Annotated in this window: 50 protein-coding genes and 1 tRNA gene; 21 read left to right on the top strand and 30 right to left on the bottom strand. The window is 38.1% G+C overall.

The features are described from left to right. Positions 1-13 precede the first annotated feature (13 nt). Complete coding sequence (locus tag FJR08_RS05215; protein ID WP_148764074.1) at positions 14-1114, bottom strand: glutamate--cysteine ligase; 1101 nt, start codon at positions 1112-1114, stop codon at positions 14-16. A gap of 248 nt (positions 1115-1362) precedes the next feature. On the opposite strand from FJR08_RS05215, the gene FJR08_RS05210 reads away from it, so the two are divergent. Continuing rightward, positions 1363-2037 carry a Mo-dependent nitrogenase C-terminal domain-containing protein gene (locus FJR08_RS05210; protein WP_168632415.1) on the top strand — a complete coding sequence of 225 codons (675 nt, stop codon included), beginning with the start codon at positions 1363-1365 and terminating at the stop codon, positions 2035-2037. Between the two features lie 77 nt (positions 2038-2114). After that, positions 2115-3143: a GTPase ObgE gene (gene obgE / locus FJR08_RS05205; protein WP_015080537.1), complete on the top strand. Its 1029-nt coding sequence runs from the start codon at positions 2115-2117 to the stop codon at positions 3141-3143. A 229-nt stretch (positions 3144-3372) separates the two neighbouring features. On the opposite strand, the gene FJR08_RS05200 is transcribed toward obgE, so the two are convergent. Continuing rightward, complete coding sequence (locus FJR08_RS05200; protein ID WP_323294588.1) at positions 3373-4422, bottom strand: GUN4 domain-containing protein; 1050 nt, start codon at positions 4420-4422, stop codon at positions 3373-3375. Between the two features lie 165 nt (positions 4423-4587). Here FJR08_RS05200 and FJR08_RS23105 point away from each other — a divergent pair, with 165 nt between their 5' ends. Next, on the top strand, positions 4588-4743 hold the full coding sequence (locus tag FJR08_RS23105) for a hypothetical protein (protein ID WP_217357478.1): 156 nt from the start codon (positions 4588-4590) through the stop codon (positions 4741-4743). A 61-nt stretch (positions 4744-4804) separates the two neighbouring features. On the opposite strand, the gene FJR08_RS05185 is transcribed toward FJR08_RS23105, so the two are convergent. After that, entirely contained in the window at positions 4805-5935 is a 1131-nt protein-coding gene (locus FJR08_RS05185) for an acyltransferase family protein (RefSeq protein ID WP_168632413.1), read from the bottom strand. 126 nt (positions 5936-6061) lie between these two features. On the opposite strand from FJR08_RS05185, the gene FJR08_RS05180 reads away from it, so the two are divergent. Then, positions 6062-6520 carry a peroxiredoxin gene (locus FJR08_RS05180; protein ID WP_168632412.1) on the top strand — a complete coding sequence of 153 codons (459 nt, stop codon included), beginning with the start codon at positions 6062-6064 and terminating at the stop codon, positions 6518-6520. 49 nt (positions 6521-6569) lie between these two features. Here the strand turns inward: FJR08_RS05180 and hpf are convergent, their stop codons facing one another. Then, positions 6570-7205, bottom strand: a complete 636-nt coding sequence (hpf, locus tag FJR08_RS05175) for a ribosome hibernation-promoting factor, HPF/YfiA family (RefSeq protein WP_015080529.1) — start codon at positions 7203-7205, stop codon at positions 6570-6572. Between the two features lie 933 nt (positions 7206-8138). Here hpf and lipB point away from each other — a divergent pair. The 5 genes from lipB (at position 8139) to FJR08_RS05150 (ending at position 11920) form a co-directional block, all read left to right on the top strand. After that, positions 8139-8834: a lipoyl(octanoyl) transferase LipB gene (gene lipB, locus FJR08_RS05170; RefSeq protein WP_168632411.1), complete on the top strand. Its 696-nt coding sequence runs from the start codon at positions 8139-8141 to the stop codon at positions 8832-8834. A 147-nt stretch (positions 8835-8981) separates the two neighbouring features. Next, positions 8982-9647, top strand: coding sequence for a peptide-methionine (S)-S-oxide reductase MsrA (msrA, locus tag FJR08_RS05165; RefSeq protein ID WP_168632410.1), 666 nt, complete (start codon positions 8982-8984; stop codon positions 9645-9647). A 127-nt stretch (positions 9648-9774) separates the two neighbouring features. Further along, positions 9775-10650 carry a M48 family metallopeptidase gene (locus FJR08_RS05160; protein WP_168632454.1) on the top strand — a complete coding sequence of 292 codons (876 nt, stop codon included), beginning with the start codon at positions 9775-9777 and terminating at the stop codon, positions 10648-10650. A 23-nt stretch (positions 10651-10673) separates the two neighbouring features. Then, the gene (locus tag FJR08_RS05155) at positions 10674-11771 is read left to right on the top strand and encodes an alpha-hydroxy acid oxidase (protein ID WP_168632409.1); all 1098 of its coding nucleotides are present in this window, start codon (positions 10674-10676) and stop codon (positions 11769-11771) included. A gap of 65 nt (positions 11772-11836) precedes the next feature. Further along, a tRNA-Leu gene (locus FJR08_RS05150) sits at positions 11837-11920 on the top strand. Positions 11921-12520: 600 nt separating this feature from the next. Here FJR08_RS05150 and FJR08_RS05145 read toward each other — a convergent pair. The 22 genes from FJR08_RS05145 to FJR08_RS05035 all read right to left on the bottom strand — a co-directional run bounded on the left by FJR08_RS05145 (position 12521) and on the right by FJR08_RS05035 (position 38561). Continuing rightward, positions 12521-14764 (bottom strand): polysaccharide biosynthesis tyrosine autokinase, encoded by a 2244-nt coding sequence (locus tag FJR08_RS05145; RefSeq protein ID WP_168632408.1) that lies wholly within the window; start codon positions 14762-14764, stop codon positions 12521-12523. A gap of 477 nt (positions 14765-15241) precedes the next feature. Further along, positions 15242-15817 carry a WcaF family extracellular polysaccharide biosynthesis acetyltransferase gene (locus FJR08_RS05140; RefSeq protein WP_168632407.1) on the bottom strand — a complete coding sequence of 192 codons (576 nt, stop codon included), beginning with the start codon at positions 15815-15817 and terminating at the stop codon, positions 15242-15244. Next, positions 15765-16400: a YdcF family protein gene (locus tag FJR08_RS05135; protein WP_168632406.1), complete on the bottom strand. Its 636-nt coding sequence runs from the start codon at positions 16398-16400 to the stop codon at positions 15765-15767. Before FJR08_RS05135 ends, FJR08_RS05140 begins: the two co-directional genes overlap by 53 nt. A 2-nt stretch (positions 16401-16402) precedes the next feature. Further along, positions 16403-17401, bottom strand: coding sequence for an NAD-dependent epimerase (locus tag FJR08_RS05130; protein ID WP_168632405.1), 999 nt, complete (start codon positions 17399-17401; stop codon positions 16403-16405). Positions 17402-17635: 234 nt separating this feature from the next. After that, positions 17636-18448 carry a Uma2 family endonuclease gene (locus FJR08_RS05125; protein ID WP_168632404.1) on the bottom strand — a complete coding sequence of 271 codons (813 nt, stop codon included), beginning with the start codon at positions 18446-18448 and terminating at the stop codon, positions 17636-17638. Between the two features lie 56 nt (positions 18449-18504). Next, positions 18505-19683, bottom strand: coding sequence for a glycosyltransferase (locus tag FJR08_RS05120; protein WP_168632403.1), 1179 nt, complete (start codon positions 19681-19683; stop codon positions 18505-18507). 295 nt (positions 19684-19978) lie between these two features. Continuing rightward, on the bottom strand, positions 19979-21106 hold the full coding sequence (locus FJR08_RS05115; protein ID WP_168632402.1) for a glycosyltransferase family 4 protein: 1128 nt from the start codon (positions 21104-21106) through the stop codon (positions 19979-19981). Between the two features lie 96 nt (positions 21107-21202). After that, a complete protein-coding gene (locus FJR08_RS05110) occupies positions 21203-22486 on the bottom strand; it encodes a hypothetical protein (protein WP_168632401.1) in 1284 nt (427 codons plus the stop codon). A gap of 293 nt (positions 22487-22779) precedes the next feature. Beyond that, positions 22780-23985: a glycosyltransferase family 4 protein gene (locus FJR08_RS05105; RefSeq protein WP_168632400.1), complete on the bottom strand. Its 1206-nt coding sequence runs from the start codon at positions 23983-23985 to the stop codon at positions 22780-22782. A gap of 66 nt (positions 23986-24051) precedes the next feature. After that, positions 24052-25149, bottom strand: coding sequence for a glycosyltransferase (locus FJR08_RS05100; protein WP_168632399.1), 1098 nt, complete (start codon positions 25147-25149; stop codon positions 24052-24054). A gap of 327 nt (positions 25150-25476) precedes the next feature. Further along, the gene (locus FJR08_RS05095) at positions 25477-26670 is read right to left on the bottom strand and encodes a polysaccharide pyruvyl transferase family protein (protein WP_168632398.1); all 1194 of its coding nucleotides are present in this window, start codon (positions 26668-26670) and stop codon (positions 25477-25479) included. Positions 26671-27022: 352 nt separating this feature from the next. After that, positions 27023-28033 (bottom strand): nitroreductase family protein, encoded by a 1011-nt coding sequence (locus tag FJR08_RS05090; RefSeq protein ID WP_168632397.1) that lies wholly within the window; start codon positions 28031-28033, stop codon positions 27023-27025. Between the two features lie 45 nt (positions 28034-28078). Further along, on the bottom strand, positions 28079-28924 hold the full coding sequence (locus tag FJR08_RS05085) for a class I SAM-dependent methyltransferase (RefSeq protein ID WP_217357477.1): 846 nt from the start codon (positions 28922-28924) through the stop codon (positions 28079-28081). A 72-nt stretch (positions 28925-28996) separates the two neighbouring features. Beyond that, positions 28997-30466 carry a lipopolysaccharide biosynthesis protein gene (locus FJR08_RS05080; RefSeq protein ID WP_168632395.1) on the bottom strand — a complete coding sequence of 490 codons (1470 nt, stop codon included), beginning with the start codon at positions 30464-30466 and terminating at the stop codon, positions 28997-28999. 363 nt (positions 30467-30829) lie between these two features. Then, complete coding sequence (locus FJR08_RS05075; protein ID WP_168632394.1) at positions 30830-31297, bottom strand: DUF29 domain-containing protein; 468 nt, start codon at positions 31295-31297, stop codon at positions 30830-30832. 136 nt (positions 31298-31433) lie between these two features. Beyond that, a complete protein-coding gene (locus tag FJR08_RS05070; protein WP_168632393.1) occupies positions 31434-32288 on the bottom strand; it encodes a Uma2 family endonuclease in 855 nt (284 codons plus the stop codon). Positions 32289-32526: 238 nt separating this feature from the next. Further along, a complete protein-coding gene (locus FJR08_RS05060; RefSeq protein WP_168632392.1) occupies positions 32527-33147 on the bottom strand; it encodes a hypothetical protein in 621 nt (206 codons plus the stop codon). 57 nt (positions 33148-33204) lie between these two features. Continuing rightward, positions 33205-33660 carry a DUF29 domain-containing protein gene (locus FJR08_RS05055; RefSeq protein ID WP_015080488.1) on the bottom strand — a complete coding sequence of 152 codons (456 nt, stop codon included), beginning with the start codon at positions 33658-33660 and terminating at the stop codon, positions 33205-33207. Between the two features lie 95 nt (positions 33661-33755). Next, complete coding sequence (locus FJR08_RS05050) at positions 33756-34712, bottom strand: GDP-mannose 4,6-dehydratase (RefSeq protein WP_168632391.1); 957 nt, start codon at positions 34710-34712, stop codon at positions 33756-33758. 7 nt (positions 34713-34719) lie between these two features. After that, positions 34720-35145 (bottom strand): hypothetical protein, encoded by a 426-nt coding sequence (locus FJR08_RS05045; RefSeq protein WP_015080486.1) that lies wholly within the window; start codon positions 35143-35145, stop codon positions 34720-34722. A gap of 190 nt (positions 35146-35335) precedes the next feature. Further along, on the bottom strand, positions 35336-36601 hold the full coding sequence (locus FJR08_RS05040; protein ID WP_371415541.1) for a glycosyltransferase family 4 protein: 1266 nt from the start codon (positions 36599-36601) through the stop codon (positions 35336-35338). 661 nt (positions 36602-37262) lie between these two features. Continuing rightward, a complete protein-coding gene (locus FJR08_RS05035; RefSeq protein ID WP_168632453.1) occupies positions 37263-38561 on the bottom strand; it encodes a competence/damage-inducible protein A in 1299 nt (432 codons plus the stop codon). A 203-nt stretch (positions 38562-38764) separates the two neighbouring features. Between FJR08_RS05035 and FJR08_RS05030 the strand changes: the two genes are divergently transcribed. From FJR08_RS05030 to FJR08_RS04995, 9 genes are all read left to right on the top strand, one after another. Beyond that, positions 38765-38971 (top strand): glycogen debranching protein, encoded by a 207-nt coding sequence (locus FJR08_RS05030; RefSeq protein ID WP_168632389.1) that lies wholly within the window; start codon positions 38765-38767, stop codon positions 38969-38971. Between the two features lie 123 nt (positions 38972-39094). Continuing rightward, positions 39095-39781, top strand: a complete 687-nt coding sequence (locus tag FJR08_RS05025) for a uracil-DNA glycosylase family protein (RefSeq protein ID WP_148764160.1) — start codon at positions 39095-39097, stop codon at positions 39779-39781. 192 nt (positions 39782-39973) lie between these two features. After that, the gene (locus FJR08_RS05020; RefSeq protein WP_371415540.1) at positions 39974-40831 is read left to right on the top strand and encodes a Tab2/Atab2 family RNA-binding protein; all 858 of its coding nucleotides are present in this window, start codon (positions 39974-39976) and stop codon (positions 40829-40831) included. A gap of 132 nt (positions 40832-40963) precedes the next feature. After that, the gene (locus FJR08_RS05015; RefSeq protein ID WP_168632387.1) at positions 40964-42277 is read left to right on the top strand and encodes a TldD/PmbA family protein; all 1314 of its coding nucleotides are present in this window, start codon (positions 40964-40966) and stop codon (positions 42275-42277) included. A 97-nt stretch (positions 42278-42374) separates the two neighbouring features. After that, entirely contained in the window at positions 42375-43742 is a 1368-nt protein-coding gene (locus FJR08_RS05010) for a serine/threonine-protein kinase (protein WP_168632386.1), read from the top strand. 541 nt (positions 43743-44283) lie between these two features. Further along, positions 44284-44580, top strand: a complete 297-nt coding sequence (locus FJR08_RS05005) for a hypothetical protein (RefSeq protein ID WP_168632385.1) — start codon at positions 44284-44286, stop codon at positions 44578-44580. Continuing rightward, positions 44571-44753, top strand: a complete 183-nt coding sequence (locus tag FJR08_RS23495) for a hypothetical protein (protein ID WP_254435693.1) — start codon at positions 44571-44573, stop codon at positions 44751-44753. The genes FJR08_RS05005 and FJR08_RS23495 overlap by 10 nt, the downstream gene beginning before the upstream one ends. 69 nt (positions 44754-44822) lie before the next feature. After that, on the top strand, positions 44823-44993 hold the full coding sequence (locus tag FJR08_RS23490) for a PIN domain-containing protein (protein WP_323294581.1): 171 nt from the start codon (positions 44823-44825) through the stop codon (positions 44991-44993). A gap of 305 nt (positions 44994-45298) precedes the next feature. Next, entirely contained in the window at positions 45299-47908 is a 2610-nt protein-coding gene (locus FJR08_RS04995; RefSeq protein WP_168632452.1) for a chloride channel protein, read from the top strand. Between the two features lie 77 nt (positions 47909-47985). On the opposite strand, the gene typA is transcribed toward FJR08_RS04995, so the two are convergent. The 3 genes from typA to FJR08_RS04980 all read right to left on the bottom strand — a co-directional run bounded on the left by typA (position 47986) and on the right by FJR08_RS04980 (position 50673). Further along, complete coding sequence (gene typA / locus FJR08_RS04990; protein WP_168632384.1) at positions 47986-49776, bottom strand: translational GTPase TypA; 1791 nt, start codon at positions 49774-49776, stop codon at positions 47986-47988. 162 nt (positions 49777-49938) lie between these two features. Beyond that, on the bottom strand, positions 49939-50409 hold the full coding sequence (locus FJR08_RS04985) for a type II toxin-antitoxin system VapC family toxin (RefSeq protein ID WP_168632383.1): 471 nt from the start codon (positions 50407-50409) through the stop codon (positions 49939-49941). Beyond that, positions 50410-50673: a hypothetical protein gene (locus tag FJR08_RS04980; RefSeq protein WP_168632382.1), complete on the bottom strand. Its 264-nt coding sequence runs from the start codon at positions 50671-50673 to the stop codon at positions 50410-50412. A gap of 118 nt (positions 50674-50791) precedes the next feature. Here FJR08_RS04980 and FJR08_RS04975 point away from each other — a divergent pair, with 118 nt between their 5' ends. Next, positions 50792-52186: a serine/threonine-protein kinase gene (locus FJR08_RS04975; RefSeq protein ID WP_168632381.1), complete on the top strand. Its 1395-nt coding sequence runs from the start codon at positions 50792-50794 to the stop codon at positions 52184-52186. A 35-nt stretch (positions 52187-52221) separates the two neighbouring features. Further along, the gene (locus tag FJR08_RS04970) at positions 52222-52794 is read left to right on the top strand and encodes an HD domain-containing protein (RefSeq protein ID WP_168632380.1); all 573 of its coding nucleotides are present in this window, start codon (positions 52222-52224) and stop codon (positions 52792-52794) included. Between the two features lie 149 nt (positions 52795-52943). Here the strand turns inward: FJR08_RS04970 and FJR08_RS04965 are convergent, their stop codons facing one another. Further along, a complete protein-coding gene (locus FJR08_RS04965; RefSeq protein WP_168632379.1) occupies positions 52944-53960 on the bottom strand; it encodes a ribose-phosphate pyrophosphokinase in 1017 nt (338 codons plus the stop codon). A 545-nt stretch (positions 53961-54505) separates the two neighbouring features. On the opposite strand from FJR08_RS04965, the gene FJR08_RS04960 reads away from it, so the two are divergent. Continuing rightward, positions 54506-56188 carry a serine/threonine-protein kinase gene (locus FJR08_RS04960; protein WP_168632378.1) on the top strand — a complete coding sequence of 561 codons (1683 nt, stop codon included), beginning with the start codon at positions 54506-54508 and terminating at the stop codon, positions 56186-56188. Positions 56189-56200: the final 12 nt, after the last annotated feature.

Here is a 56200-nt window from a genome sequence, read left to right as displayed (position 1 = left end):
TAAATATTACCTATTACCTGTTATAACTTTTCTTGAGAGTGGCTTCAATTGAACCTAAATTTTGGAACAACTGAATTAATTCATGAGATTTTGTTTTTTTCTCGGATAAAATGACTTTTAATGGAGTTAAAAATTCAAGATCGGGATCATCTTTAAGGGCAATTTCAGCAACTTGTAAAAGTTTGTAAGAGTTAAGGAAAATGTCTTCATTTTCAAAGCCTGATTTTGCCGAAATTTGGTGTAAATTAGCATCAGGTATCATAGCTCTACCTGGTAAAGTTTCATCTAATACTAAACCTTTTAATAAAGCTAATAAACCTGCATAAATAGCGAAATTATCACAACTATCACAAGCTTTAAATTCTATCCGTCCTACTTCTGAGGGAATGCGGGCAATTTTTGTTAATGAAGGCACACTTTTAATCAGTTCTTCTGCTGTTTCTAAAAAAACTAATGTTGCGGATCTTTTTCCTGTTCTAATAAATGTCCTCACTGATAAACCTTCCCATAAACCACCATTATAAAAAGGAGAACTATAACTAAAAGGAATGATGTAAGGGCTGTAATAAGTTAACTTTTTACCAATGTCAATTAACCTTTCAGTAGATAAATTTGCCATAGAAATATTTAAATCTGGTCCATAGGAAACCATATAAATATGAGCAGTTTGTTCATCTGGATAAGCTTGTAATTGCCTAATTTCAAAATCATTTAATGGGGGTTGTGGTTTAAATACGCAAGTATAGGGATTAAAACTGGCTAAAACAGGTGAAAACCCAAAGTTAGCAGCAACATCACGTAATAAAATAAAACTTGCGGTTAATTCATCAATTGCTCCTTGAATAGTAGAGTGGATAGTTGTTCTAATTTCAATACCTTTAGCTACACAGTCAATTACTTCTTCAGAGTCGCTAAATCTTTCAAATCCTTCAATATACCACCGCTTTTTCTTAATCCCAGCATCACCAACTCTTAATTGTGGGTAGTCAGTGGGATAGATAGGTAATTTGTCAACAATTTGCTGAAAATCTGCAAATTTTGTATTCTGGAAATCTGCGAATTTTCCTTGATGATTGAGAAAAGCAACTTCATGTTCAATACCAAAGGAGAACATACTTTATACCTAATTAATGATAAATATAATTAATTATATCCATATTTTATGCCGTTGTGAATCAATACTGCTTAGTTCGGGCTAAAAAGTCCTGATCTCGGAGGTTGAGTTGAAGCAAGGAAACCCAACAAAATTCCTGATCATGTTGGACTACATTTACTTTATTTTTACCAATTAAATGTACAGAAATTTAGTTATCTTCAAGGTAACTTAATATTGACTAATAAAAATTACAGGACTGAGTTTTTATGACAACTACTGCTCAAACTCCTTACAGTAGCGAACAAATTATTGCTTGGTTACGTGGATTACTGACTATTGCTTGGGCTGATGGTAACTTTGATACTCAAGAACAGGAATTAATTACTAATCTGACCAAAGATGAATTAGCCCCTGCTGTTGATTGGAATACTCTAGAGATAATTGAACCAGATGAATTAGCGGCTATATTGGGTAAAGGTACGCCTGTAGCGGAAAATTTCTTGCGGACAGCGGTAATGGTAGCGATCGCTGATGGTATATACTCACCTAGTGAAGATGACCTACTTCAGCAATTGTGTCAAAAATTAGAACTGCAAGAAAGTTTACTCACGGCTTTACGTCAGACCCTAGAAGATACCTCACAAACAAACAATTTCCCCTCTACTGGACTTCAAGCCCCACACCCAGACGCTTTACGTCCCTTGCGTCAGTGGTTAGACGGTTTAGATATTCAAGACCCCAGAGTGGCGAAATTTTTGTGTAAGATGATTCCTTCCCAGTGTCCCTTTGAAAGAGATGTAACTCTATTCGGGCGGAAAATAGTTCATATTCCGCCATTGTGTAAAATTAACCCCCTTTATGAACAAATGGTAGGTTTACGCTTTCGCGCCCTTTCCTACCTAGCAGACGACTGTGGCGAGGATGTTACACCTTATATTTAAATTAGTTGTTAGTAGTCAGTTGTTAGCGTAATTGACAACTGACAACTAACAACTAACAACTGACAACTGACTAAATTATGCAATTTATAGACCAATCAGTAATTGAAGTAGAAGCAGGTGACGGAGGCGATGGTATTGTTGCTTTCCGCAGAGAGAAATATGTACCAGCAGGTGGTCCTTCCGGTGGTAATGGCGGAAGAGGCGGTTCAATCATTTTTGTGGGTGATAGCAACCTCCAAACCTTGTTAGATTTTCGATATAAGCATTTGTTTAAGGCGCAAAATGGAGAACGTGGTGGACCGAATAATTGTACCGGTGCAGGTGGAAAAGATTTAATTGTTGAAGTTCCCTGTGGTACTTCTGTTTATGATGCGGCAACGAGTGCTTTACTATGCGATATAGTTGAACCTGGTCAAAGTTTTCAGGTTGCTAAAGGTGGTAAAGGTGGGCTAGGAAACCAACATTTTTTGAGTAATAGTAACCGCGTCCCCGAATATGCACTTCCCGGATTGGAAGGGGAAAAAAAGGTATTACGTTTAGAGTTGAAATTGCTAGCAGAAGTAGGAATTATTGGTTTACCAAATGCGGGTAAATCTACTTTAATTTCTTCTTTATCAGCCGCACGTCCGAAAATCGCTGATTATCCTTTTACTACCTTAATTCCTAATTTGGGTGTGGTAAAAAAACCCACGGGTGATGGTACTGTTTTTGCTGATATTCCCGGTTTAATTGCAGGTGCTTCTCATGGTGCGGGTTTAGGTCATGATTTCTTGCGTCACATTGAACGGACAAGGGTTTTATTACACTTAATTGATGCGACAAGTGAAGATGTCATTGCTGATTTCCATACTATTCAGGAAGAACTGAAAGCTTATGGACGAGGTTTAGCTAAACGTCCGCAGATTTTAGCTTTGAATAAAATAGATGCTGTTGATAGAGAAACTGTTGATTTGGAAGCTTTAGCTATGCAATTAAATCATCTGGCTTTAGCGCCAGTTTTTATAATTTCTGCGGTAACTCGCACTGGTTTAGATGCAATGATGCAGGAAATTTGGCGGATTTTAGATGAGATTAATGTGTTGGAAGCGGAAGAGGTTGTGGTTTAATTGATGGGTTGATTTGGTTGAGTAAAAGTCCGCGTTTGCGGACTCATTTTTAGCATTTCTATATTTTTTTCAAACCAATTATTAAGGAGTAATTTTGTCAGAAGATTCTTTTCCACAAGCAGCAGGAAGGCATTTACATGATGCACAAATATTGTTGAATGAGGAACGATGCATTGGTGATAAGTTAAGGAAAAGAGGAAATTGTCAAGCGTGGTATTTGCTTTTATCCTCATAGAAAATCAGACCAACTAGACTGATGACAACGGAACTGAAGTGCGTTTCTGTTGGGGAAATTTGATTGATTTATAGGAAGCCGCAGAGACTTATTGTAAAGTTCTTGCTCATAACAAGTTCCTCGTAAATTGGGAGCAATATATATTTTCAGCGTTTTTGGATGTATAACAATTAAGTTAAGGTCAAAAAGAGTATGCAAATCAGCACGTAGTAATAAACCATTTGAAATATCATTATCCTCAGTTTCACAGTAAGGTCTTATATGAGCAGCTTCCAATGCTTCCTGTGCATCAAACCCTGTTATAGCACAACGATAATCATAGGCTGCAAGCAAAGCCTTACGAAACAAAGGTTGTCCTTGTCGTTGGGCAATTGATGTAATTATTCGCTTTTTAAATGTTGTCTTTGTTTTAGGAGTATAGTGATTTTTTTGCTGAAGATTATTAATCTCAATATCAAGTTGATTAAGTTCTGAAGTGACAAATATTTTCTTGATTGCAGCTTGTAATTCTGGGCTTTCATGCAATTTGTGTTTGAAAATAGGAAGCTCGTAAGCAGTTGTATTTACTAAATCACAAGTTTTTATACGAAAAAATAAATTTTCAAGGGGGAGAATAGTGTTTCTTTCCTTTAGTATATTATCCAATCTCGGACCAGTCCCATTATATCCCAAGATTTTTACGTTTGCACTTAACATTTTTAGACCCATGATTCCCGGTATCCAAGTTACTTCCTCTCCTATTGTTTTGAAACCAAAACCCCAACGTGGAAAATGGCCTTTTGGTACTGTTTCTATATCTAAGTTTGTTTGATAACTTAGCCAACCTTTCTCTAAAAACCATCCTAATTTATAAGCTAAAATGACAAAACTCGGAAAATCTGATTTTCTATGTTCTTGAATAATTTCATCCCACAAAAAACTTTGAATACTAAAACCAAAACGTTCTTGACTGTAATACATCCAAAGTTGATCAATTATTTGTAAATCCTCACAAGGAAATGTTTTAATTTTATCGTTTTCGAGAGTTTGAGAAGAACTATTAATATTTTTTTGTTAGCAACAGCCAAAATTAATTTTGCAGTTTCTTCATCAGCTTTTCGCCAGTTTTGTATGAACAATAAACTATGTAATTGAGTATAATCTGTACCAATATCAGATATAAGTTTAAGTTGAGACATAATAGTTACAGGCTTTTTTTAATTAATTATAGTGCAAATAAGTTCAAAACCGGGGGAAATTATGCGATATTTGCTGCAACTGGGAATTATCGAAAACCGTTCTGATAAGCGTGTTAATATGCCTATAATTTATATGTATGGTTTTGGGGTAAAACGTCCTGGTGGTGTAAAACGTCCAAAACGGTAGATTTTTTCAACTTATAACAAAATACTGGACAGGCAAGATGCCTGTCCCACAAGAGTTTTATTTACACTTTAATAAACCAGCGTTTCTCATACATCAAAACAGCAACACCATACCAAAATAACAGGGTAACAAATGCAAACAAAAATGAGCCGTTGAAATTTCCTGCCCAAGATGCAAAGATATTTTGGTAAATCCAATTATAGATACTAACGGCAGTTTCACCTGTACCGATTTGGGTTTTGGCAGTGATTTTAATCAGGAATACAGAAGCCACAAAAAGAGCGATCGCATTTAATCCCATGATCTCAAAAGGCTTACTCCAGCGTTTAATTAACCTCACTTCTATCAATTCATAACAAGCTGCTAATAACATTAACGCCCAACCAGTGGTAAATAAAACATAGGAACTCGTCCAAATTTTCTTATTAATGGGAAATGCCACATCCCAAATAATTGCAATTACCAAACAACACAAACCAAATAAGACTAAATCCATGCTAGTTTGTGAAGTAGCCTGTTTTTTATCTTTAATCCATTCCCCAGTAAAATAACCGGCTAAAACGCTAACTATTGCCGGAATAGTGCTAAAAAGTCCTTCTGGATCTCCCAGGAAATTAAACCCATCACCTTTATATAAATGTGCCTTGGGAATAATTAATCTGTCAATAAATGCGCCAAAATTACCTTCTCTCGTTAGCACTCCTGCACCATAATCAGGAACAGGAATATACATCATTGTCAACCAATAAGCAATTAGTAATCCTCCTGCTACTAACCATTGACTTTTGCGAGGTAATTTTAAAACTATTAAAGATGCAAAAAGATAAGTTAAAGCAATTCGTTGCAATACCCCCATTAAGCGGATACTACTTAAATCAAAAGTCCAAACACCTTGATTCCAAAAACCATTTAATACTAAACCCAATATAAACAGAATCGCAGTGCGGCGCAGGATGCGTAAATAAACTGCTTTGGTGGGCTTGTTCTCTGCGGTATATTTTGCTAAAGAAAACGTCATAGCCACACCAACAATGAACAAAAAGCAGGGAAATATTAAGTCAGTGGGTGTACAACCGTGCCATTCGGAATGGCTGAGGGGACGATAAACATCATCTGCAACTCCTGCCATATTAGCAAGAATCATCGCAGCGATGGTAATACCACGAAACACATCAAGGGAACTCAGACGCATAGACGGAATATCTTATTTAAGGATCTCACCTTACTCCTCCTGATGCACTTTATCAAGGAAAATTCTAGAAGCTAGGTTACAGGGTAAACTTTTATTAAGTAATGTTTGAAGTTTAAATTTTTTAATATGGCTATCAAAGTTGGAGATACCGCGCCTAATTTTAGTCTACCTACCCAAAACGGCGACAATGTTAGCTTGGCAGACTTTCGGGGTAAAAAATCCGTTGTTCTCTATTTTTATCCCAAGGATGATACACCAGGATGCACTGTAGAATCTTGCGCTTTTCGAGATCAATATGCAGTGTTTCAAGCCGCTGGAGCTGAAGTTATTGGTGTGAGTGGTGACTCTAGGGACTCTCATCAAAAGTTTGCAAATAAATACAATTTACCTTTTACACTTTTAAGTGATCAAGGTGATAAAGTCCGAAAACAATATGGTGCAACTACCGCTTTTGGTTTTATTCCCGGCCGAGTCACCTATGTGATTGACCAAAATGGTGTGGTTCAGTATGTACTTGATTCCATGTTGAACTTTAAAGGCCACGTTGAAGAAGCATTGAAAATCCTGCAACAACTAGCAGCATAAATTAAGATCCCCGACTTCTCAGAGAAGTCGGGGATCTGACTCTCGATAATTAAACTCTAGATTTTTCTGCTACACCAACATGAGCAGATTTGCCATTTTTACCGTTGCCGTTACCGTTATTACGAGGTTGAATTACTCCATAACCGCCGTGATTACGTTCATAAATGACGTTAATCTCTCCACTTTCTGCATTATGAAACATATAAAAGTCATGTCCCACCAGTTGCAGTTGTTCTTGCGCTTCTGCCAATGTCATTGGTGGCATGGAGAAGTATTTGGTGCGAACAACCTCTTGGGGTAATTCAGCGGTGCGATCGCCTATTAAATCCGCTGCAACTGTTTCGGGCGCTACTACTTCGTTAGTTGATATAGGTTGAGTTTTATGATCCTGCCTTTTTTCCTTATATTTCCGTAATTGCCGAGCAATTTTGTCGGCAACTAGGTCAATACTTGCATATAAGCTTTCGCTGCTTTCCTCCGCACGGATAACACTACCATTAGCATAAATAGTTACTTCTGCCGCTTGCTTCGTACTTATTCGGGGATTACGAGCTACGCTTAAATGGACATCCACTTGATTGGTGATGTTCTGGAAGTGACTAACTGCCTTTTCAATCTTTTGATGCACATATTCACGAATTGCATCAGTGATTTCAATATTTTTACCGTGGATGACAAGCTTCATGTAAACTCTCCCGCTCAATATTATATGTGATGTTTTCAGTTAGGAATAGAAATTGCGGTAAGGCCTATCACTGCCACCAGCATAAATCGCCACCTATCCCTAAGACATTGCCTTTTAGCATTTTTAACACTTCTTACATCTTCATGTTTGCGCTATTTATCGTCTTGTTTCCAACTGTTTACCAAGGAATTGGCTGTTTGAAGCAAAACTATTGAATTAGGCCTTTTGAGATATATTCCTTTTAAACGCCTACTTCTATGGAACTTTACCAAAATAGGAGTGCTTGCCGTTCTATAAAACTTACCCAAAATTACCAAAGTCTAGACACATCTGGACAGCGATAACCTTAGTGTTTACTTCCTGCTTCATCACGGTCTTAGAATGGCTTCTAAGAGGTTTTTCCGCTCCACAGGCAATCTCGGTAGAACTTACCGTTTCTGACCGTAGTTCCTAAAAGGAACCCTTTTCTTGTCCCCCAGTCTTGTTCACTATTGTATAGAGAATACAACCATTTTGGGAAATTTGATCCTGATTGATACAAATAAATTTTTAAGTTGCCATCAGTCAGTAAATTAGCTGGTATTGTCTTAGCTTAATGCTCTTCTCCCAACGCCCATTCAGGTTATATATTCAAACTAGCACCTTGTGGTTTATAAAATATATTTCCTTGACGTTCCTTTAAGATCCTTTGCATAGCTTGACATTTGTTCGTTATATTTTTGGGAAATAAGAGGTAAGTAGCTTGGCACAATTAAATATAAAACCTCTCTCCAAACCTGTCCCCTACCAGGGGAGAGGCTTTGACTCCCCCTTCCCTGGTAGGGAAGGGGGTTGGGGGGTTAGGTTTATATTATATTTTTACATTTTTTAACGCCCACTTACTTATCGGGTGTCTTCCCTCTTGCCTCTTTCTTGCTTATCACCTATTCACTGATGATTCCTAGCACTCAATTGAACCCGTACCGTTGTTTACTATATAATGTTGGCGTAATGCCTTATGAAACCGCTCATCAGTGGCAGCGATCGCTCGTTGCAGAACGCATTCACAATCCAGAACTAGATGATGTCTTAATTCTACTAGAACATCCCCCGGTCTACACCTTGGGGACAGCAGCAAATCCAGAATTTATTAAATTTAATCTTGACAAAAGTGATTATGATGTGCATCGCATTGAAAGAGGCGGCGAAGTTACCTATCATTGTCCCGGACAATTGGTAGGTTATCCCATTTTAAACTTACGTCATTACCGTCAAGACTTGCATTGGTACTTGCGTCAACTTGAGGAAGTATTAATTCGCGTTTTAGCAAATTATGACTTGAAAGGAGAACGGATTCCTGGTTTTACCGGAGTTTGGCTAGAAGGATACAAGATTGCTGCCATCGGCATAAAAGTGAGTAAATGGATTACCATGCACGGTTTTTCCTTAAATGTTTGTCCAGACATGACAGGATTTAAACAAATTATCCCCTGTGGTATTATTGATAAACCAGTCAGCAGTTTAGCCAGATGGATTCCTGACATTACCTGTAACCAAGTCCGTCCTTTTGTCAATCAATGTTTTGCAGAAGTATTTGGTGTGGAATTTGAGGTTGATAAATCTCCGACTAGCACCGCAGTGCGGAATTAAAAATTAAAAATTAAAAATTAAAAAAGCAGATTACACAAGCTTTTGTCAAATTTTTAATGGTTGATTGACTTACGCCGTTGTGTACTAGCTACAAAAATCTTTACAATAAAGAAGAATAGCAATCATACATAATACAAATTAAAAATCATGGGAATATTCGGATTTGGCAAAAAGTCAGCCATACCTACACCTGAGCAAGCCTTACCAGGACGCGCAGAAGTAATGCGAGTATCAGTACAACATTATGTTAATAAAAATCGTCTTCAAGCACCTTTTCCCCAAGGCTTAGAAACCGCTATGTTTGGTTTAGGCTGTTTTTGGGGAGCAGAACGCAAATTTTGGCAACAAGAAGGAGTTTACACCACTGCGGTAGGATATGCGGCTGGTTACACACCCAACCCCACCTATCAAGAAGTCTGTAGTGGCATGACCGGTCACAATGAAGTAGTATTAGTAGTGTTTGACCCCAAAATCATTACTTATTCCCAACTGTTGAAAGTTTTCTGGGAAAGTCACAACCCCACCCAAGGAATGCGTCAAGGGAATGATGCTGGTACTCAATACCGTTCAGGAATTTACGTTTATTCACAAGAGCAAAAACAACTAGCAACAGCATCACAGAACGCTTATCAACCAGCCCTCAGCAGTGCTGGGTATGGCAAAATTACCACAGAAATTTTAGATGCACCAGAATTTTATTATGCTGAAGAATACCATCAGCAATATTTAGCCAAAAACCCCGGTGGTTATTGTGGTTTAGGTGGTACTAACGTAGCTTGTCCCGTAGGTATTCCTGAAGCACAAGTTAGTTAGAACCATAGAAATCAACATCATATCGTAGGTTGGGTTGACGCAAGGAAACCCAACAAAATCCTCGATCATCTTGGGTTTTGTTATGTCAAAAACACTAGAATTCACATTTTCTCTTACTTTAAATACTATGTCCTTACTCAAAACCTCGCTTACAGGCTTAAAAGCAGACTCATTCCGTCATCCTCTGGACTTGGAAGCTACTAAAACTCTCAAACAAATTCCCGGTTTAGATATGATGGTGAGAAATTTGCTCGGTCCCATGGCCGAACAGGTTTTTTATGTGGAAAATATCGCTTCTAGTATTTTAGTAGGAGAAAAACAACTTCCTGATTTACACAAATTATTATTAGAAGCTTGTCAAATTCTGGATATTGATCCACCTCAGTTATATGTGCGTCAACACCCAGCCCCTAACGCTTATACCTTTGCCATGCGAGGTAAACAGCCTTTTGTGGTTATTCATACATCCTTGATTGAAATCCTCACCTCTGAAGAGATACAGGCTGTAATTGCCCATGAATTAGGTCATCTTAAATGTGATCATAGCGTGTATTTAACACCTGTGAATTTATTGATTTTAGCTGCTGCCATTGTCCCAAATGTCGGTGCTGTTTTGGCTCAAGCTATTCAGTCACAATTATTAGAATGGGTCCGCTGTGCTGAGTTTACCTGCGATCGCGCCGCTTTGTTAGCTACCCAAAATCCGAAAGTTGTCATGTCAGTATTAATGAAGTTAGCCGGCGGTTCTCCCAGTTTAGCCCCCCAACTCAATTTAGAGGCCTTTGTTGACCAAGCTCGTGCCTATGATGACATTAGTAAAACGGAATTGGGAGAAATGGTCAAATCCGCCCGTACAGCCCAATTAAGCCATCCTGTCCCCGTATTACGAGCGAAGGAAATTGACCGTTGGGCAGGTAGTCAAGAGTACCAAAAATTAGTGCAAAATCACGGTATTAATTACAAAAGTGAAACTATATCTCAAGGTGGATGGAGGAATTGGTAGATTTTGCTAGAGTCAATCAAGATATGAATTCTTTATCAGCGATTAATTTATTTGGATACGAACAACTAGCAAAAGAACATCTTTCCCAGATGGCTTTTGATTATTACAGCAGTGGTGCATGGGATGAAGTGACGTTGCGGGATAATCTCGCTGCTTTTACAAGAGTGAAACTTCGTCCGAAAATGTTAGTTGATGTTAGTAAAATTAACCTCACTACCCAGGTTTTAGGGGAATCTTTGCAATTACCCCTATTAATCGCACCCATGGCTTTTCAATGTCTGGCTGATCCAGAAGGAGAAATTGCTACAGCCTTAGCTGCGGCTGATGCAGGTGTGGGCATGGTGTTGAGTACCCTTGCTACCAAGAGTTTAGAAGAAGTTGCCACAGTTGCCAAAGGTTTGCAATGGTTTCAGCTTTACATCCATAAAGATCAGGGTTTAACTCAGGCTTTGGTGCAACGAGCATACACCGCAGGATACAAAGCAATTTGTCTGACGGTAGATGCTCCTATGTTGGGAAAAAGAGAACGAGATCAGCGCAATGAGTTCACTTTACCTCCTGGCTTACATCCCGCTAATTTAACTAATATCTCTGGTTTGGACATTCCCCAAGCACCAGGAGAATCTGGTTTATTGACTTATTTTGCTCAACAAATTAACCCCGCAGTCACTTGGAAGGATTTGGAATGGTTACAATCTCTGAGTCCCCTACCTTTGGTAGTGAAAGGAATTTTACGGGCTGATGATGCTGTGCGGGCTGTAGAATATGGAGCGCAAGCAATTGTAGTTTCTAATCACGGTGGTAGACAACTAGATGGAGCGATCGCTTCTTTGGATGCTTTACCTGATATTATCGCCGCAGTAGACGGTAAAGCCGAAGTCCTATTGGATGGTGGTATCCGTCGGGGTACAGATATCCTCAAAGCCTTAGCTTACGGTGCTAAAGCCGTACTCATTGGCCGTCCCGTATTATGGGGATTAGCGGTAGCTGGAAAAATTGGCGTATCTCACATCATTTCCCTATTACAAGATGAGTTAAATTTGGCAATGGCTCTGAGTGGTTGTGCCAGTTTGGGGGATATTGATTCTAGTTTGGTGAGCCAATTACCAAAAAATTTCTAAATTAAATCTAATTACCTCTTGCCAAACTAAAAAAAATAGGCTATACTTGTAAAAGTGACACCCAAGGGCGGGTGGCGGAATTGGTAGACGCACCGCACTCAAAATGCGGCGGCCGTGAGGTCATAGGAGTTCGATTCTCCTCCTGCCCATTTAGAAAAATAAATTCGAGTCACAGATACGAAATAATGTCTGTGACTGGTCTCTCGTGAATATTTCTTTGCTTAATACAGCGGTTTCCGCTCTTATGATGTACAAAGGTGGTGCAGGCCTACTATGGCTAACGCCACGCTGCGCTATGGACAAGCTCAGTACAAGTCTTGCCCGCTAATCATCAAGGACGGGCAAGAATACCCATCCCACAAAATTGGGTAATTTATTTTTTGGTGTTCCCTAATGAACTTAATTCGATGGTGAGACAAACTAGTAGTTTGTCAAGATAAAAATGATGGACTGTAGTGTGAGCGTCTCGCTCACATTTATTGAGCAGATACATAAAAATGATGGACTGTAGTGTGAGCGTCTCGCTCACGCGGGCAAGACTTGTACTGAGCAAGCGATGCCCTGAGCCTGTCGAAGGGTCGAAGTATGCCCGCACTACCAAAAACCCGTCAAAATAAATTTGACAGCCTACTAGTGCTGAAAGAGCATCGGGGCAAAGCTAGACAGGTTTTAGGAAAACGCCACCTCAAAATAAGTAGGCAATCGTATTGCACCATGCTGTGAAATTAGCACGGTCGCTATCAGCAAACCTAACTAACCGCTTGACTCTTAGTATAATAATATGAACTATATCTATAATTATAGTTGTATCCGATTCCTCGGAATTTGTCGCCGTTGACTACTAATCCTAGTAAATTGATGGGAGATGCTTTTAGCGTATCAACAAGTTGCTTTGCCACTGATTTATCTGTTTTATCAATTCTTACAACTAGCATCACACCATCAGTATGAACTGCTACCAATCTAGCATCTACTAATCCTGACAAAGGAGGAGTATCATAAATCACTAAATCAAAATTCTCGGTGAAATAGTCCATTAGTTGACTCATTTTATCTGATGAGAGCAACCGGGCAGGATCGGGTGGTACAGGACCTGCGGTAATCACAGATAAATCATTAAATCCAGGCACTTTTTGAATTACTTGCTCTACATCTATATCTGAAGAAATTAAACTAGTTATTCCCCACAGATTATTTAATTTTGATATTTTGTGAACCTTGGATTTGCGGAGGTCACAATCTACAAGTAATACTTTTTTCCCCATGACCGCGGCTGTTTTTGCCAAGCTAAATGCCACCGTAGTTTTACCATCTCCGGGGACAGCAGAGGAAACAACGAAAGATTTAATTGGTCGATCAGAATTAAGCAGTTGAATATTACTATATAAAACTTGTAAGGATTCCCAAAATGATCCCTGTCCATAATAAGAACTGGATTGGGAAGGACGACGAGGAGAAGTGTTATATTCATCACTTGCCATAATAGGGTCCACAACTACTTCTGGTTCTTGATCTTTTCCTCTCTTTCTCAGGTTGAAAGATCGACTCCCAAGTAAGCTTTTATTAAAGGGAAGAGATCCTAATAAAGGCACTCCCATCTTATCCCGGACATTTTCAATACTGTGATAGGTATTATCTAGATCTTCCCTGATTTTGGCAACACCGAGTCCTAATAAAGAACTAGCCACAAATCCCAATAGTAAATTGCGGGGAACATTTGGCGAAATTGGATATCTTGATTGAGCAGGTGCTTGGATTAATTCCCAAGGTAGTTCTGTTTGTGCTACGTCTATTTGTAATTGTTCACGTTTAGCTAAAAACCTCGTCAAACTCTCATTTGCTAGTTGTAAATTCCGTTGAATGTCAGTGTATTGTCTAGAGAGAATTGGTAGTTGTTTTAATGCGCCTTGTAATTGTTGTTCTGATTGTGTCAGTTGTTGATTATCTACTTCTACTTTCCGAACGAGAACAGCAGCTTGAGCTATTTTAGTGTTCAAAATTCGTTTTGCTTCTGCATTGATAATAGGTAAGAGATTGTTTCTTTTATCTTCTAAGGTTTGAATAACTGGGTTATCAGTTTGGAATCGAGCTAATTCTCCAGATATTTGGGTATCTAATTGGCGCTGTTGGACGATTAACTGTTGGTAAATAGGAGCATCATTGAGAATTGCTAATTGTTCTTCTGGTGTCTGCAATCTCAGATAATTATTTTTAGCAGCGGCTAACTGTTGATTTACAGATAGTCGTAGTTGTGCCACAGATAGGATTTGTGCATAAATTGTTTTAGATTCGCTTTCTGGATCAATAAAATTGTATTTTTGGCGGAATATTTGCATTTCTTTTTGCAACTGTGTCACCCGATTTTGGATATCGGGTAGTTGTTGATTTACAAATTGAGCGCCTTGATTTAGTTTGGTTTTCCGCTTATTTAGGCTGTATTTTAAATAGAATTCAGAAAATGTATTTAAGACGAATTGGACTTCTTGACGATCACTACTTTGATAGCTGATTTCGATGATTTTTGTTGTTCCAAGACGACGAATATTTAAATTTAAAATAAGAGAGTTGTAGGTAATTTCAGGATATGATTCTTGCAATATTTTAACAAGTGGTTCTAGCAGTTCTGGACTTTTGAGAACTTGAATTTGACTGTCGTAATCTAGTCCAGCTTTAGAAAAAGGAGATTGTACCTCCAGGTTTATTTTCCCTACTTGATCATCATTATTAACAGGTTCAACTAAGATTTGAAAGTTTCCTTGATATATAGGTTCTTGCTTCAGTGTTGAATAAGTAACACCAGTCATACCAGCAGAAATAATCGCTACAATGATAATCGCTCGGCGTTGTAAAAGTTCAAAAAAGCTCTTAAAACTTAGACCATCAGACTGTTCCTGTTCAGTAAACTGAGAAAATGTAGAATCTGGAAATGATCCAGATGTAGGAATGATGCTATTAATAGAATTTGTCTGGTTTGTAATTTGCTTATTAAGCATTGATTTCTATTGTGTAAGTGGTAAGGGAATGATATATACAACAGATTTCGCTCTAATGAGGTACAAACTTGAATTATAAAACTCTTGTAGTGCGGGCATACTATGGCTAACGCCACGCTGCGCTATCGACAAGCTCAGTACAAGTCTTGCCCGCTAGATATGTACCTCATAACACCGGAAAGTGCTGTAAACGTTTTTACTATTGTGAAGAAATTGCTATTTGTTAATTCAACAACTCAATTAAGCTGGAAGATATACTTAAATGGAATTTGTCATAAACCAAACCTTGGTATAATTTTCATGCCTGAGATTTTGTATAAACTTAGAGATAATTAGGTCATGCTACTATTTTAAGCTTCTGGAATACCAAAAACAATGTATTTGCACATTATACTCTTACTCATCCAGTATTTGTATATATTGCCAAAACAGACAGTATTTTTTTTTATATACTAATTTTTATACTAATTTTTGCAACTATTCATTTTTGGCAGTGCGAGACACAACATCTTCCCATTCTGTCCTTTTTTTGATTGGTTGAGCCGGATTTCCTGAGTAGATGATACTAGCTTCTAAGGATCTACCTGTGACACTACCTAATGCTAACACTGCGCCTCGTCCAATAGTCACACCAGGTCCGATGACTGATTTCGCTGCTATCCAACTACCTTCTTGAATATGAATGGGGGCAGGAATCAGTTTAAAATTGGGGTGATTCCAGTCATGATTACCAGTACAAAGATAAACGCCCTGGGATAAACACACATGATTTTCGATGACTACGGTTGCTAGATTGTCAATCCAGGTATTTTCTCCAATCCAAACATGATTACCAATGGTCAAGCGCCAGGGAAACTTAATGCGGACTCCAGGCTTGATATTCACACCTTTGCCGATACTAGCTCCAAAAAGCCTCAGTATCGAAACTTTTATAGATGAGATAGGTAGCCAATAACTTTCAACTAATGGTGAGCCAATAAAGTACCATAAAAGTTGTTGACTATATGGCGCTCCGGGTGTGTAGCTGCCGACTGTGTAATTGTCTAAACGCATAAAATGGGGGGCAAAAACGTGGGTTAAAGCTGGCTCCTGTCCGACCTGAGACAATCCAAAACAGGGAACGTACACTATCGCGGAGAATACGAACAATTGATTCTCTAGGTTGTGGAGAAGGGATAGAAACTGGGGTAAAAGTTATGCCTTGACTACCTAAAACAAGCGTGGCTATGATTTTAGCTCTGGGCAGATGAAAGGCAGAGGTAATCAGGTAAATGTGCTGAATCTGATGGCGTTTAAAATCAGCTACAAGGGTTGTAAAGTTGGTAACAGTATCAACAGCACGGTAATCCAGGTGAATGCGATTAGTGGGAATAGCTACAGCCTGGAAAATGGAAAAAGCTTGGGCTGGGGGAGCGCCACTAGAGATCCAAATATCTAAATTGGGATGATTTTGAGCAAATTCTGCGGTAAATTTTTCCCGGTCTGAACCACCACCAAGGGTAAAGATAACTTGGGGATAGGGGGCTTGGTAGGAAGCGATCGCTATTCGGATGGGTATAATACTTAGCAATATGAGGATAGAGCTTGCTGCTGCCAAAACTGCATACCTGATGATTTTGCAGTATAAAAATTTCATGGTTAGCAATTGTAGTATTCTCGATACCATGTTACAAATTTAGCAATACCTTCATCAATCGGTGTGTTTGGTTTAAATCCGACATCTTGAATCAAATCGTCTACATCTGCGTAAGTTAACGGAACATCTCCTGGTTGCATGGGTAGTAGATTCTTTTTTGCTTCTTTCCCAAGAGTTTTTTCAATAACTTCAATGAATTGCATCAACGATACAGGTTTATTATTACCAATGTTATAAAGTTTGTAGGGAACTTGAGGAGATTTTATTGGATCACTTTCATCTTGAGCCAAATTAGGCGGCTTTTTAATGACACGCACAATGCCTTCAATTACATCGTCAATATAAGTAAAGTCACGTCGCATATCGCCAAAATTATAAACATCTATTGGCTTCCCTTGCTCAATTGCCTGTACGAATTTAAAATATGCCATGTCAGGCCTTCCCCATGGACCGTAAACTGTGAAAAAGCGCAGTCCTGTAATGGGGATTTGATAGAGATGGCTATAGGTATAAGCCATTAACTCATTGGCTTTTTTTGTGGCTGCGTAGAGCGATATGGGGTGGTTAACATCATCGCTGATAGAAAAAGGGATTTTAACGTTAGCACCATAAACTGAACTAGAAGATGCAAATACTAAATGCTTAACTGAACTATGACGACATCCCTCTAATAGATTGACAAAGCCTATTAGATTGCTGTCTACATAAGCGTGAGGATTATCAATAGAATAGCGGACACCAGCTTGAGCCGCAAGGTTGATAACATAATCAAATTTGTGCGTTTGAAAAAGTTGGGACATCTCATGGCGATCGCTCAAATCCAACTTGTAAAATGTAAATTCCCGTTTATCCTCAAGTTGGGAGAGTCTGTCTTTTTTTAAATTGATATCATAGTATTCATTCAAATTGTCAATTCCATAGACTTGGATGTTTTCTGAAAGGAGGCGTTTTGCTAGATGATAACCAATAAATCCAGCGACTCCGGTAATTAATATTCTCATTATTGAATTATGTTTATTTAATATACGAAATGGTTACTTACAGCACTTCCCGGTGTTATGAGGTACATATCTAGCGGGCAAGACTTGTACTGAGCAAGCGATGCCCTGAGCCTGTCGAAGGGTCGAAGTATGCCCGCACTACAAGAGTTTCATGATTTAACTTTGTACCTCATAAGAGCGGAAACCGCCGCACAATAACATAATTGCGGAAATGCTTTTTTCAGTTAATTTTCTTTAAATTTCATCTAAATTCACCCCCAAAGCCCGCAATTTATCGGCTAGTTTGTCTGCTCGTTGTTTCTCCTGTTCTGCTTTTTCGGCAAAAGTAGGAATCCAATCACCATCTTGATTATACCAACGTAGCCACAAACCTTCTGTACCTTGATATTTTCCTGCCCAAACTCCTACTCCTAATTCCAACTCAGGAAACCAGAATTTTGGTTCTAACAGTTCAACTGCTTGATATTTTGTCCCAAATAGTTGAAATACTCGTAGACGATTTTCATATCTATCGAAAATAACATAATATGGCGATCGCAAATACTGCTCATAAGCCTGCCATTTTGTCGGCGGTTTATTCGCGCTTCTTAATGTTTGTCCTAAATCTTCTGCTTCCGTACCTGGTGATAATAATTCTACTATTAAAAATGGAAATAATCCTTCTTGCCAAATCACATAACTCCAGCGCATATCCTCCTGTTTTTCAGAAGCAGGCACTCCTAACACTAAAAACCAATCTGGTCTTTTATACCATGAATAATGGCGAGGATCATAGTATAAGTTTAAATCTGTACCAATGAACATTTCCTCCCTGGGATAAACGGGAGATTGACAGGTTTCTCGTAATAATTGCGGTTGAAAGTCATGAAATTCGTCTGGCAAACCTGGCTCCTCTGGATTTTCACTAGGTAAATCATACATGGTTGGCATGGTTTCCCATGGTGGACGGGGATGAATTGTGGAGTCTAATTCTTCATTAATATCCTCACTGGGTAAATCATACATGGTGGGCAGGTTTTTGTGCGGAGGTGCTTCACTTTGATACATGATGACTATCTCCTGTGTTTCATTGCCGTTGCCAAAATTCAACTATCTATATCATCTTAACAAGAAGTCGGGGATCTAAAAATTATATCTTCATACACTGAAATCATTTTTAAGGCTATCCTATCCCATGTATAATTGTCTAATATAAACTGCCGAGCGCGATCGCCCATTTCTTTTGCTTTTAAGGGGTTTTGCAAAAGGTGAATTAAAGCATTAGCTATCTGTTCAGTATTAATATCAACAACACTAGCAACCTCAGCTACTGCTGCTTCAGGAAAATTACAGCCAGTCGTGATCACACATGGTAAAGCCGCCGCCATACCTTCCAATACAGACATACTAAAACCCTCTGAATAGGAAGGAGCAACATAGATATTAGCCGCTGCTAAAGCGGCATATTTTGTAGCACCTGTGAGCATTCCAGTAAAGGTAACAGCATGACTACACGCTGCTTCACTAAAGTAACTTTTAGCAGTAGGTAGAAAGTTAATATTGTCTGGTCCTGCTACGATTAAATGGGTTTCGGGAAACTGTGCATGAACTTTTGCAAAGGCAGGAGCGAGTAGATCTAAACCTTTTTTAGGATCAATACGGCCTAAGAATAAAATTAAAGTTTTGTTGCGAGTATGGGGAAAACTGTGATAAAAAATTTCCGCTTGTGGTAAAGACTTAAAGTCTTGCTCATGTATTCCATTAGGAATCAAAATAATCGGAGATTTTAATTTTAAAGATTTCAAATTATTTGTTTCAGAGCTAGAAATTCCCTGAATAGCACTAGCTTGGTGAAGGGATGGCTGATCAATTAAAGCATAGTACAGTCGTTTTTTCCAAGCTTTGTAAGATAATGCCCAAGGCTCTAACATTCCATGAGGAGTGATTATGTAGGGAATTTTGTTAATTCTACATATCCAACTAACAAGAGACATCATTGGCGAAAAAACCGTGTGAATATGCACCAAGTTATAATCGGTTATATGCTGGTTTAGCCAAGCTATTAAAGGTTGACTCAGGATCAAATCATTACGATGCCAGCAAGGAAAATATTTAACGCGATAACCTTTGTAGGATATCCATTTCTCAAGATTTATATCTAAAGTTTCTAAACTATTGGCATTGGTGGTGACTAAATCAATAGAAATATTTATCTGACCCAGAGATTGAACTATTTCGGTTACCATTTTAGACACACCACCATAGCTAGAGCCAAGATAAGGTGTAACAGTTAAAATCTTCATTAGTTATAATTAATAATTATCAGTTTACTGATTGTTTTGATTAGAGTTTTCCAATGAAGAATGTAGAGAAGTTCCATGGCAGGTTTCTACAAGTCTCTAGAATGGAACTAGATAACATTTAATTTTCACCACTAATAACAATGACTAATGACTTAAGAGGATGTTTGAAAACTTTTTCGTGTGGGATCTGACACCCGCAGATCCCCCTAAATCCCCCTTAAAAAGGGGGAGTTTGAGGAATTTAGCCCCCCTTTGTAAGGGGGGTTGGGGGGATCTCGATTAATTCTGATACTTTTCAAACATCCTCTAAGGCATATTCAACAGCTTCCCTTAGTCCTTGAGCAAAATAGTCAGGAGAAAATTTTTGAATATGTTCTAAAGCAGCTTGACCCATTTTATTTAAATCTATCGCTCCTGAACTCATTTTCTGCATCAATTCAGTTAGTTGCTGAGAATTTTCAGGGTCAAAACCAAAACCGTTGATACCCTCAGTTATTAAGTCTTCATAACAGCCACAGCGGTTAGAGACTAATATTGGTAAACCCGCTGCCATTGCTTCATTTACTACTAGTCCCCATTGTTCTTGAATACTGGCATGAATAAAACAACTAGCATGGGCAAAGTAGGGAAGCATTTCTTCTTGCTGGAGAAAACCTGGTAGATGAACAGAGTCTTGTAGATTTAGTTTGGCAATTTGTTGTTCTATTTGTGGACGTAGTTCACCATCACCGCAAAGGACTAAATCCCAGGCTTCCATGTCTAATTTTTGACGATAGGCGGCATAAGAATCAATTAGCTTGATAAGATTCTTCTTAGGTACAAAGCGATTGACTGTTAGGAAATAGGGCTTGTGATGGTATTTCGGAAGAGATTTAATTTTATCTGGTTGAAAATCATCTATTCCTACAACATTGTAGCCTGTGAATATGCTGTTAAAATCCATGCCTAACTTGACTAGATAACGTTTTTGTGGTTTTCCTCCTACAAGAGCGGATTTATAGCCTTTAACTATTAAAGACTTAACAATTTCACGCCACCAAGAGCGTGAAGCATCATCTTCTTTTGATTCAGAAAGTAAGATAGCTGGTTTTTGATTATATAAACTCCAAATCAGGGCGGATAACATGGCTGGTTCGGTATATCCAGCAATGGCTAATACATCTGGATTGAGGCGACATAAAGTAGCATTGACTCTTAAGAATTTTTGCCTGAGACTAAGGCTTTCGTGATATTCATTGCCAAAGATAGAAAAAATCGTTACAGGAAAATTTTGGATATCTGTTTTCCAAGCATATACACTATCTGACCGAGAAGTTTCCACACCGACAACATTCCAGCCTATTTGGCTGAATAATTTGTGACTAGCTTCGATGCGGGCTAGATGGTACGGACCATAATTATTGAACAAAATAGCTATATTCATGGATTAATCAGCACTATGACTGGGAATTTTTGTTTACGCAATATGAAATTTGCAACTTTACTCAATTACTAGTAATTATCTGGCTAAAAATTCTGATTATGCTGCATTTGGGTAATTGATCCTTAATTTCCGTCTGGAAAAATAAACTATTAAAAATACTACACCAGCTTTAAATATGAACTCTTGTACAAATCTAAAAATACCATGAGTGATACCTACCATAGCTGAATCAACTAATGAAATATACAATATAGCACTCACGATATTGGCTCGATATATTGTTGATACCCAAAGGTGTTTAAACAAAGATCCGATTAAGGCAAAAGTTAGACAACCAAAATAACTAAACTCAACAAAAGAATCACCTATACCAGTAGGTGTGGTTCCAGGATGAATATTGTATCCATAGAGATTTTTCAAATCACCAAGCGTTCCTAGTTGAAATTGTAGGGATTGTTTAACATCAAATCCTACAATCTGTCCAGGTACGAATTGGAAAACAATACCATCCCAAAATCCAGTTCCGTAAGAGTATTTATTGAGCTTTTCGGCAGCATCGATCATTAAGGCGGCATTTCTTAGCTCTAATATCTCTCCTTTTTCTGTTATTGATTCTAATCCTTGTTGAGAACTAGATAAAATTGTTTGCCAGTCCCCGCTAAAAACTAAAGTCCAAAAACTTCCACGTAGTTGGCCTAGTACAGGAATAATATAGGCTGCTATAATAACACAGGTAACAAAGAACCATCTAGGCGGTATTAAACCCCTTACTAAAAACAATGATAAGCCTATGGTGAGAAAAAAGGCGATAGTAGGCTGTCTGCGACCATACACAATAATACGATCCAGTATAGGAACAATAGCAATTATTGTGAGTGTAATATTAATAAAATTAGGACGTTTTAACGCATTAATTAAGAAAATAGGCAGAGCTATATAGGTCACACCAGCGAAAAAAATCAAGATAGTAGCAGGACCTGTCCAGCTACCATTGGATGCTATTTGTATCTTGATTCGAGATAGTAGGAAAAAACATATATTTCCTATAAATAGGAGTACAATTCCGGATCTGAATAATTTACGCTCATCTATAGGAACATCTAGTTTGTCCAGCCATTTGCTATTCGGCTTAAATTGATAGCCCATGTAGCACATAGCAACACACATACATGAATATAATAAAACTCTTTCCAGAATGGCTGGGCTGACTACTGTGCCAAAAGAGCCATTAACTAGGGAGATAGCTTGGGGTAAAATAAAAGAGAGGAAAATAGATGCCATGAAAAAAGGGTACTGATAGATCCTTTCTAGGCGAATGAGCGACCAAGCAACGATAGCCAAGCAAATACCTATGAATAAGGATAAATAAGTTTCAACCATTGAGATTTAGCATAGGATAGGTTTGTGTAGGAATAATATTTGATTCCTGATAGCTTGCGTGGCGTAAAGGAATGTGGGCATAGATAGCTGCGCTTATTGGGGTAGCTTGCCGGTGGCATCAGTCCTAATTACTTGCTTACACAGGCAAGAAGATTATAGACTATTAAGGTGTACCAAGTTTTTTGAAAAATTAAATATCAGTCCTAATATAAACTCAAATTTTTAGATTATATTACCCAGATATTGACGTAAAAAAATAATTATTTGCTATAGATTTGATCAAATTGAGTTAATCATAAAAAACTGCAAAGAGCATCTCGAAATTTCTGCCAAGTGAAACCTGCTGCACAAAGTCTAGCTTGCTGACGCAGGAGAGGATTTTGAGGTATCATAACTGCCAAATGTTCCAAACGCTCAACAAGTTGATCGACATTGCCAGCCTCTGTGATAAAAATACCATCAACTTCTGTTCCCAAATCAGGTAAACAGGTGTTTGCTGTACCCAGAACAGGACACCCATAACTTAGTGCTTCGAGGAAAACTTGACCAAATCCTTCTATAAGTGAAGGCATAACGAAAACTGAGTTGGTAGCATAAAGGTTACGCAAAGTCGACCCATCTACTCCACGGATAAGAGTTACATTAGGTGTTTGCTTTACTAGCGTTTCAATACCAGGGTCTAAAACACGACACACCAAAGTTAATTGGCTATCTGCTGGCAGATTTGCCTTCTGCCATGCTAACAGCAAATGATGTAGTCCTTTTCTCTGAACTCCAGAACCGACAAATAAAGCCTTAAAGGTTGTAGGATTAGATATAGTCAGCGATTGATTAGGTAAATCAATTCCATAGGGAATAACTTTGCATATATTCGGGTCAGCCCCTATTTCTAAAAGAGTGTTTCGAGTAAAGCTACTTGCACAGAGTATAAAATCAGCATATTGCCAACAATCTTTGACTCTTGTTTGCAGTTGAGGCGCGAGGTGTTGTCCTATTTCTTCTTGATAAGAAGACTGTACAAAAGGAAAATGAGAAATATCGTGACTTAGGATACGGCTCTCAGTATCAGCGTGGGGATGAAACATGAACAAAACCTTTCTGGGATCATGAATATAAGATGCAGTAAAGGCTTCCCAAGCATAGGGCGTATACAATAGAAGATTGCTTTTTGTAAGTTTTGTCCTAGAAATTGCCTCATGGGAGAAATTTTGATCTAGTTTAGCAAAGGTAGCAGCAGGTGAATAACCCATTCGGTGGCGAGTATGTTCCACAAGTGTTGTTCCCCACAAACACTTGATTTTATGACTAGGAATTTGGGGTTCGCAGCGAAAACTAATCTTTTGAGACAAATTTTTGGGGAGAATAGGAGTAAATTTTTGGATTAGTTCTGTGGCATAGAAATCTGTAATGAACTCGTCAAGTAAATTTTCTTCAGCCAGTGCTAGTGGCACTTGATAATTGTCTCGACGACCCCTAAATGCACAAACATACTGTTTCATAGTTACTCTAAGTCTTTTAAATTATATATAATGCTCTCTTTTTCAGCTAAAATAGACATACCAAAGTTAAATCCAAGCACTTAAAAAATTATCAATTGAATCTTTTGTGTAACACTCATTTTCAATTTTTTGGCGGTTATTTAAGATAATTTTTTCTATATCTTGGATTTTATCCATAAAATCTTCTTGGTCTGTAAATGAATAAATCCCCTCAAAAGTCTTGGACATCTTTTCTAACCAACCATAATTAGATACAAGTGCTGGTCTATTACAGGCAATTGCTCTAAGTAAGATACTTGCTATGCCAAAATGGACGTTTCGATAAGGTAACAGCACTAAATCAAGACAAGTAATTATTTCATGCATCTCTTGAATATCTAAAAAACTATCTATGATTATCAGCCGGGTGTTTGTATTTTTATCCAATAAATTTTTAATTTCATCATCAACACTTCCCGCCAGTACAAAAGTAATATCATCTCTTTGCATTTTTGCAGAAGCATTGATAATTATATCGGCTCCTTTACGGGAATTAATACCGCCGGTCATACCCACCAGATAGCCATCAATAGGCAGATTCCATTTAAGTTTCAATTGTTCTTTGTCTGTATTCAAAGAAAAATGTTCAACAGGATCAGGCATATATTGAACATTATCAAAACCTGAAATTTGTAGATGCTTGGCAAAAAACTCATCATTTATGAGTATTTTATCAAAGCAACGAATACCAACTTCAAATAAAAACTTTTTGAGCCAACCAATTTGACTGTAATAGTATTTGTAGGAGGCTAAAAAGCCATAAATTTTAGTTTTTCGACCCAAAAGCCACATCAAAGGTTTGAAAATAAAGGCTAAATATATCATTCCATCTATTGATGGTAGCATGACTATATCTGGACGAAATCTGACTATAATAAATAGAAGAAAACTATATTTTTCTATGGCGTTGGGAAATTTCCATCTATTCATTATATCTGTTAAAAAATAAATAGGCTTGATCTTTGAATTATCTATATATTTTTGGATAAAGAGATAATTAAAGTCGTTATGGTAAGTGGCAATCCTAATTTCTTCATATTCAGAAAAAGCCTGAGATAACAATCTAACAAAATTTCCTCCATGTCCATGCAGGCTAGGCTCAAGTATAAATATTTTTTTGGTCATAAATACAATTAGTTAAAAGTTTTCATGCTTTAAAAATAGACTTTACTTTAAAGTGGGTTTAGTATTATTTGATAAATTATAAATTTAGCAAAATCATACAAAGTAAGTAATTTCTGAACTAAACGGAGTCTACCTTGAAAGCCATAAAGTGGAGTAATGAAGGGAGAGTTGAATGGATATGAAGCTCAACTAGACGTAATGGTTGAACAATATCCAGACTTCACTACTGTATAAATTAAAAATTAAAAACCCCATCTTTGATTTAGGTCAAACTCTCTCATGGCTCTGCGAATAGGGTCGCATTTTAAGGGAATTTTGCAAGTATATCTACTGTGCAGATAGAATAAGTTGGAAGTTTTCAGCCGCTTTACCTTTAATGATTGGCAACACTTCTCTTAATTTATCTGCTACTTTTTCGCGTGAGTTCCAAGCTTTTTGGATTGTGTTGCAAGCTAATTCAGCATTTATAAAATCCTGAATGGAGATTAAAGAATCCTTTGATAGGGAATCAGTTCCTAAAAGATCAGTCACAATTCCTTCAGCTTTAACTGAATATCCCACAACCACTGTACAAACTCCACTTGACAGTCCTGCAATAGCAGCGTGCATTCGCTCCGCAACCAACATATCACAAGCACTAATTAATCCTTTAAATTCGGAAGCAGAATGATCTCCTCCTGCCAAATGTATACGAGGATCATAATTAAATGACTTGTGAATATCAGACGCAAGGATGCGGTCATCATTTAAACCATCCTGTACATGAGGGATAATAATAATTTGTGCTTCAATCTCACTAAGAATCATGTCAATAACCTTACGCCATGCTTCAAAGTGGGCATCACGACTACACTTAGCATAATTACTTATGCCTTGGCTAGGAGAAATTGCTATCAATGGTCGATTCCTGATGCAGCCATAGGACTCTAGTAAATTAGATATTTGGTTTTGCGAAGGTGGTTTCAGCAAAAAAGCCGAATCAGCAGTATGTTTAACCAAATCCCTAGAAAGACCTAACTCTTCAGTTAAGTATTTATATGAAATATTTTCACGCACAGTAATCAGCTTTGACTTACTAGCTACTTGTAAAAATATATCTGCTTCTTTTCTGGTTTTAAATGAAACTGATTGACCAAGAAACACTATCGGCACCCCAACCTGTAATGCCAATTTCATTTTCCGCAGGTAATACTCAAGTGCGCCTGGATAATCTGAAGTAAATATATCACCTCCACTAGCAATCACCAGGGATGAATTTTTCACCAGTTGATAGTCAGAATCTAGGTTTTTATAGAATTTAGAAGCTCTTGATTGCACTCTATGAATAAAACTTCTAGGATAGCCCATGATGGAAACCTGATTGAAGTCTTTTAGCTTTAATTGGTCATAATCTGGTGTTTGCGTCAATACATTGATAGCTATGTCTGGGTTTAGATTACGAATTTGTTCAATTGTTGTTGTTACCAATGCTTCTACGCCTCGGTTGCGTAATCCTGTAACTCCCGTGATTAAAACACTCATTGTATTTCCTCCTATTTTTGCATATAAAACATAATGGCTCTTCCGTACTTACTATGCTAAGTTATTGTTTCAAATCCCAAAATCCTTGCCATATAAGGATTTTACGTTAATTCATTGGTTAATTTGACATAAATTTGGCATCAAAAACAATGAAACCCTTTATTTATATGGGTTATGGGGTAAATAAACTCATATTTAGCATAACAGGTACGGAAGAACCAACATAATCAGAATCAACTGATAATCTGTTATAGATTCTTTATTTTTGAATCAATTGACAATTATGATGCTGATTGCTTCCACATAAGTCATGAGTCCAGTCCGCTATTATCTAACAATTTGTACAAAATCATCACTTAATAATTAATACTTCTTCTAATTCTTTCCTAGGTGATTGAGCAACACTTAGTTCATCTGGTAAATGACCTACTGCAATCATCATAATTATAGATTCTGAATCCTTTATTCCTGTAGCTTTTTTGAGTGCCTGATCTGTTCCTTTTCCAACACTCCAATTCAAGCAACAAGTCCCTAAACCTAGGGAATGAAAAGCATAAACTAAAGACATGGCATACATCCCACCATCAATCCAGCATTGATTTCGCTCCCCAGTCGAAGTGAAATTTTCTAAATCAGATACAACTATCAAGACATTACTAGCCTGCTCACCAAATCCTCGATTACCATTTTGGTAACTAAGAACTTTCCTTTTATCATCTTCACTAGTGAAGAGGTAAACTTTTGAAGATTGACGATTACATACAGATGGGGTTTTTTGTGCCATGAATATTGCTTTTTTGAGCAATTCTATATTTACATTTTCATCTGTGAAGTTACGAACACTGTATCTTGATTCAAGGAATTTTAGGAGATCAATATTTGACGACTCTATAATATAAGACTTTGTTACTTTGGTAGTTCCCCCTTGATTAAAGGAAATAAATTTTTCTGGGACGCTACTTTTCCAACTTATAATTTTTTTATATAGGTCTTGGTCAATCAACCCATGCTGTGAATTGAAATTATGATAGGCAAGTAATGTATTGAGAGTAATCAATGCTGTTTCGTCCCAATCATACTTTTCCACATATTGCGGTATGTTATATAACAGTCTTGCTATGACATCCTTGCCAAAACCTACCTTAGGCATTTTTAGAGCCAACCCTTTTTCAAGGCGATGGTAATCCATTGTGATCAATGCTCGGAGCTTTGTTTGGCTGTTAATATTTTGATTAACAGAAGACCATTTTAAAAATCTGTCTAGGTCATATTTATAATTCAGAATTAACCTAAGAATGATTTCAGACTTGACATAAAACCTTTTAACGAAAGGAGGTGCTATGGGTGAAAATTTATGAAGCATATTTTTTGTATTCTCAATAAAACAGAGATTGATCTCTTTTCCAATTTAAGGCCAATTTATTTTTCCAATTTCATTAAATTCGACAATTCTTGTTAAAGCCAGGTTGCGATCAGAGGGGAGGAGGGTTTTATTCTTGTTTATTAATTTAAAAAGTAGCTCAAGGGCTATGGATTTTTTAGAACAAGCTATCTTTAATAATTCCGTTTGTACAAAACTAAGTTTGCTTTGGGAAAATATGGAAAAAGAACCCATATTTAACAAATAATATCCGAATTTCTGAGCAATTATTTGTCTTGCTTTCAAAGAATAAAAAAAGACGTGTCTCCCTGATACTGGAGTTAAATAAGACCAATCATCTTTTTGGGATTCGTACAATCCAGTTGATATTATTATGTATTTAGGGTTTAACTCAAAGAAAAGGTTGATTTCCTCTGCTGGATTAACAAAATGTTCCCAGGTCTCAAAAGATGTTACGGTAGAGTACCTACAGCCTTTCTCATGCTCAAAGCCTACCGCATAAAAGTTCTTAGCATATAAGTCATACAAATTGGCATCAAGTCCCATATCTCTCATCATTCTGACTAACAAGCCATTCCCCCCCCCCCAGTCCAAGATTTTGTCAGAATCAGATAATTTTAATATCTTGGAGGCTAGATAAGCCTTTCTTTTTAGCTGCAAAGTTCTTTGTACTATTGCTAGATCGGGGATTTGTCGTTCACCTGAATAAGCTTCATCAAGCCAATAAGGAAGTTCTGACTGCAAAGAGGCGCAATTTTCACAATGGTAGAACTTCACATCGTATTTCCCTAAAAGCTCTTTGGAAAATCTATATAACGAATCTGAGCCACATAGTCTACAGACAGTTTTTTCAAGAGTCATTTTTGTTTCCATTTGTTGTAAATATTTTAAATGATTTGCAAATTACAATTTTTGTCAATTCTGAACTACAAAACAGCCCTAATTTTATTTAGGTGTAATTCCTATATTATATATGATGTTTTTCGCAAATTGAAATATTTTCATAAAATAACTGTTAGATAACAAGTATAAACAAATGATATAAGTGACTGCACCCAGAGATGACAAGATTAATAAAGATGTTTTGTTGGGAGAAATGTTGTTAAAAAGTAAATATTTTGCAGTCAAAATGATCAGAAACATAATTAAAGAATTAATCAAAGGAGTAAAAAACTTACTTAGATATGTCAAAATATTAATTTTAATAAGTTTCTGCACAAGAAGCACTGTGACCCAGGACGAGCCGAGATAAGCACTAAGAACAAATCCGAGAGACACTCCTATTATGCCCCAATTTATACCTATCAAGAAAGCTAAAAAATAAATAAAAGTTCTATATATGTCGAGTTTTAATTTCCAGTCAGGCTTTGCCATTGCCATCATCAAAGGAGCGTTAAAATAAAATCCCCCATATAAAAGTCCAGCTATATTCAATATTTGAAATACGGGAATAGAAGCTTCCCAATGCTTGCCAAAAATAACAACAATCAATTCAGGTGCTAAAGCGGACATTCCCAAAAATACTGGAAAGGCAATAGTGTTACTTAACTCAACTAAGTTGTACAAGGTATTCCTTAGTCTTGGTAAATCTTCTTGTATACTAGAAAAAATTGGCATAGCCGTGGAGGTAATAACCCCAACAAATAGTCCAGTAACTACCATAAATAAGCGGTAAGCTAGGTCATAGTATCCCAACGCAACTGGACCCAAAAAATAGCCAATTAAGATATTATCACTACGAGTAACTAAAAAACCTAGGATATTAATGCCGATAATGTTAATACCAAAAGAAAACAAATCTCGAAAATGTCTCTCGGAAAAACTTAGCTTTGGTCGCCAATCACTAGCCCACCAAATAACAATCGCTTGGATTAAACCATTGGTTAATTGTTGACCTACTAGACTCCAAACACCGCAACCCATCAACGCCATACTGATACCAACAACTCCACCCGTAAGTGTTGCTATCAAAGAGCGTATTGCTAGGGGTTTAAAATCTAACTTTCGCTGAAAAATAGCGGTCTGAACACTGTTCAAACTACCAATTAAAAAACTAAGAGATAACCAACGAATAACAGGGGTTAAATTAGGTTGATTAAAAAAATTAGCTACTTCCCCCGCCAAAACTATGGTAATGAGAGTCATTAAACCCGCTATACCGATATTTGTCCAAAAGGCTGTATTTAAATGTTCTTCTTCTAATTCTTTCCGTTGAATAATTGCTGTACTGAACCCTTGGTCTAAAAATATGGTTATAAAAGCTAAAAATGTACTTGCTAAGGCAATCAGACCAAAATTTTCTGGATTAATCAAACGAGCAAGTAAGGAGAAAACTATCAAAGAGATAAACTGAGTTCCCCAACTCTGGCATATTGACCAAATTGTACTTGTTATTGCTTTTTGTTTTAAACTCATAATTGTGAAAACCAATGGTCTGGTAAAAGTATTTTGTGTAAATAAAGTAAGTTTTCACTAGAGTTTATATAATATTTTTAAACCTAGAAACCTTTATATCGAAAGAACTAAATGATTTTATTATACGAGCAATTGCACCACTAATATGCCAAATAAAAAAGAAATTTATGACCTATATAGATTTATTTAATCTGGCTTTTATCATCATTTTCACTATTTTCACTACATAGTAAATCTTATACTTTGCTTCCCGCACCAACTGGATTTTGGAATTATACTAAATAGGGCTGCAATATCATTTAGTAATTTTGAGTATATTCAGATTACTTTGTTTTTCATGAATACAAATATAGCTAACAATCTCTAATTAATAGCTTTTTCAAAAGCATCTGTAGTGTTACATAAAAACTCATGATTTAATATCTCTTGTATATCATAGGGACAAATTTCTGAAAACGTACTTAATACTAAACCTGTTTCAGCCGATGCTTCTCTTCTCGCATTTCGATAAGATTTAGGTAAAATATCAGGAATGTATTGTTTTAAACTTGGTTTTTCATTGAGTAAATCCTGTAAATCATCTCTTTGGTTGGCAATAGTGGTAAACCAACTAATAGAACGTTTAGAAGATTGATACTGCCATATTAGTAAATGAGTTAATAAAATTATTAACCGATTTTTTAACTCATTTTTTTCACTAATGCCGATACTATCTAACTCTTCTGCCAAGTTCTCCCAATCCAAAGCTGTGATATCTCGACTAGCTAAGGCTAATTTTTGTTGAGTTAACCAATCCATGAAATCTGTTTCGTAGAGAGGTGATTTAGACATAAAATTAGTAATAATGACTTTGAAACTGGACAATTTTTCAACTCTATTAGATATCTGGTGAAAATTAAATATGCGTGACTTACAACCCTTGTAGAGACGTTCCATGGAACGTCTCTACATTCTTTTCTGGAGATGTCTATTGATCATTAGGTAAGCTGATACCTTGTTCCAATAACAATTGTCGTAATTTAGCTACTTCTAATTCAGCAGAGTCTGCCCGTTGCTTTTCCTGTTCTGCCCGTTGTTTTTCCTGTTCTGCTCGTTGTTTTTCTTGTTCTGCCCGTTGCTTTTCCTGTTCTGCTCGTTGTTTTTCTCGTTCTTCTGGAGTAGGCAACCAATTATTCTCTTTATCATACCAACGTAACCACTGTCTAGTTAGTCCTTGATATTCTCCCTCCCATAATCCTAAACCCAATTCAGCTTCTTCTAGCCATACTCCTAATCCATTAATAGAGAGCGGTTGATAACGGTTCATTACCAAACCAAAACAGTTAAATTCATTAGTATAACGGTTATAGACAAAATAATAGGGGATTCTCAGAATTTGCTCATATACTGTCCATTTATTAGGAGGTTGATTAACTTCCCGTAAATTTCTCCCTAAGTCTTCGTTTTCTGTTCCTGGAGATATTAATTCTACTACCACAAAGGGGTATGTTCCTTCATACCAAGTAACATAGCTTAATCTTAATTCTGTTTGTTCATAAAAACGGGATACTCCTAATACCGCAAACCAATCAGGGCGTTTATACCATTGTGTATGCTTACTGTCATAGTATAAATTTAAGTCACTACCTGTAAATACATTATCTTCTGTATAAGAAGGTGGACGAAAAGTGCTACGCAATAATTCTGGTTGTAAAAGGTGAAATTCGTCTGGCAAACCTGGCTCCTCTGGATCTTCGCTAGGTAAATCATACATTGTTGGCAGTGTTTGTTGAGGAGGTAATGGCTCATAGCTGGGTTTGCTATACACATCGCTTTGATACATTGTTAATTATCTCCTGTATTTAATCGCTGTTGCCAAGATTCAACTATTTGCTTAATTGTCCCTTATAAGGAAATTGTAATATCCCAGTGAGGATAATGTTCACGCATTTTTGTTAAATCGGAATAATAGCAAATATGATCACCAATGCGGTTTTCTGATACGTAGGTATAAAGCATCGCATTACCAGTAGTTTTCTGTTTTTCAATAGCAGTTAGGTTTATCTAATTCCTTTCAAAAACTAGATTTGCTTCCGATTGAACTCTGACTTAATTAGACTCACAAATACACTAATAATTTTTTCTGGTTGATTTATATAATACTCATCTAAATCAACTACCACTAGATTACCAGTTAATTGCAAAAACACCCACTGATTGCCATTGGTAACACAACCATAAATATTTTCAATATTATTTCCCTCCGATTGATTTAATTGAGCAGCAGCAATCATTTCGGCAATACATTGAGCAAATCCTTGTTTAAGATTATCATTTTTCGCCTCCACCAAAGCAATCACAGGAGATGTCACATATAACTGTTGAGATGATAGACCGATTAAGAAATCGCAAAATCCATTTAAACCTTGCTCAATATTAACATTAAAATCAATTCCTGAGAATAAACTAATTTTATTATCTAATAATCTTCTTACTTCAATTAAAACAGGGGCAATAATCATTTCTGATTTGGCTTTCTCTGTACTAATTGCTTGAGCTAAGGGAATATTATTTTGTAAGTATTTGATAAAAAAAGCATCAACTGTTAACTGGTCGAAAGCAGTGAAAACATTTGTTCTTTCTTCAATATTAATGCCAAATATTTTAGTGATTCTCTCTAGAGTAAAGTCACTATAATCCATTTCTTATAACCTTAATTTTGCTTAATGTTTTGGCTAAGTTTATAAACATAATAAATATTATGATGGCAACCATTCAGGATTGAGAATTTCTGTTAAAGAATAAGGACAAGTTTCAGGGAATATTGTTGGAGATAGTTCAGATTTACGAATTGTATTATTTCTAGCTTTGGTGTAAATTTTATCTATGATTTTTTCACAATGATTATAAAGAACTTTAGACTCTAATAATAAATCTAATTCAGACCTAAAATTATCAATTTCTTCAATCCATCCTTTGGCACAATAGAATCTCTCTGCTTCCCAATATTGATAAAGAAGTAAATGCTTAATAAGTTGTCTCAAGTAACTTTCTACTTTACGCCTTTGTTCGTTTCCCAATGCAGTGATTTCCTCAATCAAATGTTCCCAGTCAATATTTTCTAAATCCCGATTTTGCAGTTGGGTAAGGGTAATATCCAACCACTCCGGATAATCTTGTTCATAAATCTCACAATTTGCTTGTGTAGGTGGCATTTTACTTACTCAATTACAGTTGATGTTTGATTTCAATCTCAGGGATGTTTCACTTAACTATTTTAGCAAAAGTTCCCGACTGGATCAGATTTTTTTCATGATTCTGACCTCGCGTCTACCATCATTTTCACCACATCCTGCATTTTATATCTAGCTTCCCACCCTAGCTGTTGTTTCGCTTTAGTTGGATTACCTCTACCCATGGACAAATCTGTAGGTCTGAACAGGCTACTATCAACTACTACATGATCATGCCAATCTAAATTTACAGATATAAATGCTGCTGCGACAAAATCTTCTAAAGAAGTGCTTTCTCCCGTTGCAATTACATAATCATCTGGCTGTGATTGTTGCAACATTAAATACATTGCTTCCACATATTCTTGCGCCCAACCCCAGTCCCGCTGAATTGACATATTACCTAAATATAATTTTTCCTTACTACCTTGGGCAATTCGACAGGCAGTAGCAATAATTTTTTGAGTGACAAATCTTTCTGGACGCAGGGGAGATTCATGATTAAATAAAATTCCTGAACAGGCAAATAAACTATAAGCTTCTCGGTAGTTAGCTACTTCCCAAAAAGCAGCGGCTTTGGCTACAGCATAAGGACTTCTGGGACGGAATGGAGTATTTTCTGCTGCTGCTACATTGCCAGTATCACCAAAGCATTCACTCGAACCTGCATTATAAAGTTTAATGGTCGCGCCTAAAAACCGAATGGCTTCTAATAAATTTAGTGTGCCTGTAGCTATACTTTCTAATGTTTCTACAGGTTGTCCAAAAGATAAACCGACGGAAGTTTGTCCGGCCAAATTATAGACTTCATCTGGTTGGATTTTTGTCAGTACCTGTAAGACGCTACGGAAGTCAGTCAAGGACATTGACTCCAGCTTTACTTGGTCTTTAATTCCTAAGTGGACTAAATTCTGGAAAGGGGAGATTTGGGCATCTCTGGAAGTTCCACAGACTGTGTAGCCTTGTTTTAGCAGTAATTCTGCTAAATATGCGCCGTCTTGTCCAGATACTCCACAAATGAGAGCTTTTTTCATATCAATATCAATTCATTACCCAGAAGTCTTTAACACTGTTACCCCCAAGCATCCGAGATTGTCTGTAGGTAAATTCTCCCACAGAAGGATTCCGATGGGGATGAATTACACCTGTTGCTTGTTGCCAAAGTTCGGCTGGGGCAAGAGATATTTCATATTTAGATCCATGCTTATGCACATGATACCATTTTGTTTCCTGGCACTCTTCGCACCAAAAAGCCTCTAACCACTCACCAGTTAAAGAAACTGTAGTTTTATTGGCGACTAAAATCATCGCTTCTCGACGAGCAATACCCCGCTCTTGTAGTTGTCCGGCTTGTTCGGCAAATAGTCCGTATTTTTGGCTAACACTATCTATATAGCAGCTATGTATGGGACAATGGATAGCCCTGCGTTGGGAACGTTTCCGATTTCGCTCACACCTTTTCTGCACTTTGGCCTCCTGATCACTAACTAAACAATAGATCGTAAGAAGGTTGCATGGGAGGGACTGAGATCAAAAAGACCATCAAAGCCCAACTCCTGATTCAACATCGTCTGAGGTATTAAATTTTGTTAACTGAGTTGTCTTAAATTTACTGAATTTGTTCACACACTGACGTTGATAACGCTGGAGTGACATTTCAAATTATAGCTTGTTCTAACACATTGATGTATTGTTTAGCGATGATTTCTGGCGTAAAGTTTGACTGCAAATATTCGCGGGAGGCATTACCCATTTTTTCTGCAAGTTGGCGATCGCTCTTTAAGTTGAGAATAAACTTAGATAGACTATCACTGTCTCCATTGTCAATGCTAATACCAAACTCACCATCTGCTATTAGCTGTCGCAAGTAGGAATCTTTTGGACAAATAGCTGCTATGGGTCTTCCCGCAGCTAAAGCTGGATAGAGTTTGCTAGGAGCAACTAAACTTTCTAAACCTGCTTCTACACTGACTAAGGATAAATCGCAAGCTGTCAAGGAATAGGGTAGCACACTTTTGTCTTGATAGGGGAGAAAGAGAAAGTTTTTTAATCCTAAACGAGTCACATCTTGAATAAAGCTTTCACGTTTGGGTCCACCACCAATACAAACGAATTGAATCGGTTCATCTTGTAATTTTTGAGCAGTTGCCAAAATTGTATCCGTATCATGACACCGACCCATATTACCAGAATAAAGAATTGTAAATTTGGTGTCCAAATTATGTTGTTTGGCAAACCAGTTTTTTTCTTTGGCAATGGGGACAATTAACTCAGAATCCCCCCAACTGTGAATCACAGACACCTTATCAGCCACTTCTGGACAGATTGCTATGACTCTCTCTTTCATAGCAGGACTCAGCACAATAATCCCTTGGGATTTTTGCCAAATCTGGCGGTTGACTGCCCACCAAAACTTAGCTAACCAGTGCTTTTTGGAAACTACTCCTAAAGCGATCGCAATATCTGGATATAGATCATAAATTAAGCATATATAGGGAAATCTTAATAACAAATGAGCGAAATATCCGGCTATTGATAAAAAAGGAGGTGCTGAAGTTAATAGAAATACATCATTTTTGCGAGCATTCTTGATAATATGGAGAAAAGTCCGCAATGTAAATAAAACACCATTCACAGCCTTCCCGCGAATCCTCTTAGACCAAAGCTGAGTAGATCGGGATCTTTGGACGCGAATGTTGCCTAATTGCTCTAAGGCTGGGGCTTTAGCCGTAGTAAAAGCGTACCCTGGTTGTCCAGTAAATACTCTAATCATGATTCCTTGTTTCTCAAGCTGTTTCACTAGTTCTTCAATCAACTGTCCGGTTGCAGCATAGTCTGGAGGAAAAAACTCGGTGATTACAGACAAAGTAGTTAGTTTATGATATAAAGTATCACTAACTTCAGAAGGCATAACAGCCTGCATTGAATGCAAAGAAGATTTTAGAGAACTCTTATGATTTGACATTGTTTTAGTTGTAATAGTAGATACGTTATCACTATTTAACTCTGTATGAGTTTTTGTTAAATATTGATTCTCGTTGATGAGAAGATAAGAATTGGAATTTTTCTGCCTTTAATTTGGTGCCATTCTTTATTATAAGTCCATTAAAAAACTTGAAAATGAAACAAACTACTGATATTGATACTTTCAGGGCTAAAGCCGCTGAGTTTACCACTTACCCCGATGTTTTATGAATCTCTGCGTCAAAAGTTTAACTCTATAACCGTCATAACCTTACCCTCTTCATTAGCTATTGTCAAGCATTATCTGGATGAAACTGTCACAAAGTATAAATATTGAGTCATGGAAAATCAGTATAAAAGAGACATCTGAATCGCAAGTAAGGCATCATTAAAAATAGGGAAAAGGACTGGTAACCGCTCAATAATTCGGGGTAAATCGTTCAATGACAAGCCTCAAATGGCGTAAAATCGTTCCCGAATAGGTAGTCCGCCCCCATTTACTGAGCAGATACAAGGACTGTGTAATCTGGTGTTTTAATTTTTAATTCCGGCTTGCGGTACTAGTACATCACGGCGTAAATAAAGCAACCATATTCAATCGCCAAAAAGTCTACTGTATATTAGTTTTGACTTTTGACTTTTGACTTTTGACTTCCGCCCTGCGGTACTAGCCTTTTTTGCAACTGTCGCCGCAGATTATCCAAAGCTGCATTTGCACTCACATAACGAATTAAAGACCGTCCCCGAATTGTTCCGAAGCGATGTTCAAAACTGATTACTTCGTTGCCAGGACCAGCCAAACCAATATAGACTAAACCCACTGGTTTGGTTTGGGTTCCCCCGGTCGGTCCAGCAATGCCTGTAATACTTAATCCCCAAGTAGTTGAGAGCCGATTTTTAACACCAATAGCCATTTGTTCAGCTACTGTCGCACTCACTGCCCCAAATTCCTCTAAATCCTCTGGTTTGACCCCTAATAGTCCAATTTTTACGGAATTGGCGTAGGAAATTACTCCACCCCAAAAGTAATCAGAACTACCGGAAATTTCTGTTAACATTTGCCCCAGTCCCCCACCGGTGCAAGATTCAGCGACAGATAGGGTTTCTCCCGCAGACCTTAATAAATTACCAACAACAGCAGCGAGGGTGTCATTATCAATGCCATAATAATCTAAGCCAGCAATTTCTATGAGTTGTTTTTCAATGGGTGTAATTAAAGCTTCTGCGGTTGTTGCGTCTGTGGCTTTGGCGGAAATTCGCAGTCTGACTTCTCCCTTGCCCGCATAGGGGGCTACTGTGGGGTTAGTTAAGTCAAAATAAGGGGCTACTTTTTCGGCTAAAGCAGATTCTCCAATTCCCCAAAATCTTAAACTACGACTATAAATAATTTCCTTTCCCCAACCTTGACTTTTCAGAAAAGGTACGGCGGTTTCTGTCCACATTCGATACATTTCGCTGGGAACACCAGGGAAGGTAAAAATAGTTAATCCCGGACGAGGTTGCCAAATAATACCTGGTGCTGTTCCTGTGGGGTTGGGTAAAATTTCTGCACCTTGGGGAATTAAGGCTTGTTTGCGATTATTGGCAGACATTACTCGTCCCCGTTGGGCAAATTTTTCGGTTATATCTTCGATAATATCGGCTCGTTCTATTAAAGGTACGCCAAAAAAATCAGCGATAGTTTCGCAGGTGAGATCATCGGGTGTGGGGCCTAAACCACCGGTAAAAATGAGAATTTGTACTCTGGAAGCGGCAATTTCTATCACTTCTTTGAGTCTGTCTGGATTATCCCCGACGACGGTTTGATAGTAGTGAGGAATGCCTAACTGTGCTAACTGCTGGGCAAGATATTGAGCATTGCTGTTGAGGATATCTCCTAGCAGCATTTCTGTACCAACGCAAATAATTTCTGCACTCATGGGATTAGGAAGGAATTGGGAGGAACTGGTGATATTAAATACTCGGTTAAATATAGGACTAATATTTGATTTTGACAATCAGGTATTTCCATATCTATATCTATCACGCTTCTTTCCCTGTTAACTATTCTTGTACATAAATTCAACAAACATTATAAAATTAAAGATGGCGGTTTTAACACGATATTTTCAAAGTATAAACTATGAATATTTGGGTAAATGAACAAATTGATCCTTCTGGGCTGATTCACGCCTGTATTGCCTCTTGTGATGAATCTCAGGCTAAGGATTGTCATGAGTCGTTTAAGACTAATCTCACAAACTCTCAAAAGGCAGAGGGCTGGATTGCAAAATTAAGGGTAGTTAGATCTTGGGATGATGTGCCAGTTAATGCTTTAAAACTTGATTAATGAGAGTGTGCTGTCTGGAAAAAAGGGTAGACAAAGCCCCAATCTAATTCTGTCTATTAATTGATAGGATGGGGTAATATTTGCGTTAATATTCTGGAGTTTCCAGTTACCATTCTAAATTCCATGCAGCATGAAACTCAACTTAGTTTATTTGATAACTCTAGCTTAAACCAAAAAGAGCTAATTACTACCAGTAATAAAATTCCCATTCCGCCGGGAACTTATGACAATGTAGAGGAATTGACAAAACATTGCAATGGCTGTCAGCGTTGTGCATTAAGTGAAAACCGGACTCATGCTGTGGTCGGCCGTGGTAATCTCCAAGCGGAAATTATGATTATTGGGGAAGCACCGGGAAAAAATGAGGATGAAACAGGTTTACCATTTGTAGGTAGATCAGGACAATTACTAGAAAGTATCTTAGCTTCAGTAAATTTAAGTACAGAAAAAGATATATATATTGCCAATATTTGCAAGTGTAGACCACCGGAAAACCGTGTACCAACTAATGAAGAAGCTGCTGCTTGTAAACCATATTTATTTGAGCAGATTCGCCTAGTTGACCCCAAAATTATCTTATTAACAGGTGCAACTTCGGTGAAAGGTGTCATTGGTGACAAACGCCCGATTACTAAAATTCGCGGTCAATGGTTAGAGTGGGAAGGGCGTTTATGTATGCCTATTTTTCATCCCTCTTACTTGTTGCGTAACCCTTCACGGGAACAAGGAAAGCCTAAATGGTTAATGTGGCAAGATATACAGGTGGTTCGGGCTAAGTTTGATGAATTCAAAAATCAGGATCAAAATTAAGTAGGTTGGCGTTAAAAATTGTCGTTATGACTGGGGAACAGGGAACAGGGAATAATTTTCCCAATTACCAATTACCAATTACCAATTACCAATTACCAATTACCAATGCTCCTGTAAGTTGGTAAAGTTAGGAAATTACAAAATATCAAGTCATCAGATTTTTACCACTAAAACATGGGCAGCCAGAGAAAAATGTATTGGGAACTCGATTTTTACTCCCGTCCGATTTTGGACGAAAATCAGAAAAAAGTATGGGAAATGTTAGTGTGTGAAAGTCCTGTAGATATTGGTACACAAACGGATTCTCTGTTTCGCTATGCTAAATATTGCCCAAGTACCCAGGTAAATTCGGGTTGGCTACGGACAGCAATCCAGGAAGCGATAGAAGAAGCCGGTGCTTCCCCCACCAAAATCCGCTTTTTCCGCCGCCAAATGAATAACATGATTACAAAATCCTGTGAAGATGTGGGAGTACCCGCTGTACCAAGTCGGCGGACTTTGGTTCTTAATCAGTGGATACAGCAGCGCATGAAGGAAGTCTACCCCCAAGAACCGGGATATCAGGGAGTAGCCAATCCTTCTGTGCGTTTGGATAAGCCCTTACCTCAACGTTTACCAGATGCTTTAGAAGGAAAACAATGGGCTTTTGTGACATTAGAGGCTAGTGATTTGGCTCAAATGCCGGATTGGGAAATTGGTTTTGGTGAAGCTTTTCCCCTAGAGTTGGCGGAATTACGCCCAGAAACTCGGATTCCGGGAATTTTGATTTTCTCATCCAGGGCTTTACCCATAGCAGGTTGGATGTCTGGTTTAGAAATGGCTTATTTGCACTTTGACACCAAGCAAGGAAATCGCCTGATTTTAGAAACGGGGGCTACGGAAAGTTGGGTTGTGGCTAATATCCGCACTCCCGAACTTTTAGCAGAAGCACAGGGCTTTACTGTAGCTAAGGAACAAGCTAATGGGGTGCATTTTATTGGTGTCCAGTCTGATCCTCAATCTCAAGATTTTGCGGGATTTTGGCTATTACAAGAAATCAATTTGCCCTAATTTGTCAGTGGTCTGTTGTCAGTGGTCAGTTGTCCATTATTTGGAATTTGGTAAGTTGATGACACGCTAATGGGATAATAGACTGCGACGATTAAGCGATTTATATCCAAAATCCATAATTCATAAAGGGACATGGGTTCTGAAAATTTGTTACAAGATGCATTGGCGGAACAACTGCTAGAACTTGCCCTCAAGTCTGGTGCTGAGGCTGCGGAAGTGTATCAATCACGATCGCTTTCTCGACCAGTTTTTTTTGAAGCCAACCGTCTCAAACAACTAGAAACCAGTCAAGCTGAGGGGACAGCCCTGCGGCTATGGCGGGATGGTTGTCCCGGTTTGGCGGTGGCTTATGGCGATGTTGATCCCCAAGCTATGGTGGAAAAATCTTTGGCACTGAGTCAATTAAATCCACCAGAAATAGTAGAATTAGGGACTCATGCTGGGACATCCTATCCCGATTTAGGCACATCTGTATCCGTAGAAATGTTGATTAAATGGGGCAAGGAGGCGATCGCCCTAATTCGTGATGTCTATCCAGATATTCTTTGTCATAGTGACTGGGAATGCGATATAGAAAACACCAAACTCATTAACAGCAAGGGTTTAAATTCTCACCACACTGACACTACTCTTAGCTGCTATATGTCAGCAGAATGGGTCAGAGGTGATGATTTTCTCAGTGTTGCTGATGGTCAAACCCAACGCGATCAACTCAATCCAGAGAAAGTAGCCAATCAAATTTTACAGCGATTAAATTGGGCTAAAGATAACATTCCTAGTCCCAGTGGTCGCTGTCCTGTATTGTTCACTTCTAAAGCAGCAGATATGCTGTGGGGAACTGTGCAATCAGCTTTGAACGCTAAACACATCTTGGAAAAAGCTTCTCCCTGGGCTGATAGATTGGGTAAACCAGTTATTGCCCCCACCCTTACTCTGTACCAAAATCCAGCAGCAGGACCTTATAGCTGTCCCTTTGATGATGAAGGTCAACCTACCCAGTCATTAGTATTTATCGAAAATGGGATTTTACGGAATTTTTATAGCGATCGCACTACTGGACGACAATTAAACAGTGGTAGCACTGGTAATGGTTTTCGTCCCGGTTTAGGTAGTTATCCCACACCAGGGCTATTTAACTTCCTGATTCAACCTGGTGATCTTTCCCTCTTAGACTTAATTAGCAAGATGGATGATGGCTTAATTATCGATCAAATGTTAGGTAGTTGTAGCGGACTATCAGGTGATTTTTCCATCAATGTGGATTTGGGATATCGGGTCAAAAATGGTCAAATAATTGGCAGGGTAAAAGATACCATGGTGGCAGGGAATGTCTACACAGCCCTGAAACAAGTAGTGCAACTAGGTGGAGATGCGGATTGGAATGGTTCTTGTTATACACCATCTCTGATAGTAGAAGGACTATCAATTACTGGGAAAAATAGTTAATATTATAACATCCCAGATCCCCGACTTCTTGAAGAAGTCGGGGATCTAACGCAATGATATAATTAGATTCATCTCCACCGTATCTACTATCAAGGGTATGATTATTTGGCAACCAGGGCAGCAAATTAATAACGGTAGATTTATCATTCAAGGTAAACCCTTGGGTAGTGGTGGTTTTGGGACTACCTACAAAGCCTTAGAACCTAGCACGGGTAAATTATACGCCATTAAAACCCTCAATCAGCAAATGCAATTGCAAGAGGATTTTGCAGAACAACAGGTTAAGTTTATTAACGAAGCCTTGACAATTAAAGGTTTTGATCATCAGCATATTCTCAAAGTCCATGAAGTCATTCAAGCAGGTGAGCTTTTTGGCGTGGTGATGGAATATATTGATGGAGTAACTTTATTTCAATATGTTCGACAAAAGGGACAACTTGCCGAAAGCGAAGCACTATTATATATAGATCAAATTGGTCAGGCTTTAGAATATATTCACGCTAAAGGCAGTTTACACCGGGACATTAAACCTGCAAATATTCTTTTACGACAAAATAAACAAGAAGCGGTTTTAATTGATTTTGGTTTAACTCGCAGTATTGCTACCAAAAGCATGACAAATGCTTTAACAGAAGGTTATGCACCTATTGAACAATATCGTCGCAAAGGGAGTTTTGGACCCCATACCGATGTTTACGCTTTAGCTGCTACTTTATATTATCTGCTGACGGCTGACGGACTCAACCAAGAGGGTGAATTTAGTCCCGTACCCGCGCAAAACCGGAAATATGATGATGAACCTTTACCAGCGCCAAGACATTATAATTCTCGCATTAGTCAGAGGGTGAATGATGCTATTTTAGCAGGGATGGAAATAGAACCGGAAAACCGGACTCTGACGGTGTTGGAGTTTCGGGAAAATTTGGGTTTGGTGGTTCAACAACCCATTAATTTTGATATTCAACAACCCATTAATGTAGAGACGTTCCATGGAACGTCTCTACAAACATCTAATATGGACTACAGGAAACTGCGTGACTACCTCGCACAAGGGAAATGGAAGGAAGCAGACGAGGAAACAGTACGGGTAATGTTAGCAGTTGCGAAGCGGGAAAAGGAAGGTTGGTTAGATGTTAAAGATATTGATAATTTTCCCTGTGAAGACCTTCGCACCATTGACCAGTTGTGGGTAAAATACAGTGATGGTAAATTTGGTTTTTCTGTGCAGAAACGAATTTATCAAGGTTTTGGTGGAACGAGAGAATTCAACATGGGCATCTGGGTTAAGTTCTGCGAAAGGGTAGGATGGAGAAAAAGCAGCTGGTTAGGAGGAAACTGGGTGGATATTACTTTTGACAAGAAAGCACCAGAAGGCCACCTACCCTTGGGGGTTACACCTCCCTATGCGGCGGTCTTGTTTCGGGTCTCTTCTCTCCTGTCGAGACTTGTAAGTTGTAACATTTAAAGGTTACAGAAAAATATTAAGTCTGAATCAGGATAACCAGGATTAAAGGATTAACATGATGGTAATTTATAGATGGTTTAAATTATTCAAAAACAATCATTCAAAAACATCCTGAAAAAAACCAACTTCCAAAAAACAATCATCCAAAAACATCCTGTAAATCCTCAAATCCTGGAAATCCTGATTCAGACAAAAAAATCACCAACTCCCACCAAAAATCATCCAACAACATCCTGTAAATCCTCAAATCCTGGAAATCCTGATTCTGACAAATAAAATCACCAACTCCCACCAAAAATCATCCAATAACATCCCGTACATCCTCAAATCCTGGAAATCCTGATTCTGACAAATAAAATCACCAACTCCCACCAAAAATCATCCAATAACATCCCGTACATCCTCAAATCCTGGATATCCTGATTCAGACAAAAAAATCACCAACTCCCCACAAAAAATCATCCAACAACATCCTGTAAATCCTCAAATCCTGGACATCATTTAGATATAATATAATAAATTGCCAGCAGGAGTATTACTTATGACGGTAAAAAAACTTATTCAAGCAGAAATTGACAGAATCCCAGAACAAGAGCTAGATAACCTTTATCAATGGATAAAAGAATTTACAGATAAAATAAATAGTCTAAAAAATGGGATTTTCTCACCCCAAAATATACCACCAGAAACCTTGGAAACAGCAGAAAAAAACCTTTCTAATTCTTATCCTTACCATGATTTAGATTATCTTGCTGGAACATGGACAAAAGAAGATGAAACTGAATTTTTACTTAATACTCAACAATTTAATGAAATAGATCAACAATTATGGCAATAAAATCAATCTTACTAGATACCAATGCTTATACTGCTTTTAAACTTAATCAAAATGAAGCAGTTTCAATAATTGGAAATGTAGATATTATCGCTATCAATTCTATCATCCTTGGAGAATTACTAGGAGGTTTTGCATTAGGAAATAAATTAGAACTAAATCGTTATGAATTATAAAAATTTATGGAATCTCCTAGAGTCAAAATATTTACCATAGATTAAAAAACGTCAGAATATTATGCTCTCATTTATTCTCAATTGCGAAAGAAAGGAAAACCTATACCTACTAATGATATTTGGATTGCAGCTACAGCAATTCAACATAATTTAATTTTATTTACTTATGATAGTGATTTTAAAAGTATAGAAAATTTAAAATTAGGTAATTGTTTAGCAGATTTTATTTATGAATCATAATTTATCATTATACTTGAAACCCACATCCTGTAAATCCTAAAATCCTGAGTATCCTGATTCTGACAAAAATACTTTTGGAAAAGCAAACCCCTATATATATGGGCGCACAGATTTCCACTATATTTAAACCATAACTGAAACTTGGAAACTTGTCAAGAGTATTTTCAATAATTTTACCGTCTTCTCTCATCCAAGCTCCTCAGTAAAAATATTTAATATGCTAAATAAGATACCCATCTAAAAAACTCAAGAAAGAGTTAGTTTTAAATTAAAATTTAAAGATTAAAAATTTAAACTTAAAAATGATGATTTCTTTGGCATTGCTAACCCAGTATTTTCGGAACTTTTGGCAACCTAGAAAGGGTTTAGCGATCGCAGAAGCATCTATAATTGGGATAGTAGCCGCTTTATCTGCGGTATTACTCAAACAAGGTTCAGGCTGGTTGGGGACATGGCGAGTGCATACAACTCACATTTTCCCAGCCTGGATATCTCTACCATTTATTGGCCTAAGTTTGGGGTTTCTTTCCGGTTGGTTAGTGCAGCGGTTAGCTCCAGAAGCGGCTGGTAGTGGCATTCCCCAAGTTAAAGCTGCTTTGGCGAATGTGCCAATTAAACTATCATGGAGAGTAGCTTTTGTCAAGTTAATCAGTTCGATAATCGCCTTGGGTTCGGGGTTAACCTTGGGAAGACAGGGACCTACAGTTCAAGTTGGTGCGGGGTTAGCAGCGGGTATGAGTCGTTTAGTTCCTACCTCTCCAGATCATCGCCGACAGATGATTGCAGCGGGGGCTGGGGCGGGTTTAGCAGCGGCTTTTAATGCACCTCTAGCCGGGGTATTATTTATTATTGAAGAGTTATTACAAGATCTATCAGGTTTAACTTTAGGAACGGCAATTATTGCTGCTTTTATTGGTGGTGTAATTTCCCGGTGGTTGGGTGGTGGGAGTCTGCAATTAGACTTAAAACTAATTGACTATTCTAGCAGTTTTTCTTTATTAGAAATTCCGGCTTTATTAATTTTAGGAATTTTAGCGGGTTTATTAGCAGCTTTATTTAATCGGGGATTAATTTTCAGTATTCAAGCTTATCGCCGTTTACATATTAGTTTACCTTTACGAGTGGCTTTAGCTGGTTTGGCTTCTGGTTTGATTATGTCCTTACTACCAGAAACCTTTCGGGATAATACAGGTTTGCGGGAGTTTATGATTGCTAGTGAACCGAATATACCTTTAGCGGGAATTGTCTTTATTGCCCAATTTATTTTAACCTTAATTGCCTTTGGTTCGGGCGCACCAGGAGGATTATTTGCACCAAGTTTAATTTTAGGTTCTTGTTTAGGACATATTATTGGCGTATGTGAATTGCAAGTATTTGGATTTGGTTCACCGACTACCTACGCATTAGCCGGAATGGGGGGATTTTTTAGCGCGGTTTCCAAAGTTCCGATAACGGCGATTGTCATTGTTTTTGAAATGACGACAGATTTCAATTTAGTATTACCTTTAATGGTGGTATGTGTGACATCTTATCTGGTGGCTGAGAAGGTTGTTCCGGGTTCACTGTATGAAAAACTGCTCACATTAAATGGTATCATTATTAAAAAAGATAGCCCCACAGAGGGAATATTAACTCAATTAACTGCTAAGGATGTAATGCAGCCCTCCGTGGAAACCCTAGAAGCAGAAATGACAGGAGATGAAGTTATTAAAGCCTTTTCCCGTTCCCATCATCGCGGCTTTCCTGTGGTAGAAAATAATAAATTAGTAGGATTAGTTTCCCAGACAGATTTACAGAAAATCCGTAATCATCTCTCACCCCATGAGACTCTTTTAAGAGAGATTATGACACCCAAACCGGTGACAGTCACACCAGCAGATAGATTAAGTCATGTTCTCTATTTATTAAATAGATATCAAATTAGTCGCTTACCTGTGGTAGATGGACAAAAATTAATTGGGATTATTACCCGTGCAGATATTATCCGTACGGAAGCAAATCATTTGAATGGTGAAACCGGGGTGACAGGTCCCCAAGCTGAACCTTCCTATCTAGTATACCAAACTCGATCGCCTAGTATTGGGAGAGGGAGATTATTAGTTACCATTGCTAACCCGGAAACCGCCCCGGCTTTATTAGAAATGGCTGCTGCGATCGCCCGCGATCGCCATTATGAAATAGAATGTTTACAAATCATCTTAGTATCCCGTCATGTTTCTCCAGCGGAAACCCCAGTTAACACCGCTAAAAGTCGCCGTTTACTCCGACAAGCCGAAGGTTTAGCCAAAAAACTGCACATTCCCATTCATACCCAAATTCGTGTCGCCCATGATATCGCCCAAGCTATTTTAGAAACTACTAAGGAACGATATATAGACTTAATTTTCATGGGTTGGAAGGGAAATACATCTACCCCTGGCAGGATTTTTGGCAGCGTAGTAGATACTATAATTCGTCAAGCAAACTGTGATGTTGTCTTGGTCAAATTAGGCAATAATTTCCATTCCTACCAGCAATTTAAACGCTGGTTAATACCAATGGCTGGAGGACCAAATGCACCTATCGCCATTAAATTATTACCTGCTTTAGTAACTTTGGAAAACGACATAGAAATTCGCTTAACGCAGGTAGTTAAACCTGGGGAAGTTGCACCAGATATGACGGTTTTAGAGGAATCTACTCGTCAATTAATGCGTCACCGCAATTTACAAAGTAATGTTGTCGCTGCATCTTTGCAAGCTGAATCTGTTACCGCTGGAGTCATTGAATTAGTCAAAACTGAAGATTTCGACGTTGTAGTTTTGGGTGCTTCTCGTGAGGGATTATTACAACAAGCAATTCAAGGTAATATTCCCGAAGCAATCGCATCTGGTGTTGATAGTACCGTAATTTTAGTCAGAAGTGCAATTTCTTAACTATGATTTGTGTGATTTACCTGATTTATATGAGTTTATAAATTTAATCAGGGTGGGAAACCCCACCCCTACAGATATTAACGTTTCACCAATTTCTTGGACATCTTCCGAAGACGAATAGATTCAGGTGTAACTTCCACCAATTCATCTTGAGCAATGTATTCCAAAGCTCTTTCCAAATTCATGTCTATGGGTGTTTGTAACTGAGTAAGTTCTTCACCACCAGATGAACGGTGGTTGGTTAACTGCTTCGTTTTACAAACGTTCAATTCCAAATCTTGGGGACGATTATGTTCACCAATAATCATCCCTTTGTAAACCTTAGTTCCTTCACTGATAAAGAACGCGCCTCTATCTTCACAGTTTTTCATCGCGTAGGAAGTAGAAACACCTTCTTCAAAGGAGATGAGAACGCCTTTGTTCCGGGCTTCAATATCACCACAAAGGGGACGATAATCAAGGAAACTGTGGTTCATGATGCCTTCACCGCGAGTCATTCGCATGAATTCACCTCGGAAACCGATTAAACCACGGGCTGCTACGATAAACTCTAGTTGGGTGCGATCGCCACCACCAGGCTGCATATCTTGCATTTCCGCTTTCCGTTGTCCTAAGCGTTCAATACAGCTACCAACTGCGTCCGCGGGAACATCTAATGCTAGAAGTTCAAAAGGTTCGCAATTTTGACCGTTAACTGTACGGTAAATTACTTGAGGTTGGGATACTTGGAACTCAAAACCCTCACGGCGCATGGTTTCGATTAAGATGCCTAGGTGTAATTCACCACGACCAGAAACCAGGAATTTATCAGGAGAGTCGGTGTCTTCAACGCGCAAAGCTACGTTGGTTTCTAATTCGCGGTATAAGCGATCGCGGATTTGCCGAGATGTTACCAATTTACCTTCTTGACCAGCAAAAGGCGAATCATTCACCCAGAAGGTCATTTGCAAAGTTGGTTCATCCACCTTAATTAATGGCAGAGCCAGAGGTTCATTAGGATCTGTAATAGTTTCACCAATATAAGCATCAGCAAAACCAGCTACAGCCACAATATAACCTGCGGTAGCTTCTTGCATCTCTATCCGTTTTAAACCTTCAAACCCCATCAACTTGGTAACTTTGCCCTTGACAATGCTGCCATCTTCTACTACCAAAGCAGCTTGTTGTCCAGCGCGGATAGTTCCATTGTGGATTTTACCAATGACAATCCGGCCTAAATATTCTGAATAATCTAGGGTGGTAACTTGCAATTGTAGAGGCTTGTTAGGATCTCCCACAGGTGCGGGGACGTGACGGAGAATGGCATTAAATAGCGGCTGCATATCTACTGATTCTGCTTCTAAGCTTTCTTTAGCGAAACCAGCCATACCGGAAGCAAACAAATATTTAAAGTCACACTGGTCTTCATCTGCACCTAATTCTAAGAACAGATCCAAGACCTTATCCACAGCAACGTGGGGGTCAGCTTGTCCCCGGTCAATCTTGTTAATAACGACGATAGGACGGAGACCTTTTTCCAAAGCTTTTTTCAAGACAAAGCGGGTTTGGGGCATTGGTCCTTCATTGGCATCAACAATCAGAATACAACCGTCTACCATGCCGAGTACCCGTTCTACTTCTCCGCCGAAGTCAGCGTGTCCAGGGGTATCAACAATATTAATCAGGGTTTCTTTGTAGCGAACCGCTGTATTTTTAGAAAGAATTGTAATGCCTCGTTCCCGCTCCAAATCATTGGAGTCCATGACACAATCCGGAACGTCTTCGCCTTCGCGGAAAATGCCGGACTGTTTGAGGAGAGCGTCAACAAGGGTGGTTTTACCGTGGTCAACGTGGGCGATAATGGCGACGTTACGAATTGGGAGCGTCATAGAGGGTTTCGGTAAACTTTAAGGTTTTTAGATTAAGAAGCTAATTTTCGGTCGTTTTAACAGAAGTGGGGATGATTTGCCAAATCTGTAACGAACCTTTAATAATTCTAGCGTAATTGTCACAAATATTGTTATTTTGATAATAAATATCAAGAGCATGGTTTAGGTTGAGGAGTAGTCGTGAGGATTTTCTACAAGCAGACCTGCACTGACAGCGGCTATATTCAATTCTTTATCAGCAGATACAAAAGTTAATTGAGGTAAACTATTGGCAATGCAAAGGGTATTTATGGACTCAGCAGCAGCTAATTGAACTGCATCATAGCCGCGTAAACAATATTTTTCAGCTAATCTCATTCCTGAATTAATGATACTGTCTGTAATTTCTATCACTTGATATTCAGATTCGATATCATTTTTCAACTGATGGTATACCATTGTAGCATCTTGAATATTAATACTTCCAGCCCGCGATCGCCTACTAATTGCCGCAGTAATCTCTACGGCAGTAATAGCAGCAATAAATACATCATTTTTTAACGTAGGACTGCACAAGCTAACAACCCAACCTGAACCTATTTCCGCAACGTAGCGTTTAACTAAGGCACTGCTATCTAAAAAATAAACAGACATTTAGCGGCGTTCCTCAATAATAGTTTGAGAAACAGGTTTTCCTTGTGCCTGAATAAGTTTTCTTTCATGTTGTTTACTGTCAGCAGGTTGTTTAATTTGTTTCACCAAACCAGAACTTAACAGTGCTTGATGAAAGTTTGTGATTTGATTAACTTGTGCTTTATCAGTCAGACATATTTGGATAGCTTGATTAAGTTGCTGTAGTTCATCTTGTTCTAAACTATCAAGCTGATTGAGAATTTCCTTGAGAATTGTTTGTGGCATAGGTTTTTAGTTTGTAGTCAGGTGTCTTCTACTATTTTAGGCAGATAATAACCTGAAATTAGCACTTACAACTAAAATTGTGCCAAAATGAACTTATAAATCTATAAATTTACAGGTTATGGCTTGGTTATCAGGGCAGGAATTACAAGATGGTAAATATACCATAGAAAAAGAATTAGGTGAAGGTGGTTTTGGGATCACTTATCGCGCTAGAGATAATCAGGGAAATTTTGTTGTTATCAAAACTGTAAATGATGCAATCCAAAAACGTGCTGATTTTGCTAAATTTCAACAAGACTTTCTCAACGAAGCGATTAAATTAGCTAAATGTAGTCATCCTCATATTGTCCAAATATACGAAGTCATTCATGAAAATGATCTTTGGTGTATGGTGATGGAATATATTGATGGGGAAGATTTAGGAACTGTAGTAGAAAATCAAGGTATTTTATCTGAAACTGAAGCATTACGCTATGTTCAGCAAATTGGGTCAGCATTAACTGTAGTTCATGATAATGGCTTATTACATCGAGATATTAAACCACAAAATATCATGTTGCGTTCTGGTAAATCAGAAGCCGTGTTAATTGATTTTGGGATTGCGCGAGAATTTACACCGAATTTAACTAAAACCCATACCAAAATATTATCTGATGGTTTTGCACCAATTGAACAATATGATGCTAGAGCAAAACGGGGAGCATTTACAGATGTTTATGCTTTAGCTGCAACTTTGTATTCTGTGTTAACTGGAGAATTACCAACTATATCACCAATGAGAGCAATTGGTACAGAATTAGAAGAAGCAAAAAAGATAAATTCTAGTATTAGTGATAAAGTAAATCAGGCGATAATTAAAGGAATGGAAATAAAGCCGGAAAATCGTCCTCAGTCAATAAGTGAATGGTTAGGGTTATTAGATTTAAATGAGATATATTTGCAACCACAAGTAACAAACATTCCTAGTGTTGATGTTGTTAATTTTGAGCAAATTCCCAATTTATTAACTAATAAATTATTTAATAAAATAAATAATTATAGTAAGCTAGAGGAATTGCTTATTAACAAAAAATGGCAAAGTGCTGATGAATGGACAAAGTATAAGATATTGGAAATAATGGGTTTACAAGAACAAGGATATTTCATGGCAGAAGATATTAAAAATTTTCCTTGTCAAGCCTTACAAACTATAGATCAACTGTGGGTAAAATATAGTAAAGGGCGTTTTGGTTTTAGCATCCAGAAAAAAATATGGGAAAAATTAGGTGGAAAAGCTGGAGTATTTAACGAAGAAAATTGGGTACTATTTGGAGAATATGTAGGATGGAGATCAACAAGAAATCATCAAATTTTATTTGCTGGTTGGACTACTAGAGAATGGTGTTATTATTCTGAAATAAACTTTAGTGAAAATGCACTAGAAGGACATCTTCCTCGATTGTGGGATGAATGGCGTGGTGGTTATGAATTATCTGCTATTCTTTTGAGATTGGAAGTGTGTAATTTCAGTTAATTAACAATAACGCCGAAATACCTATTTAACTAAAAATGCTATCAGAAAGATTTACCCAAGCGCTTACCTACGCCCACGAACTCCACGCCACGCAAAAACGCAAAGCTGGGGATATTCCCTATATTACCCATTTACTAGGAGTAGCCAGCATAGCCTTAGAATATGGTGCTAATGAAGATGAAGCGATCGCTGCCTTACTACATGATGCCATAGAAGACCAAGGTGGAGCAGCCACCAGAGCAGAAATTCGCCGGCGGTTTGGGGATCATGTCACTGCTATAGTTGATGGTTGTACAGACGCAGACACCACACCCAAACCCCCTTGGAAACCCCGGAAAGAAGCCTATATTGCCCATATTGCCACCGCTTCCCCAGAAGTATTGCTAGTTTCTGCTGCTGACAAACTCCATAATGTCCGCTCAATTCTCAAAGATTATCGCATGATTGGTGATGCAGTTTGGGAACGGTTTCAAGGTGGCAAAGAAGGGACACTTTGGTATTATCGTTCTCTAGCAGATGCTTTCCAAAAACATCAAATTACGCCCTTAGTGGCAGAATTAGAAAGGGTAGTTGCCGAATTAGAAATATTAGCTGCATATAAAAAATGAAGAACGAAAACTTTCATCCTTCATTATTTACAGCATATTGCAGGTTACAGGAAGTACAAAGTTATCATGCTTTTACTCCTTCTTTCTTCTTTCTTCCTCCTGACTCCTGACTCCTTTTTTCTTCCTTTGGGATGATATTTATTTGTTGATTAACGGAATAAACTACTAAGTGAGCTATCTTCGTGAATCCGCCAAATTGCTTCTCCCAGCAGATTAGCGACAGAAAGCGTCACCAATTGCGGAAACTGATTAGCCTCTGGGATGGGAATAGTATTAGTGACTATAACCTCCTCAAAGACCCCACTTGATAACCTTTCAATAGCAGGTGGTGAAAACACAGCATGAGTAGCACAGGCATATACCTGACTCGCCCCTTCTTGACGCAGTAACTTAGCCCCCGCCGCAATCGTACCGCCAGTATCAATCATGTCATCCACCAATATGGCAATTTTGCCTCTCACATCACCAATCACATTTAAGACTTCGGCAACATTATGAGCCTGACGACGTTTGTCAATAATTGCTAGAGGTGCATCATTCAGCTTTTTCGCAAATGCCCTAGCCCGTGCGACCCCACCCACGTCAGGGGAAACCACCACAATATCCTGTAATCCTTTACTAATGAGATAATCCAGGATAACTGGTGAACCATATACATGATCAAAGGGGATATCGAAATAGCCCTGAATTTGAGCTGCGTGTAAATCCATTGCTAGAACTCGGTTAGCACCTGCTTGGGTAATCAAATTAGCAACTAATTTCGCAGTAATTGACTCTCTACCGGCTGTTTTTCTGTCAGCACGAGCATAACCATAGTAAGGAATTACTGCTGTAATCTGTCGTGCAGAAGCCCGACGACAGGCATCAATCATAATTAGTAATTCCATCAAATGATCATTGACGGGTTGACAACTGGGCTGGATTAAATAGACATCACAACCCCGAATAGATTCTTGGATTTGAACATAAAGTTCTCCGTCCGCAAATCTTTTGCGAATCATCGGACCCAAGTCCATACCTAGATAACGAGCGACTTCTTGCGACAGTGCCAGATTGGCAGAACCGGAAAACAGCCGTAAGCGATTATTGTCAGGTAGTCCCGTTGCTATTGACTGGACGGGTAAAGTTGCAGAACTTAGCACAGCAGATCCTCGAAGTGCATTCATAGAAATATCATCAGAGATTGAGCAAATTTAGCCAAAATGGATTAAACAAATAATATTGATCTTCAAGTTAACCCTGGGGGTGTTAGAAAACCGACGATTAAATAGCAGCGAAAGTGCAAACAATTATTCTATGATACTTATTACCAATTAACGACCTCGTGAATTGAAGATTAAATATTTATGTTATGAATCAAAAAGAACCTAGCAAAATTATCTATACCTCGAACTTCCATATTCATATATTTCCCGGAAAACTGACGGCTGAATGCCTACCATTAAAGATCAACTTTGACATTGCTGCGGATGCCAATTGATTTATTTATCCCGGATTATATCTGCTACTATATTGGACAAGTCCTGACTAAAGTCCGAATGTCAGAATAGAATAATGCCAGACTTGTCTCTAGTATACACTTCCTTGTGGGCGGGGTGACTGAGGAAAATTACGGAAGCCACAATTGAGACACTTTGAGTCATGTTGTGAACAGGCGATAGTTTTGTTAAGTTCTAGCTCTGTTGCTATTATTATATTCAATCAATAGACCATGCAATCACCGATTACAGTTGGTACTATCCTACAAAATCGTTACCACATAATTCACATTATTGGACAGGGGGGATTTGGTAGAACCTATCTAGCAGAAGACCAAAGACGCTTTAATGAACTTTGTGTGCTTAAAGAGTTAATTGCCCCAGGTACGGGAACATCCGGTGGAGAAAAGGCACAAGAGTTATTTGAACGAGAGGCTGCTATCTTGTATCAAATTGAGCATCCACAAATTCCCAAATTTCGGGAAAAATTTGCCCAAAACGAAAAGTTATTTTTGGTGCAAGATTTTGTGGCTGGTAAGACTTACCGGAATTTGCTCAGAGAACGCCAAGATGTTGGCACAACTTTTACTGAAGCAGAGGTATTGTATTTATTACGCACTTTGTTGCCTGTTCTTAGTTATATTCACGGTCAGGGAATTATTCATCGGGATATCTCCCCAGAGAATATGATTTTACGGGAAAGTGATTCCCTGCCTGTATTAATTGACTTTGGAGTAGTCAAGGAGTTAGCCACAAAATTACAATCCTCAAGCCCCACACCAGTAACTACTGTAGGTAAATTGGGTTATGCGCCTAGTGAGCAAATGCAAACGGGTAGGGCATATCCTAGTAGTGATTTGTATGCGTTGGCTGTGACGACGATAGTTTTGTTGACGGGGAAAGAACCCGCAGATTTATTTGATGAGCAGGAACTAATATGGAATTGGCAACAGTGGGCAACAGTAAAACCGGAATTCGCTCAAATTTTGCAGCGAATGTTGAGTTATCTGCCGGGGGAACGGTATCAAAGTGCCGCTGATGTTACTCAGGCACTGCTTAACTTAGGTTATAGTAGCCAACCTGCTGCTAATTTATCTCATCTACAAACTATCGCTATCGGGCATCGTCCTGAACCGATATCAAAAACATCTGAAAAGCCGCAACCTTCAGTTAATTCTGGACAAAGTAGCTCTATTTTGGATAATGCTTGGGCGTTGGCAGGAATTGGCGGTGTTGTGATTATTTTAGCAGGGTTTGGTTCTTGGACTTTGGTGAATTCACTGAAAAATCAGTCTCGTCCAGCAACAGAAACAATCACAACCCCACAATCATTTCCTTCTCCAGTTATTCCTAGTGGGACATTATTAACACCAACACCAACTCCAACACCCACAGTAACTAATAGTGAACCTGTGATTAATCGTCAACGGCTGAGATTAGACAAATCTAACAAGGCGACAATTGACGGAACACTGAGGGAAAATGAATTGGTTGAATATAGTTTACAAGGTAAGGTTGGGGAAAAATTAACTGTATCTGTAAATGAAAACAGTGGGATTGTACTGACGATTTTAACTGCTAATGGTGAAATCATTAATACTCAAGATCAACAATCTACTTCTTATGAAGGAATATTAGCTAATGATGGGAGATATATTATTCGATTAGGTTTGTCTGGGGGTGTTTCGGAGGTTAATTATAGTTTGAATGTAGCTTTAGAAGCACCAATGCCAACGGAAACGCCAACTCCCACAGAAACGCCAACCCCCACAGAAACGCCAACTCCTACAGAAACGCCAACCCCCACAGAAACGCCAACTCCTACGACTTCCCCTACTCCCACAGAAACGCCAACTCCCACAGAAACGCCAACTCCTACAGAAACGTCAACTCCAGGGTTTAATGGGACTAATTAACGTTTTAACGTT

It is taken from the genome of Dolichospermum sp. UHCC 0260, assembly GCF_009711985.1.
Lineage (GTDB): Bacteria > Cyanobacteriota > Cyanobacteriia > Cyanobacteriales > Nostocaceae > Dolichospermum > Dolichospermum lemmermannii.
Note: the sequence above shows the minus strand (reverse complement) of the source record. Positions and strands in the feature narration are given on the sequence as shown.

Coding starts and splice junctions, on each gene's coding strand:
- FJR08_RS05215 (WP_148764074.1), bottom strand. CDS start 1,114: ATGTTCTCCTTTGGTATTGAACATGAAGTTGCTTTTCTCAATCATCAA.
- FJR08_RS05210 (WP_168632415.1), top strand. CDS start 1,363: ATGACAACTACTGCTCAAACTCCTTACAGTAGCGAACAAATTATTGCT.
- obgE (WP_015080537.1), top strand. CDS start 2,115: ATGCAATTTATAGACCAATCAGTAATTGAAGTAGAAGCAGGTGACGGA.
- FJR08_RS05185 (WP_168632413.1), bottom strand. CDS start 5,935: ATGCGTCTGAGTTCCCTTGATGTGTTTCGTGGTATTACCATCGCTGCG.
- FJR08_RS05180 (WP_168632412.1), top strand. CDS start 6,062: ATGGCTATCAAAGTTGGAGATACCGCGCCTAATTTTAGTCTACCTACC.
- hpf (WP_015080529.1), bottom strand. CDS start 7,205: ATGAAGCTTGTCATCCACGGTAAAAATATTGAAATCACTGATGCAATT.
- lipB (WP_168632411.1), top strand. CDS start 8,139: ATGATTCCTAGCACTCAATTGAACCCGTACCGTTGTTTACTATATAAT.
- msrA (WP_168632410.1), top strand. CDS start 8,982: ATGGGAATATTCGGATTTGGCAAAAAGTCAGCCATACCTACACCTGAG.
- FJR08_RS05160 (WP_168632454.1), top strand. CDS start 9,775: ATGTCCTTACTCAAAACCTCGCTTACAGGCTTAAAAGCAGACTCATTC.
- FJR08_RS05155 (WP_168632409.1), top strand. CDS start 10,674: ATGAATTCTTTATCAGCGATTAATTTATTTGGATACGAACAACTAGCA.
- FJR08_RS05145 (WP_168632408.1), bottom strand. CDS start 14,764: ATGCTTAATAAGCAAATTACAAACCAGACAAATTCTATTAATAGCATC.
- FJR08_RS05140 (WP_168632407.1), bottom strand. CDS start 15,817: ATGCGTTTAGACAATTACACAGTCGGCAGCTACACACCCGGAGCGCCA.
- FJR08_RS05135 (WP_168632406.1), bottom strand. CDS start 16,400: ATGAAATTTTTATACTGCAAAATCATCAGGTATGCAGTTTTGGCAGCA.
- FJR08_RS05130 (WP_168632405.1), bottom strand. CDS start 17,401: ATGAGAATATTAATTACCGGAGTCGCTGGATTTATTGGTTATCATCTA.
- FJR08_RS05125 (WP_168632404.1), bottom strand. CDS start 18,448: ATGTATCAAAGTGAAGCACCTCCGCACAAAAACCTGCCCACCATGTAT.
- FJR08_RS05120 (WP_168632403.1), bottom strand. CDS start 19,683: ATGAAGATTTTAACTGTTACACCTTATCTTGGCTCTAGCTATGGTGGT.
- FJR08_RS05115 (WP_168632402.1), bottom strand. CDS start 21,106: ATGAATATAGCTATTTTGTTCAATAATTATGGTCCGTACCATCTAGCC.
- FJR08_RS05110 (WP_168632401.1), bottom strand. CDS start 22,486: ATGGTTGAAACTTATTTATCCTTATTCATAGGTATTTGCTTGGCTATC.
- FJR08_RS05105 (WP_168632400.1), bottom strand. CDS start 23,985: ATGAAACAGTATGTTTGTGCATTTAGGGGTCGTCGAGACAATTATCAA.
- FJR08_RS05100 (WP_168632399.1), bottom strand. CDS start 25,149: ATGACCAAAAAAATATTTATACTTGAGCCTAGCCTGCATGGACATGGA.
- FJR08_RS05095 (WP_168632398.1), bottom strand. CDS start 26,670: ATGAGTGTTTTAATCACGGGAGTTACAGGATTACGCAACCGAGGCGTA.
- FJR08_RS05090 (WP_168632397.1), bottom strand. CDS start 28,033: ATGCTTCATAAATTTTCACCCATAGCACCTCCTTTCGTTAAAAGGTTT.
- FJR08_RS05085 (WP_217357477.1), bottom strand. CDS start 28,924: ATGGAAACAAAAATGACTCTTGAAAAAACTGTCTGTAGACTATGTGGC.
- FJR08_RS05080 (WP_168632395.1), bottom strand. CDS start 30,466: ATGAGTTTAAAACAAAAAGCAATAACAAGTACAATTTGGTCAATATGC.
- FJR08_RS05075 (WP_168632394.1), bottom strand. CDS start 31,297: ATGTCTAAATCACCTCTCTACGAAACAGATTTCATGGATTGGTTAACT.
- FJR08_RS05070 (WP_168632393.1), bottom strand. CDS start 32,288: ATGTATCAAAGCGATGTGTATAGCAAACCCAGCTATGAGCCATTACCT.
- FJR08_RS05060 (WP_168632392.1), bottom strand. CDS start 33,147: ATGGATTATAGTGACTTTACTCTAGAGAGAATCACTAAAATATTTGGC.
- FJR08_RS05055 (WP_015080488.1), bottom strand. CDS start 33,660: ATGCCACCTACACAAGCAAATTGTGAGATTTATGAACAAGATTATCCG.
- FJR08_RS05050 (WP_168632391.1), bottom strand. CDS start 34,712: ATGAAAAAAGCTCTCATTTGTGGAGTATCTGGACAAGACGGCGCATAT.
- FJR08_RS05040 (WP_371415541.1), bottom strand. CDS start 36,601: ATGCAGGCTGTTATGCCTTCTGAAGTTAGTGATACTTTATATCATAAA.
- FJR08_RS05035 (WP_168632453.1), bottom strand. CDS start 38,561: ATGAGTGCAGAAATTATTTGCGTTGGTACAGAAATGCTGCTAGGAGAT.
- FJR08_RS05030 (WP_168632389.1), top strand. CDS start 38,765: ATGAATATTTGGGTAAATGAACAAATTGATCCTTCTGGGCTGATTCAC.
- FJR08_RS05025 (WP_148764160.1), top strand. CDS start 39,095: ATGCAGCATGAAACTCAACTTAGTTTATTTGATAACTCTAGCTTAAAC.
- FJR08_RS05020 (WP_371415540.1), top strand. CDS start 39,974: ATGTATTGGGAACTCGATTTTTACTCCCGTCCGATTTTGGACGAAAAT.
- FJR08_RS05015 (WP_168632387.1), top strand. CDS start 40,964: ATGGGTTCTGAAAATTTGTTACAAGATGCATTGGCGGAACAACTGCTA.
- FJR08_RS05010 (WP_168632386.1), top strand. CDS start 42,375: ATGATTATTTGGCAACCAGGGCAGCAAATTAATAACGGTAGATTTATC.
- FJR08_RS05005 (WP_168632385.1), top strand. CDS start 44,284: ATGACGGTAAAAAAACTTATTCAAGCAGAAATTGACAGAATCCCAGAA.
- FJR08_RS23495 (WP_254435693.1), top strand. CDS start 44,571: ATGGCAATAAAATCAATCTTACTAGATACCAATGCTTATACTGCTTTT.
- FJR08_RS04995 (WP_168632452.1), top strand. CDS start 45,299: ATGATTTCTTTGGCATTGCTAACCCAGTATTTTCGGAACTTTTGGCAA.
- typA (WP_168632384.1), bottom strand. CDS start 49,776: ATGACGCTCCCAATTCGTAACGTCGCCATTATCGCCCACGTTGACCAC.
- FJR08_RS04985 (WP_168632383.1), bottom strand. CDS start 50,409: ATGTCTGTTTATTTTTTAGATAGCAGTGCCTTAGTTAAACGCTACGTT.
- FJR08_RS04980 (WP_168632382.1), bottom strand. CDS start 50,673: ATGCCACAAACAATTCTCAAGGAAATTCTCAATCAGCTTGATAGTTTA.
- FJR08_RS04975 (WP_168632381.1), top strand. CDS start 50,792: ATGGCTTGGTTATCAGGGCAGGAATTACAAGATGGTAAATATACCATA.
- FJR08_RS04970 (WP_168632380.1), top strand. CDS start 52,222: ATGCTATCAGAAAGATTTACCCAAGCGCTTACCTACGCCCACGAACTC.
- FJR08_RS04965 (WP_168632379.1), bottom strand. CDS start 53,960: ATGAATGCACTTCGAGGATCTGCTGTGCTAAGTTCTGCAACTTTACCC.
- FJR08_RS04960 (WP_168632378.1), top strand. CDS start 54,506: ATGCAATCACCGATTACAGTTGGTACTATCCTACAAAATCGTTACCAC.